Below are 57,671 nucleotides of genomic sequence, written 5' to 3' on the forward strand. Positions count from 1 at the left end.
TCCAAAAGCAACAAAGTTTACGAAAAGAGCCTTAAATAAAAATTATTAAAGGAGCAAATACATGGATATTAGTGGAATTTTACAAGTGGTTTCAAATAGCAAACTCGTTTATCCAAAAGAAGAAAAAATACGTTCAACCTCTATTGGGAGTAGCGTTGCTTTTCAAGAACTACTTAAACAATCCCAAGAAGATCCTGCTGCCTTTTGGGATCATGCAGCCCGTGAACTTGTTTGGTATGAACCATGGAATGAAACCATTAGTGGACAACTCCCTGATTTTCGTTTTTTTGTCGGCGGTATTAGTAATCCGAGTATAAATTTGCTTGATCGGCATATAGAAAATGGGGCAGGAAACCGGACCGCTCTCATTTGGGAAGGCGAAAACGGGGATACCAAGTTTTACACGTATAATATGCTTCTTGCTGAAGTAAATCGATTTGCAAATGTTCTTAAATCATTTGGTGTAAAAAAAGGTGATTGCGTAGCTATTTATCTTCCGAATCTGGCCGAAGCCTTTATTGCCGTTTTAGCTTGTTTTCGAATTGGTGCCATTTACAATACGATTTTCTCAGGTTATTCCGAAAAATCATTGACAGACCGCCTCATCAGTTTTGAACCAAAAGTATTGGTCACTGCAGATGCAACCGAACGAAGGGGTAAAGTCATTCGTTTAAAAGAAAAAGTCGATAATGTTGTACCATCGATTCCATCTGTCAAAGCTGTCATTGTTGTAAACCGATTAGGTACAGAGATTCAAATGAAAGATGGCCGGGATTACTGGTGGCATGAAGAGACAAAAGCAGCAAGTATTGTTTGTGAACCTGAGAGAATAGAAGCAAATGAGAGCGGTATTGTGTTTTATACAAGTGGTACGACAGGTAAACCAAAAGGTGTCGTGCATTCCGGGATGGCTTTTGTCACTCAAAATTACACATATGCCAAATATCATATGGATCACCACAATGATGATGTTTTCTGGTGTACTGCTGATATCGGCTGGTTAACGATGCATATTTGGGGAATTACAGGTGCTTTAGCGAATGGTGTAACAACTGTTATCTATGAAGGAGCAGTTGATTATCCAACTAAGGATCGTTTTTATCAAATTATTGAAAAATACCGGGTGAATAAATTATTTACCGCCCCAACTGCATTACGAATGTTAAAAAGTATGGGAGAAAAACCATTAGAGCAATTTGATTTATCATGTCTTGATGTTATTTCTCTTGTGGGAGAACCTTTCGATCCTGAAACATGGCATTGGACATATGAAGTTTTAGGAAAGAAGAAGGTATATATCAATAATACTTGGGGGCAAACCGAAACTGCGGGATCTCCTATTGCAGGTGCAGCCTGGCTGACACCAATGAAACCGGGCTCATCAGGTACTCAATTTTTAGGCGCTGTTTTTGATGTTGTTGATGAAGAAGGCAATTCGGTTAAACCTTGTCAGTTAGGAAACCTAGTGATTAGAAAACCATTTCCTATGCTGTGCCGTACCCTATGGAAAGAACCGGAGCGATATTACGGATCTTATTTTAGCCAAGTGGAAGGAAGCTATTATGCAAGCGACCTAGCATTGATAGATAATGATGGATATATATGGGTGGTTGGCCGTTCTGATGACGCATTTAATGTAGCGGGACATCGGTTAAGTACGATGGAAATGGAAAGTGCTGTACTTGAATGTGAGGGTGTTTCTGAATGCGCAATCATCGGGATTCCCGATGAAATAAAAGGGGAGGTTCCTTTAGTATTTGTCCGTCTGGCTGATGGTTTTGAAGGTACCGAAGAGTTAAAAGAACGGATAAATGAAAATATTATACAACAAATTGGTAAGATTGCCAGTCCAAAAGAAATAATTTTTACCAATATGTTACCCAAAACTGTAAGTGGAAAAATTATGCGCCGTTTATTAAAAGAAATTGTTGTAACAGGAAAAGTATTGGGAGACATTACAGGACTTGAAGACCCATCAACTGTTGCACAAATACAAAAAATAGTTGCTGAAAAATCATTAGTTAAATAATTATAAATTAGATCCAGTCATTTGTCAGGAACATGATCGGCAATGACTGGTTCCAATTATACTAGATAAGTAGAACAAGATAATTGTATGAATGTATTAATATTAAGGATTAGTTTTTTACATATTCTCTTAAGGATGTTAGAAAGGGAGGAAAGATATGTTCAAAAAAGTATTAATTGCCAACCGTGGTGAAATTGCCGGACGCGTAATCCGAACATGTAAATCATTGGGGATCCAAACCGTTGCGGTCTACTCTGAAGCGGATAAGGACTCCCTTCATGTGAAGGCGGCAGATGAGGCTTTTTTACTGGGGGAGGCAAAGGTATCTGAAAGTTACTTGAATATCGATAAAATCATCGAAATCGCACGCCATTCCGGGGCCGAAGCCATTCATCCGGGATATGGACTTCTTTCAGAGAATGCAGAATTTGCCCGCCGCTGTGAGGAAGAAGGTATCGTCTTTATTGGCCCTTCTCCTGAAGTTATTTCCAAAATGGGCAGCAAAATCGAGGCAAGGAAATTAATGGAGATTGCCGGTGTTCCAGTTGTTCCAGGGATTACTTCTCCTTTAGATGATGAAGAAGAAGCAGTAGAAACCGCAAGGATTATTGGTTATCCCGTAATGCTGAAAGCATCTGCAGGCGGTGGCGGCATTGGTATGCAGATTGTTCGCAGCGAAGAAGAAATTAGAAAAGCCTTTGAGGGTAACCAGAAACGAGCCGTCAGTTTCTTTGGAAACGGTGAAATGTTTATTGAAAAGTATGTTGAAAACCCTCGACATATTGAAATTCAGATTCTCGCTGACTCGCATGGCAATACGGTTTATTTATGGGAACGGGAATGTTCCATTCAACGCCGCCATCAAAAAGTCGTTGAAGAAGCACCATCTCCATTTTTAGATGAAGTGACCCGAAGCAAAATGGGGGAAGCTGCAGTAAAAGCTGCCAAATCCATCGGTTATAAAAATGCGGGTACCATTGAATTTTTAGTGGATGAAGACAAGAATTTTTACTTCTTGGAAGTAAATACCAGACTGCAGGTGGAACATCCTGTAACAGAGGAAATTACCGGGTTGGACCTGGTAGCAGAACAGCTTCGAATCGCATGGGGTGAATCTTTACCATTTAAACAAACGGACATTAAACGGGATGGGCATGCGATTGAAGTCCGAATCTATGCGGAGGACCCAAAAACTTTCTTCCCATCTCCGGGGAAAATCACCAAATTTGTTTTACCGGAAGGACCGGGCATCCGTCATGAATTGGGAGTGGGTGAGCTGTCAGTCGTAACCCCGTTTTACGACCCGATGATTGCTAAACTGGTTGTAAAGGGCAAGGATCGTGCTGAGGCAATTGAAGTCTTAAAGAATGCCTTATCCCACTATGAAGTTGAAGGCATAAAAACCAATATCCCGATGCTTCAAAAAGTAGTGGAGCATGATGCATACGTTTCCGGTGACACGACCACAAATTTTGTTGAAAAGTATCTGCAGGAAAATAAAAAATCAGTTAAGAAATAACACAGGAGGGTTTATAAATGAATAAAATTGTTGCAGTGATGGCAGGGAATATCTGGAAGGTATTAGTTCAACCAGGTGATAAAGTAGAGGAAGGACAGGATGTTATCATTCTGGAATCGATGAAGATGGAGATTCCGATTACGGCTGAATTTAGTGGAACGGTAAAGGAAGTAAAAATAAATGAAGGCGACTTTGTAAATGAAGAAGATGTTTTAATCGAAGTGGAATAAACCATTTAGGGAGATGTGATCATGAATTGGCCAGCGCATGTAACCATTAAAGAAGTTGGACCAAGAGATGGGCTGCAAAACGAGCAGACATTTCTTTCAACGGAGGATAAAATCAACTGGATTAATCAATTGTCGCAAACAGGACTAAAGCATATAGAAATTACTTCGTTTGTGAATCCAAAGTGGATTCCAGCGCTTGCCGATTCGCTGGAAGTGGCGAAAGGAATTGAACGCGTGCCAGGTATCACCTATACTGCTCTCGTCCCAAACCTTCGGGGGCTGGAGGGTGCCTTAGAAGGAAACGTAGATGATGTGGCCGTTTTTATGTCAGCAAGTGAAACACATAATCATAAAAATATTAACAAATCCATTGATGACACTTTTCCTGTTTTGCGAGAAGTGGTTAAAGAGGCACTATCAGGAGGAAAGTCTGTACGCGGTTATGTTTCAACTGTTTTTGGCTGTCCTTATGAAGGGCAGGTCGCGATTGATCAGGTCATTCGGGTTTCAGAGCATTTATTTGAAATGGGCATTCAGGAATTGTCACTGGGAGATACAATTGGCGTGGCAAACCCTAAGCAAGTTCAAGAGGTTTTAAATGTTCTTTTAAACCGCTTCCCGATTGAAAAATTGGCACTGCATTTTCATGATACACATGGAACTGCCGTAGCGAATATTTTAGCGGCATTAGACATGGGGATTACCACCTTCGACTCTTCTACAGGGGGATTAGGCGGCTGCCCTTATGCACCGGGTGCTTCAGGAAATGTGGCAACGGAAGATGTTATATACATGCTAAATAATATGGGAATTGAAACGGGCGTCAACTTAGAAAAACTACTTGGGGCAGGAAGCTTTATTCAAAAAAAAATAGGAAGAAGTTTACCTAGTCGCAATCTTCAAGCATGTAACTGAACGAAAGAGGTGAAAGATATGGACCAAGCTGTAAAGGTTTCAACACGGGAGGATGGAATTGTTGTTATTTCCTTAAATCGTCCTGAGGCCGCCAACGCACTATCTACTAATCTATTGGAAGAATTAAAAACGATTCTTGAATCTTGTAAATTTGACTCGGCTGTACGTTGTGTGATCATAACCGGGGCAGGAGAAAAAGCATTTTGTGCTGGTGCTGATTTAAAGGAACGGGCGGGAATGGATGCCCAGATGGTGAAAAAAACAGTTTCGTTGATTAGGGAGTGTGTAAATAGTCTTGAAACCTTACCGCAACCAGTAATTGCTGCTGTAAATGGAGCGGCGTTTGGCGGTGGAACGGAACTTGCCTTAGCCTGCGATATTCGAATTGCCTCCGAAACAGCTAATTTTGGTCTGACAGAAACTTCACTCGGAATCATTCCTGGTGCAGGCGGCACGCAGCGCCTCCCAAGGCTGGTGGGAAAAGGAAGAGCGAAAGAGTTGATTTATACGGCTAGACGTATCGATGCTAAGGAAGCAAAGGAAATTGGCTTGGTCGAATATGTAGAACGTCCAGAATCCCTGTTAGATAAGGCACTTGAAATTGCCGGTCAAATTGTTAAGAATGGACCGATTGCTATTCGTCAGGCTAAATTTGCGATTGATAAAGGATACGATGTGGATTTAGCAACAGGGCTTTCAATCGAGCAAAATGCTTATGAGGTCACAATCCCTACAAAGGATCGTTTGGAAGGACTTCAGGCTTTTAAAGAAAAGCGAAAACCTGTCTACAAAGGGGAGTAATATCCGAGCTAGAAATGAAATGGAGGATCACTTAATGACAACAGAAGTTTATTCAGAGAATCGTACATTACAAGAACGACTTGAAAAGATTTATAAAGGCGGAGCGCCAAAATACCACGAAAAAAACAGCGAGCAAGGAAAACTCTTTGTTCGTGAGCGCTTAAAGCTATTGTTTGACAAGGATTTTGTCCTGGAAGATGGGGCATTTGCTAATTGTATGGCAGAGGATCTGGCTGCGGATGGGGTTGTTACGGCTATTGGTAAAATAAATGGTCAAACCGTTTGTGTTATGGCGAATGATTCTACCATTAAAGCCGGTTCCTGGGGTTCACGGACAGTTGAAAAAATCATTCGCATCCAAGAAACAGCTGAAAAACTAAGAGTTCCATTAATTTATCTTGTCGATTCTGCCGGTGCTCGGATTACTGATCAAGTGGAAATGTTTCCTGGACGCCGCGGGGCTGGCCGGATTTTTTATAATCAAGTGAAATTATCCGGGAAGATTCCACAGGTCTGTGTACTATTTGGACCTTCGGCCGCGGGAGGAGCGTATATCCCGGCATTTTGTGACATTGTGATTATGGTCGATAAAAATGCCTCCATGTATCTCGGGTCACCACGGATGGCGGAAATGGTGATTGGGGAAAAGGTTACACTTGAAGAAATGGGCGGAGCACGGATGCACTGTTCGGTTTCTGGCTGCGGAGATCTTTTGACAAAAACGGAAGAAGACGCAATTGAAATGGCCCGAAAATATTTATCTTATTTTCCTGCAAATTTCTCAGAGAAACCGCCAGCGAGGGAGGCATTGTTACCGAAATCATTTGAAAAAACAATTGAAGAGCTTATTCCGACAAACCAAAATACTCCTTTTAATATGTATGATTTGATTGATCGCATTATTGATGAAGGCTCATTTTTTGAAATTAAGAAGCTTTTTGCTGCAGAATTGATCACCGGCCTTTCCCGAATTAACGGAAAACCAATCGGGATTATTGCCAATCAGCCAAGGGTGAAAGGCGGAGTGCTGTTCCACGATACGGCTGATAAAGCAGCAAAGTTTATTAATCTATGTGATGCTTTCCATATTCCTATTCTTTTCCTCGTGGATGTCCCTGGTTTTATGATTGGAACGAAGGTAGAAAGGGCAGGAATTATCCGTCATGGGGCAAAAATGATTTCGGCGATGGCAGAAGCGACCGTACCAAAGATTTCAGTCATTGTTCGTAAAGCCTATGGCGCAGGACTTTATGCGATGGCAGGCCCCGCCTTTGAACCGGATTGCTGTCTTGCACTGCCTACAGCTCAAATTGCTGTAATGGGGCCGGAGGCTGCTGTTAATGCGGTTTATTCTAATAAAATTGAGCGACTGCCAGATGAAGAGAAGGCGTCCTTTATACAACAGAAGCGTGAAGAATATAAGGAAGATATTGATATTTATCGCCTGGCTTCCGAAATGATTATTGATGGGATTATCACTGGTAATTCATTACGTGAGGAACTTGTCAATCGTTTTGACGCATATTCCTCAAAGTATATGCAATTCTCTGAGCGGAAGCATGCGGTTTATCCAGTATAAATTTTAATAGAAACCTAGTTTAGCAATTAATAAGGGGGTATTTCTTTGAAAAAGGGAAAAATCGTTGACTCGTTTACTCAGGCCATTCAGGATATTCCCGATGGAGCTACCATTATTGTTGGCGGCTTTGGGCTATGCGGTATTCCAGAAAAATCCATTATCGCATTACGTGATAAAGGAACAAAGGATTTAACCATCGTCAGTAATAATTGCGGGGTAGATGATTGGGGGCTTGGTCTTTTACTAGCAAACAAGCAAATTAAGAAAATGATCTCTTCTTATGTAGGGGAAAACAAGATATTTGAAAAGCAGTTTTTAAGCGGAGAGCTGGAGGTAGAACTCGTTCCACAAGGGACATTGGCTGAACGAATCCGTGCTGGCGGTGCAGGAATACCTGGCTTTTACACAGCAACAGGAGTAGGAACAGCGATAGCCGAAGGGAAGGAACATAAGGTATTTAATGGTAAAAATTATATTTTAGAAGAGGGAATCATAGGGGACTTTGCTCTTGTAAAAGCATGGAAAGCGGATCCGCTCGGGAATCTCAGCTATCAAAAAACAGCGCGTAACTTTAATCCGCTTGCTGCAATGGCTGGAAGGGTGACAATTGCAGAGGTAGAGGAGATCGTGGAGGCCGGAGAGTTAAACCCGGATCAGATTCATACTCCAGGAATCTATGTACAAAGGCTCTTGCTTGGTGAAAACTATGAAAAGAGAATTGAGAAGCGGACAGTAATTAATGCCTAGTTTCATAGTAGAAAGGAGAGAAAAACGATGAGTAATGCACGCTCGTTGATTGTTAAAAGAGCTGTTCAAGAAATTCAGGACGGAATGAATGTTAATCTTGGAATTGGCATCCCCACCTTGATTGCCAATGAAATTCCGCAAGATTATAATGTCTTGCTTCAATCAGAAAACGGATTATTAGGGATTGGACCTTATCCGCTGGAAGGGAGTGAAGATCCGGATTTAATTAATGCAGGAAAAGAAACAGTTACGACCGTTAATGGAGCATCCTTTTTTGATAGTGCCGAATCTTTCGCAATGATTCGTGGAGGCCACATCGATCTTGCCATCTTAGGCGGAATGGAGGTTTCCGAACAAGGTGACTTAGCCAACTGGGTGATTCCGGGGAAGATGGTTAAAGGAATGGGCGGCGCCATGGACTTAGTGAATGGGGCCAAAAGGGTAGTTGTCGTAATGGAACATGTCAATAAAAAAGGGGAATCTAAAATTAAAAAAACCTGTTCCCTCCCTTTAACAGGAAAACAAGTGGTTCACCGCTTAATTACAGATTTGGCTGTTTTTGATTTCGCACCGGAAGGAATGGTTCTTGTCGAAACACAATCTGGCATAACAGTAGAAGAAGTTATCAAAAACACAGAAGCTTCTTTCGCTGTAAGTCAGGAATTATTGATTAAATAAGTAGAAGGGACAGTCCCCCTCCAGTTTAAAGCAATATTTTCCGGAAGAGGAATATCCCTATGTAACTATTATTTATGATATCCCTTGTTTGTTCATTTCCAAGAATGGAACAAACAAGGGATTAAGTGATCAGATCATTCATTTATTTTACCTGCCGTTTCAAATGTATTTTTATACGAATATTTTTTTTTCCTCTTCAAGAATGTCTTTTTCAATAACCTCCCACCAATCTTCTGAACATGGTAATAAAGAATCTGTAACTTCTTCAGTCGCTAACTGATTAACTTCATTTTTTTTCTTACTCCTCAATTGTTCAGCTGGATCAAAGTTGCAACAAATTTGATAAATATCATCGTAATCAGCCATTGACATGGTAATCACCCCCTTTTTTTATTGCAAAGGGCAAAGCATGTTTTCACCCTTTACTTTATTTATAATCCCATCTCACTAAAAATAGAAGGGAAGATGGTGACGGATTTTTGAATTTTTTAAATAATTGTATTTCCTTTGAAATAAAAAACGAGACTCCCTAACAGGTAGTCTCGTTTTGGTTTCATTAGGCTTTTTCGACGATTGTTGCAACACCTTGGCCTCCGCCGACACAAAGTGTGGCTAGACCGTAGCGGGTATCTCTTTTGTTCATTTCGTGAATTAACGAAACAAGGATTCTTGCTCCGCTCGCACCAATTGGGTGGCCAAGAGAAATAGCGCCGCCATTTACGTTTAATTTTTCTTTATTGAATTGAAGCTCGCGGTCTACTGCGATTGATTGAGCAGCAAATGCTTCGTTTGCTTCAATTAAATCTACATCTTCTAATGAAATAGATGCTTTTTCAAGTGCTTTTTTAACAGCCGGAACAGGACCGATCCCCATAATACTTGGGTCTACGCCTGCAGTTGCATTGGCTTTAATCGATACTAATGGTTTAATTCCTAATTCCTCAGCTTTTTTGCGGCTCATCACAACGAATGCTGCAGCTCCATCGTTAATACCTGAAGCATTTCCTGCAGTAACAGTACCATCTTTTTTGAATGCAGCGCGAAGTTTTCCTAAACTTTCTGCAGTCGTATCAAATCGAGGGAACTCATCTTGACTGAATAAGGTTACTTGACCTTTACGTCCAGGAACTTCCACAGGAACAATCTCATCGGCAAAACGGTTGGATTCAATTGCTGCTTGTGCTTTTTGTTGGCTTGCAGCTGAGAATTCATCCTGTTCTTGACGAGTGATTTCATATTTTTCTGCAAGATTTTCTGCAGTGATTCCCATATGGTAGTTATTTTCAGCACACCATAAGCCGTCTGCGACCATACTGTCGACAACCTTCTGATCGCCCATTTTAAATCCATCGCGTCCGCCTTTTAGAAGGTAAGGAGCCTGACTCATGTTTTCCATTCCGCCTGCAACAACAATTTCAGCATCTCCTGCTAGAATTGCTTGTGTTGCCAGATGAACAGCTTTTAATCCTGATCCACAGACTTTATTAATGGATGTTGCTGGTGCTTCTTGCGGGACTCCTGCTGCAAGGGAAGCTTGTCTCGCTGGATTTTGGCCAGCTCCTGCTTGTAATACGTTCCCCATGATGACTTCATCAACATCATTTGCAGTAATTCCTGCTTTTTGAATAGCTTCTTTGATTACAGTCGCTCCTAGTTGAGTGACTGGGACGTTTTTTAAACCTCCAAGAAAACTTCCAATTGCGGTTCTTACAGCACTTACGATTACAACTTCATTTGTTGACATTTTATTTTCCTCCCTTAAAAAAATTATGTATTCTCAAGACCCCCTTAAAATAATACCGTAAAAAAACCATAATTTTTTGAATTATTATTCGACAAATTTAGCGTTTTTTAATAAATGAGGATTCATTCATTTTATATGAATAAGAGGTAGAAGCAACTGTTTATTTAAATTGAAGAAGTATGGCAATTAAAAAATCTTTATGGAATTTTGTAAGAAGATGTCGAAACTTGTTGTAATTTATTCGAAAGAAAAGGAGAAACATGAAAATGTTTCCCCGAATTTACCTCTATGTGAATGGACCATGGATTACTTTTGTTTAAATCACTAAACCGCCATCAACACTTAAAATCGTTCCATTAATGTATCCTGCTTGATCGGAAGCTAAAAACAGATAAGCAGCAGCAATATCTTCTGGTTTTCCAATTTTCCTAAGAGGGGTTTTTTCCTTCATGAAGTTTAGGACTTTATCCGGTACGGCGGCCGTCATACCGGTTTCAATGAAACCCGGTGCAACTGCATTCACTCTAATACCCTTAGGACCAAATTCTTTTGCCCAGCTCTTTGTTAGGCCAATGACTCCGGCTTTTGTGGCAGCATAGTTTGTTTGACCGATATTCCCGTATAAACCTACGACAGAAGATGCATTCAGGATGACTCCGGACCCCTGGTTAAGCATAATCGGGGCAACGGCCTTTGTGCACTTAAAAACCCCGGATAGGTTCACATTAATAACCTTTTCCCAATCGCTTTCCTTCATTTTTGTAAGAAATCCATCCATTGTGATTCCAGCGTTATTAATTAAAACATCAATCCGCCCATGTTTTGCGACTGTTGATTGAACCATATCCTGAATTTGAGAACTGTCTGTTACATCTACTTTAAAAAAGGTAACGTTTTCAGATTGAAGCTCTTCAAGTGCTTCTCTGCCAGAAGATTCATTGTAATCACAGATGACCACGTTTGCTCCTTTACGTAGAAATTGCTTTGCTGTTTCTTTACCAATGCCCTGTGCGCCCCCAGTAATTAACACAACTTTCCCAGTAAATTTCAAAATTTCCCCACCTCTAGTTAAAATTTCGTTTGCTGATTTTCAAAAGGTCATGTCGAATAAGGGTTATAAGAAAATACAGGAATTGAGACCATGGCAAGCCAACACAATTTTCAATATTCATACTATTCCCAAAATCAGTAAAAAAGAACAGAGGAATATCCTCTGTTCTAAAACCAATTTTTCTATTTTACTTGAAAAGAGCAAAAGCAGCTTTTGAATTTGTTTCAAAAATTTCAAAAAGAACTTTCTGGGAAGCCTTAATTTGTTCTGTAATTTCATCGCGGACCTTTTGCTGTTGAGAAATTCCATTTTTTACTGTTTCTTGGAAACGCTCTTGAGACTGATTTATTAATTTTAAACTTTCTTTATATGGTGTTTCGATTAATTGTAATGCACGGTTTGAAACTTCATCCAATTGTACATTCCATTGTTCGTAAACTTGACCTGCTGAAGGACCAAAGTTCTTTTGTAAGTTAAACTTTGCATTTTCGCGAAGTTCATTAAATAATTTCTTTTGTTCTTCTTGAATAAGTGTTACATCGTCTGTCATTTTTTCCAGATTCGCTTTTTGTTTTTCTAGAGACTGAAGAAATAATTCTTCCAATTCCTTTTGTGCATTGGAGACTCTGTCCAAACTATTTACCCAAGTGTTAAAAAGTGATTCTCCGAAACGAACTGTTTCTTGTTTTTTTACATTTTGTGCCATGTGAAAAACCTCCAATTTTATAATCATTGCAGTTATTGACTGCAGTGTTACTGACTTGAATTGAGAAAAATTACAATTAATTATCTTCTGTATCCTCTTGTAGTTTACGAGATGAGGGCAGAAGCATATCCATGTAAATGTTAAAAAAGCGATTGATCATGGATTGATACTGTTCAAGAGTTGTAAAACATGTTTTCAAATAATCTTCTCCGGCTTTTGTAATAGAATAAATCCGTTTTGCCGGTCCTTCAGTTGTTGTATCCCATTCAGAATGGACTAATTGATCTTTTTCAAGCTGCCTTAATATTCGATACACATTGCCTTGGTCAATAGTTGCAAATCCAAACTGTGCAAGTTCTTGAATTAACTTATAACCATGTAAATTTACATTTTGTAAACTTAATAGGAGAAAAGGGACCATTAAGTTTTTTGGCATTGTATTCATCGTGCGATCTTGATTCGCAGCAGCCTTTTCAGATTCATTTTGATGGATGGTCAAATCATATCACTCCAAAAAATATAATCTATAAGTGTAATTTACACCTATGGATTCATTTTGTCAAAGGTTTCTATAAGTGTAATTTACACTTAGGGGAAATTTTTTTAAAAAAACAAATATGAATCGCGATTCATGTAGAATTTTGTCAAAAAAAGCAGTAATATTTTATGACAATTTCTAATATTTTATCTTCATTTCTTTCCAAGTTACTAGTATGATAAATATGTCCAAAACGAAAAAGGAGGAAAAATCATGAGTTCTGAAACCAATATTTATGAAATGTGGAAGGATTTATATTCAAAATCCAGCAGTTTTTTTGACGATAAGGTAAAAGAGGATTTTCCATCCAAAGGGATAGCCCAGGTATTAGAAATGAATCTTATGTTTAAAAAAATGATTGATGAGAGTACAGAAAAGTATTTAGAATTTGTAAATATTCCTTCTCGTAATGATCTCGCAAATTTATCCTCATTGATTGTGAATGTGGATGCAAAAGTTGATAATTTAGAAGAATTATTGGAAGAAGCAACAGACAAAGCAGTTGACCCTGCAAGTTATCAACGCGAATTGGCTGGAATCAAAAAAGATATGAAAAATCTTGATACTAAGCTTAATCAAATACTGGCAGCGCTTAAATTACCGGAAACTTCTTCAAAATAATCCGGGGTACATAAATACCTAGAAATGTTATGAAAATACTAAACTAACTTTACATCAGGAGGAAAAGAAAATGACTGAATTAAAAAACAAAGTAGCAATCGTAACAGGTGGAAGCAGAGGAATTGGGTCAGCGATTGCATTAGAATTAGCGAAACAAGGCGCAAATATCGTTCTTAACTATGTTAGCCGTCCAGAATTAGCTGAAAAAATGGTTGCAGAAATCCAAGAATTTGGCGTAGAAGCTATTGCGGTTCAAGCCGATGTTTCAAAAAGTGATGAAGCAGCTCTTCTTGTTCAAGCAGCGGTGGAGAAGTTTGGCAAATTAGATATTCTTGTAAATAATGCAGGAATTACACGTGACAGTACGTTTAAAAAGCTTAGTGAAGAAGACTGGAGAAAAGTCATCGATGTGAACTTAAACAGTGTATTCAATACAACATCACCTGCCCTTCCACACCTAACTGAATCAGATGCAGGCCGTATCATTAACATCTCATCCATTATTGGTCAGGCTGGGGGATTCGGTCAAACAAACTATGCAGCAGCTAAAGCTGGTTTAATTGGTTATACGAAATCACTTGCTCTTGAATTAGCAAAAACTAATGTAACCGTAAATGCAATCTGCCCAGGATTTATTGGTACTGAAATGGTTCAAGCGATTCCTGAGAAAGTTCTCGAAGGGATTGTTTCTAAGATTCCACAAAAACGTTTAGGAACTCCACAAGAAATTGGCCGTGGTGTTGTATTCCTATGTCAAGACGGTGGCTATATTACAGGACAACAATTAAATATTAACGGCGGACTTTACATGTAAGTGTCATGAACACTTTGTCCTAAAGATATATTTTATAGACTGAATAAAAGATGTAAGGAGTGAGTACCCATTAGCATTTTAGCCAGAAAAGAATGGGAAGAGTATGCCAAAATGGTTCCTGATGAATATCAACAGGTGTTTAATCGTGTAAAAAGGGCGACAGAAGTGTTAACAACTGAAGCTGAACCGGAAGTAGGTCCGACACCAAAGGAAGTAATTTGGACAAAGAACAAGACGAAGCTTTACCGTTTTATTTCTGATTCACCGAAAAAGCATAAAGTTCCACTTCTTATGGTATATGCTTTAATTAACAAACCATATATTTTAGATTTAACAAAGGGCGGCAGTTTAGTTGAATATCTAGTTAATCAAGGTTTTGATGTTTACATGATTGATTGGGGAACATTTGGTTATGAAGACAGGAATATGAAACTAGATGATTTCATTATGGACTATATCCCGCGCGCTGTTAAAAAAGTAATGAGAACATCAAAGGTTGACGAAGTCTCCATCCTTGGCTATTGCATGGGCGGAACGATGACATCCGTTTTTGCGGCATTACACCCTGAATTGCCAATCCGTAACCTTGTATTTATGACAAGTCCATTTAACTTTGAAGATTCAGGACTTTATGGTGCCATGCTCGATGAGCGCTATTTTGATATTGATAAAGTAGTAGATACACTTGGAATTATTCCACCTGAAATGATCGACTTTGGAAACAAACTGATTAAGCCAATGTCCAATTTCTACGGGCCATATATCAGTCTCGTTGATCGTTCAGATAATGATAGGTTTGTAAAAAGCTTTAAACTGCTGCAAAAATGGCTAAATGACGGTATTCCGTTCCCAGGTGAGGCCTATCGACAGTGGATTAGAGACTTCTATCAAAAGAACAGATTAATTAACGGCGAGCTTGTGATTCGTGGCCGCAAAGTTGAATTACAGAATATTAAAGCGAATGTTCTAAACCTTGCTGGTAAAAGTGATCTTATTGCCCAACCTCATATGGTTGAAGCATTGATGGACGCAATATCCAGTAAAGATAAGCAATATAAAAATTTGCCTGTTGGGCATACATCCATTACGTTTGGCAGTCAAGCTTCAAAGATCACGTATCCTACCATTGGCGGCTGGCTTGCAGAGCGTTCCAACTAAATCATGAAATGAATAATCCGGGAGTGTTCCATTTAAGGAGCACTCTTTTTTATATGAATGGTTGTGTTAAATGACATTGTTGATTTTTTAACCTTGAGGAAAGCGAAGTGCTTGTATCGGAAATCAACGGATAAGTTTAACACAGCCATATGAAAAAACAACATATATGTAGTAGTAACCATATTATATTTGTTTTATTCTGATAATTCAAGGGGTTATGAAAGGGTTTTCAAAAAATAAATTAATAGGCGTAAATGTATGGAAAAGGGAGAATATAGGTTATGCAATTCTCCCTATTTTTAAATAAAAGAGTTGAAATTCTCACTATCTAGCAAAAAACTGACTTTGTGGAAAAATTATTTCCATTATGATTGCTCAATGGAATTTGGGGTAATGCATCGGAATGAGACCGGTGATGATAATACGATGGATGTATTGACATTTCCATATGGGGTTAGCCGATCAATTAAATTACTAAGATGGTCCATCCCTGGTACGGCAGCTTTCAGTAAATAGCTGACAGCGCCGGTTAACCGGTGGCACTCGATGATATCGGGATCATTCATAATCCAATTCTCAAAATCTGTATATGAAAGTATCTTCATTTCACTAACCTGGATGAAAACGATTACATCTCTCCCAATGGCTTTTGGAGAAACTCTTGCTCCAAATCCTTCTATAATCTCCCTCTCCTGGAGCCGTTTCAAACGCTCTGTAATGCTTGGACGGCTAAGGGATAATTTCTTCGATAATTCACTTAATGTGATACGTCCATCCATTTGAAGAAGTTCAATAAGACGACTGTCTAATTGATCCATTGAATAATTCTCCTTTCAAAATGAAGTAAAATACCAAAAAAATTATGCAAAATAGATTGCCAACCACATGAAACTTATGCGGATTGTTATATAATTCGTTTTCATTATACCTTATTATTTAATAGAAACATAATATTTTTAATATTAAAAATTAAAATTCAGCTTTATAGATTTCCGGCTTGGTATAAGCATTTAAAAATAATGTAACCGTTACCAAGATCAGCTGAATAAAAGAGATTCTTATTATAGTAGGAAAATTTTTTTCGAATAGTTTTCACTATACTCATAATGATAATGGAGGAAAATGAAATGAACATGATTGAACAATCTTTGCAAACAACGGATACCGTGATTGAAAAAATGAACGAACATGAGCAAATTGTTTTTTGCAATGACACTAAAAGTGGGTTGAAAGCGATTATTGCCATTCATAATACCACACTTGGTCCTGCACTGGGTGGATGCCGTATGCGACCTTATCGTTCAATGGATGAGGCATTGGAAGATGCACTGCGTTTATCCAAAGGAATGACCTATAAATGTGCAGCTTCCGATGTGGATTTTGGCGGAGGAAAAGCGGTAATCATCGGTGACCCGGCAAAAGATAAAACACCGGCGATGTTTAGAGCCTTTGGACAGTTTGTTGATTCTTTAGGGGGCCGTTTTTATACAGGTACAGATATGGGGACTTCAATGGATGACTTTATCCATGCGGCAAAAGAGACCAATTGTATTGTAGGAATCCCTGAAGCTTACGGTGGCGGCGGTGATTCATCGATTCCAACGGCCCTCGGGGTTATTTATGGTTTAAAAGCAACGAATAAAGTTGTATTTGGCACGGATGATCTTTCCGGTAAAACTTACACCATCCAAGGCTTGGGAAAAGTAGGCTATAAAGTAGCCGAACAATTGCTGGAAGCAGGTGCTGATCTTTATGTAAGCGATATCAATGAAGAAGCTGTATTGTCCATTCAAGAAAGAGCCAAACAATTAGGGGGCATCGTTCGCCGGATAAGTGGAGATGAAGTGTACTCTGCAAATGCCGATGTATTTGTTCCATGTGCTTACGGTGGAATTATTAACGATGAAACGATCGAACAATTGAAGGTAAAAGCAGTGGTGGGCTCTGCTAACAATCAGCTTCTTTCGGAAAAACACGGGGAAGCATTAAAACAAAAAGAGATTATTTATGCTCCTGATTATATCGTAAATGCAGGCGGCTTAATTCAAGTAGCAGATGAATTGTATGGCTATAATAAAGAGCGTGTGTTGGCAAAAACTTACTCGATATATACCTCTTTATTGGAAGTTTACAGACAGGCGGAATTAGATGACATCACAACGATTCAGGCTGCAAACCGTTTTTGTGAAAAACGAATGGAAGACCGAAAAAAGCAGAATAGCTTTTTTACCCATACAAAACGTCCAAAATGGGCTATCCGTAAATAATTTTTTTAATGAGGTGAAAAGATGTCAAAAGAATTTCCAATCTTTCAAATTATCGATGAAAACGGCCAATTACAGAAACAGGAGTATAAAGATCTACTTACAGAGGAGCTTGTGAAAAAATTCTACTACAATATGGTTCGAATTCGTACCTTTGACCGTAAAGCTATAAGTTTGCAGCGGCAAGGCAGACTTGGAACCTATGCACCGTTTGAGGGGCAGGAAGCCTCTCAGGTCGGAAGTGCATTAGCGCTTGAAAAGGACGACTGGGTTTTCCCAACATACCGTGACCACGGGGCTACCATCACCTTTGGTGCCGGTTTGGCTCGCACGTTTTTATATTGGAATGGCCGTGTTGAGGGTTGTGTTCCTGAAGAAGGGAAAAAGATTTTCCCACCAGCCGTACCGATTGCCACACAAATTCCCCATGCAGCTGGCGCGGCAATGGCGGAAAAAAGAAAAGGCACGAAGAATGCAGCGATTGCTTATTTTGGCGATGGAGCCACTTCAGAGGGCGATTTCCATGAAGGATTGAACTTTGCCAGTGTGTTTCAAGCGCCGGTTATCTTCTTTAATCAAAATAACGGCTTTGCAATTTCTGTGCCGATTGAAAAACAAATGAATTCGAAAACGATTGCTCAAAAGGCAGTTGCCTATGATATGCCAGGTGTCCGTGTCGATGGAAACGATATCTTTGCAGTCTATTTCCAAACAAGGGAAAGCCTTGACCGTGGTCGCTTTGGGGGCGGACCAACGTTAATCGAAGCCATCACATGGAGATATGGTGCCCATACTACAGCAGATGACCCTGCGAAATACCGTAATCAAGCAGAAAGTGATATGATCCGGGAGCAGCGGGACCCTCTCCTTCGTGTAGAGCGTTTTATGAAATTAAACGGCTTCTGGGATGAGGAATGGGTACAGAAAATCAAAGAAGAAACGGCAAGCGAAATAGAGAAAGCGGTAAAGGATATGGAGAGTTTTCCGAAACCAAATATCCATGATTTATTCGATAATGTGTTTGAAAAGCCGACTTGGACGATTGCGAAGCAAAAAGAACAGTATCTTCAATTAATCGGGAGGGAAGCGTGATGATTATGACTTTGGAGAGACCGTTAGAACAATCTGCGGTTAAAACGAATCAGCTTACGCTGGTTCAAGCAGTAACAGATGGGCTGCGCACAATGTTAAAAGAAGATGAACAGGTGCTGTTGCTTGGCGAAGATATCGGTAAAAATGGGGGAGTTTTCCGCGCCACCGAAGGTTTGCTGGAACAATTTGGGGAAGACCGTGTGATGGATACACCTCTCTCAGAAGCAGGCATTATTGGTGCCTCTATTGGAATGGCGGTTAATGGTTTTAAACCCGTTGCAGAAATGCAGTTCCTTGGATTTATCTACCCCGCGTTTGAGCAAATCATGACACATGTGTCACGCATTCGAATGCGAACAATGGGCAAATACTCGGTTCCAATGGTTATTCGGGCTCCATACGGTGCTGGTATCCGCGCCCCCGAAGTTCACTGTGACAGTATGGAAGCATTATTTGCACATATGCCCGGAATAAAAGTGGTTTGCCCGTCTTCTGCTTACGATGCAAAGGGACTGCTGATTGCTGCCATTGAAGACCCGGATCCAGTCTTATTTTTAGAATCGATGCGAATTTATCGTGCTCAACGAGAAGAAGTGCCGGAAGGAAAATACACTGTTGAAATCGGAAAAGGGAAAAAGCTTAAAGAAGGTAATGATGTGACACTTATTTCTTGGGGAGCGATGGTTCCGGTAACAATGAAAGCAGCTGAACAGGCTGAAAATCAAGGGATTACTTGTGATGTTATTGATTTGCGTACGTTATATCCAATGGATAAAGACATCATCGCGGAATCTGTTCAAAAAACAGGACGTGCGGTGATTGTTCATGAAGCCCATGAAACAGGCGGAGTCGGCAATGATATTGTCTCCATCATAAATGATACCTCGTTTCTCTTCATGAAATCTCCAGTTGAGCGTGTAACGGGATTCGATGTTCCAGTTCCATTATTCGCATTGGAGGAACATTATCTGCCAACACCAAAGCGAGTATTGAAAGCAATTGAAAAAGTTATTCATTTTTAGGAGGGGAAAACTTTGGTTGAAGTAAAACTTCATGATATTGGTGAGGGAATGACAGAGGGAGAAATCATCCACTATTTTGTCAAAGTGGGGGATGCTGTGAAGGTGGATCAACCTCTAGTTGAGGTGCAAACAGATAAGATGGTGGCGGAGCTTCCTTCTCCCGCATCAGGTAAAGTAAAGGAAATTGTTGTCCATGATGGCACCACGGTGTCTGTTGGTACGACGCTTCTTGTTCTAGAATCGGAAGAGGTAAAAGCAGTGGAACCTGCAATGGAAATAAAAGCTGAAGAAGCATTGCCTAAAAAGGTAGAGATGTCAACACATCCACTTCCAACTGATGCTTCAACGCAAAAAGGGGAAAAACTCTTCATTATGGCGGCACCGTATACAAGGAAAATTGCCCGCGAGTTTGGGGTAAATATTAATGAAATAACAGGTACGGGAACAAGCGGGCGCATCACTGTTGAAGATGTATACAATTTTGTTAAAAAGCGTGACATGATTCAGTCTCCTGAAAAAATGAAGGCAACTTCTGTGAAAACGACTGAACAAACAACAGAACTGGAAATCCCGAGTCAGGAAATTCAAAATAAAAAAGAAACAAATGTAGAAGTGCTTCCATTTAGAGGGCGTCGCAAGCAGATTGCAAAGAAAATGACCCAGTCCCTTTATACTATTCCGCATGTAACTCATTTTGAAGAGGCCGATTTAACCGAACTGCTTGCCTACCGGAACGATTTAAAAGAAATGGGAATTAATATCTCAGCTGCTGCCTTTTTTATCAAAGCGATTGCCGTGGCATTAAAACAATTCCCTGTTTTCAATGCGAAGCTGGATGAAGAAAATGAAGTGATTCGTCTTGAAAAAGAATATAATATCGGAATTGCTACTGATACAGAAGACGGTTTAATTGTTCCTGTCATTCATCATGCCGACCGATTAACGGTTCGTGAAATACATGACAAATTGAAAGAGTTAACAAAAAAAGCGCAAGAGAACAAGCTGACGTCTGCTGAAATGAAAGGCGGCACCTTTACTATCAGCAATGTTGGTCCATTGGGAAGTATTGGTGCAACTCCGATTATTAATTATCCTGAAACAGGATTAATCGCTTTTCATAAAACAAAGAAAATGCCAGTTGTCGTGGAAAATGATGAAATTGCAATCCGCTCCATCATGACCATGTCGATGGCGTTTGATCATCGAGTGGCTGACGGTGGTACAGCTGTTGCTTTTACCAACCGCTTTAAACAATTGATCGAAAACCCAAAATTATGGCCAATCGAACTCGCTTAAGAAAATTATTCTACGAAAATACAATAACATGGTAATATATAAGGCATGAATCAATTGGTTAGATAGAATGAAGGAGGAATATGTTTGAAATCTGCATCATTGCAAAAAAAGTTACTCCCGCGACACATAAGTTTGATGGCAATGGGGGGAGCAATCGGAACCGGGATCTTTAAAGGGAGCGCGGAAACCGTATCATTAGCGGGACCGGGAGTTATTTTAACTTATGTATTCGCGGGGCTGTTGCTTCTAGTTGTGATGGGAGCGATAGCAGAAATGGCAATCGTCTATCCAAATACAAATATGAAAGGCTTTGTTCAGAAAGCCTTCGGTAAGCGTGCCTCCTTCGTCGTTGGCTGGATGTATTGTTTCATGTGGCTGGCCGTTTGTGTTATTGAAATTGTGGTTGCGGGGAGCTTTCTGCAATATTGGCTGCCATCGATTCCGCTTTGGGAATTAAGTTTGGCATGTGCTCTTCTCGTTATTGGCATTAACATGATGAATGTTAAAAATTATGGGGAGTTTGAATTTTGGTTTGCGGGCATTAAAATTACCATGATTATCGTTTTTATTATTTTGGGAGCTTGCATTCTTTTTGGAATCATCCCTAGTAATCAAGCGAACTATCTGCAAAATTTTACAGAACATGGCGGATTTTTTCCTAAAGGCTGGATGTCCATCTTTTCAGCGCTGTTAATCGTTATGTTTTCGTACGGAGGCTCGGAGCTAATAGGGGTAACCGTTACGGAAGTAAAAGATGCAGAGCGTATTTTACCTAAAGTCATTAAAAGTTTTATTTGGCGCATTATTTTGTTTTATACGCTTCCGATTCTTGTCATTTGCGGTTTAATTCCTTGGGATAAAATAAGTGACCATTCAAGTCCTTTTGTCCAAGTATTATCCATGACGGGGATGCAGGGATCAGCTCATCTGATGAACTTTATTTTAATTACTGCAGTTTTATCTGCAGCAAATTCTGGTATTTATGGCTGTACGCGAATGCTCCATTCTTTGGCAGTTGAAGGGGAAGCACCAAAAGCCTTCTCTTTTGTAACAAAAAAAGGTGTTCCGTTATATAGCTTAATGCTAAGTGCTGTGGTCTTAATCGGTGGTTCGATGATTGCCTATGTTGCTCAGGATCAAGTTTTTATGTTATTAATGGCGGTTCCGGGCTTTGTTGTATCTTTGGTGTGGATTAGTATTTGTTTGGCGCAGTTAAAACTTCGCAAAACCTATCCGAAGAATCCGAGCTTTAAATTATGGGGTTTCCCATATATCACATCGATTACTGTTGTTACGTTAAGCATAATATCCGTGATATTTGTATTAAATGCACAAAATCGTGTCAGTATTATTACTTGTCTCGTTGTTTTGGCAGTGTTAGTTGTGATTTCCATTTTTAAATTTAAAAACCCGGATAATACAATAACAGAAGAGAAGGTAGGATAATTAAAAAAAGAATAACTATTTTCGTTACAGGGCTGTCGTTTAGGCCCTGTTTTTTTATTTTGGAGCATAAAGATTGCGGAATTTCTAATGATAAGAGGAAAGATTATGCAAGAGGTGTTCCTGAAATGGGCAAAATTTGGCACATTTACATAAATGATTGGAAAAAAATATTCGGTGTTCCATCTGTTACTTTATTAGTTGTAGGACTTATGATCCTGCCTTCTATGTATGCTTGGTTTAATATCAAGTCGATGTGGAACCCATACGGGAATACTTCAGGAATTCAAGTGGCCGTCGCGAATGAGGATGCAGGTGCTGTACTCCGTGGGAAAAATATAAATGTAGGAAATGAAACAATAGCGAATTTAAAAAAGAATCATAAACTTGGCTGGGTATTTGTAAACTCCCGAGAAGCCAAGAGAGGGGTGGAGGAAGGTGATTATTACGCATATCTAATCATTCCAAAGACTTTTTCGAAAAACATCACAAGTATCATCGCAGCAAATCCTCAAAAACCGAAAATTATTTTTGGGGTTAATGAAAAAATTAATGCGGTTGCACCGAAAATAACCAGCTCTGGTGCTTCCGGTGTGACAGCTCAAATTAGCCAAGCTTTTATCAAAACCGTTGGGGATGCCATTTTTTCAGGCTTTTATAAGGCAGGAGTGGAACTTGAAAAAGAGTTGCCCTCGATTCTGGATGTGGAAAAACAAATATTTGCACTGGAAAAAGCACTTCCGTTAATTGACGCAATGGGGAAAAAAGCAATTGAGCTTGAAGGAAAACTACCGGAGATTCACAAGAAGGGACAGCAAATTATTGAACTGGAGAAAAGAATACCGGAATTAAATCAAGCTGGAGAAAGTATTTTAAAGGTGGAAGCAAAATTACCGCTTGTTAAGGAAGCCGGTGACAAGGTGCTCGCCCTTCAAAATAGAATTACCGATATTCAGAGAGTATCCTCGTTAGTTGAAGATGTGATATCGAACCTTTCAGAAGTAGAAACTCGGATTAAGGAAGCTATTGATCAAGCGAAGGCTGCAAACGGGGCAGATACCTCAGCAAACCAAGCAAAATTGAATCAAGTGTATGATGAATTAGTAAAAATCCATCAGGATGTTCAAGCAGCACGAGTAGACCTTGAGCAAAAAGTAAATCAAGTAGTAGGTGGAATTAACACAGCAGCTTCATTTGTAAAAACTGAATTACCAACGATTGAACAAAAAATCCATAGGGCGGCGGATTTTGTCCGGAACGAATTACCTGGACTGGAGTCGGATATTCGAAAAGCAGCTGACCTCGTTCGAACAAAGCTTCCTGAAGTTGAAAAGGTGATACATAAAGCAGCTAACCTCTCAAGAAATGACTTACCGGGTTTTGAAGAAAAAGTAAGGACGGCTGCTGACAGAATCAGAAAGTTTAAAAGCAGTATCAATATCTACGATTTGATTCAATTTTTAAAGCATGATCCTAGTAAAGAAAGTAATTTTTTGTCCAATCCGGTTCTATTAAAAACTAAGCGAATTTTTCCTATTCCGAATTATGGCTCAGCGATGTCGCCATTTTATACGATGCTGGCCTTGTGGGTAGGGGCTACGCTCCTTGTAGCCTCCATTAGGGTGGATGTGGATAATCCGGATAATCGATATAGGGACTATCAGCTTTATTTGGGAAGATTATTCACCTTTTTAACAATCGGGATTATACAAGCTATCATTGTTTCTTTAGGAGATTTATTTTTAATTCATACCTATGTGGTGGACAAAGGCTGGTTTGTTTTGCTTTGTATCTTTATCAGCATGGTATTTATGATAATCATCTATTCGCTGTGTTCCGTGTTTGGCAATATTGGGAAAGGACTGGCCATTATTTTGTTGGTCCTGCAAATCTCCAGCTCAGGGGCAACATTTCCCGTGAGCGTGACGTCAACGTTTTTTCAAACCTTGAATCCTTTTATGCCCTTTACTTATGGTGTTAGTATGCTTAGGGAAACAGTTGGTGGGATGATAAATAAAATTGTAATCCAAGACTTTTTAGCTCTTCTTGTTTTTGTTGGTGTTAGCTTTCTTATTGCACTGGTTTTAAAGAAACCAATAGGAAATCGGATCCAGCGCACAGCTGAAAAGGCAAAAGCCACTAAATTGATTCCATAGGACTGAATGATGGATCGAAAAACTACTGGGTGTTTATTTCAGTAGTTTATTTTGAAAACTATTTTAGGTACTTAACTGCGGTTGCAGCATATATTTCTGCAGATTCAATTATGTTCTGTACTGAAACACGCTCATCGAACCCGTGAATCGTTTGTTGTAGTCCGGGACCGTATAGGACTGTGTCAATTCCATTTCTCCGGGAATGACGAGCATCGCTGGAAGCAAGTAGCAATTTGCTGAAAATTAGTTCTTCATTTCCCAGGACTCGTTGAATCCCTCTCTCTAATGCCTGCGCGATTGGACGTGTTTCCAAGGTCCAGTTTGGGTCTAAAAGGGACCCCATCGGCTCTACAATTGAGCCTGGAGCAACTTGTTCAACAAGTCTTCTGGCGGTATTTAGTACAAACTCAGGCTTCATACCGAATGGGACCCTAGTATCTACTTCAATAACGCATTTTTCGGCGACGACATTTACCTTGGTTCCGCCCGTAATGATACCTGGATTGTATGAAGGACGATAAAGTAGCTGCGCAAGGGAGGGATTTCCTGTCTGGCGGGAAAGGAACCACTCGCTCTTCTTTAAAAGTGGCCCAAGCTCTGCAGGAGGAGTTGCCTTCAAATCCCATAATCTGGATAGTGCCTCAACCACTAATGCTCCTTTCCTTATTGCAGAGATTCCTGAAACCGGCTGCTGGCTGCCGTGTCCCGGCTGGCCAGGGATTATCACCTTAAACCATGCAGGTGCTTTCTCTCCAACATCCGGGTTACGAGGGTATGTTGGCTCGCCAATTATACAGGCATCACCGTGAATCATTCCTTGGTCGATGAGTTTTTCCACAGCATTGCCGCCGGTCTCTTCGTCTGGAACGGCGACAACCCCAAGACTCCCCCTCAGATTAAGTTTGGGGGCCAGTTCTTGAAGCAGTCCAGCTACAAAGATAAGTGCTGCCAATCCGGCTTTCATATCGGATGCCCCCCGGCCTAAAACAAACCCATCTATAACCTCTCCTGAGAACGGGTCAAAGGACCAATGAGTACGGTCTCCCGCGGGTACAACATCTGTATGTCCGCAAAATAGGAGCCTTTTACCGGGGGCTCCAGTTAACTGAGCATCCCCGACTAGTGTGACCAGTCCACTTTCTTTGTCGTTATATTCAGAAATGGAGAATCCTTTAACATTTAAATATTCGCTAATATGCTGTCCCACTTCCCGTGAATATTTTGTAAACTCGTTAGATGGATTTTCGGATGGTATTCGAATAAGCTTAGTGGCAAGGTCGATCAATTCCTGCTGTCTTTCTCTAACCAGCTGGCGAATCATGATGCCTCTCATATGCCATTCCTCCCATTCAAAACAGTTATACAGTATGCTATTCACTGTGTTTGGGTTGTATGCTGGGGTTTAGAAAGGGGGGGATTGGTTATTTCTGAGTATTCGCCGTTTCGCATTAAATAGTTTTTGAAGGGGAGTATTAAAGAGAAAACCGGGTTTTTGCCCGGTTTTTTTGAAAAATGAAGTGCCGCTGTCATTAAGAGAGTAAACTCGATTTTAAAAATCAATCCTAAAAAACAAAACTACCAAAGAACTTAAGAAACATTACCCATTATATACATACAATGTCTCTCCACCCATTCTTCCACCAAACATATTTGTAGAAGTGTTACCTTGCCATTCTCTGCTCGGAACCTCTTTACAATTTTCCTGAATCCATTTTGTAACTGATTGGCTTTGGTCACCTCCCATCCTATCTCTGCCTGAGATTAAGAAGAACTTTACCTCACCAGCTTTTGCCATTTTCGCCAATTTAGCTGGAGTCAGGGCAGGGTCACTTCCTGAGAAACCACCCATTGCCATAACTGCATAATCCGTCTTTAAAATATATGGTGCGGCAGATTGGGTGCTGTCCGTAGCGAAGAAATATTTTTCGCCATCATAGTGTTTCTTTAAATAAGAGAGTAAAGATGTATTTACTTCATTCTCAGGGCGGCCGCCTCTTCCTTGCCGAGTATGGAACTGTGCATTAGCTGGAACACTCGTTGAATCTTGTTTTGTAATAAACGATGCATCCTCACCGTAAGAATTGCCTGGATGCATCCCCCCATAGCCCCCCATATTGCGTGCAAACTGTCCGCCTCCCATCCTGCCAAAGGACGAATTTGGGCCGGCAATCGGTGTCATTGAATTTCCAGTTTTATTAATCGTTATACCCGTCCAATAAAGTGGAATCACAAGCAAGGCGAGAACGGCAGCCATCGGTAATTTTAGCGTAAAACTTTCTCCTCTCCTTAATTGAATAAAGATAATTAAGGAGACTACACCTGCAATCAATGTTCCTAAAATCATCATGGATGCCTGCGAATTTTGATAAAGAATTAATGCCTCAAAAAGGAAATTTGCGACCACGGAACAAGGTAAAAGCCAAGATTCCCAGCCTTCTTTGTTTTTAAATAAATTCCAGAGAACAGTCCAGCCAATACCCACCAATGCAGCAATTGCCGGCCCCATCATGCTTAAATAATACTGATGGAAGAATTTTGCGATGCTGAAAAAAATCATCATCGGAATCAGCCAGGAAATCCAGAAGGTGGAAAATTTACTGCTAAGGTCAAACCTTTTATTTTTCCGAGATTCAGCAAAAATACCAATTGCTGCGAAGAAAACAAATGGTAAAAACCAACTGATTTGTCCGGAAAGCTCTGTAGAAAAAAGGCGTAAAGGACTAGGAGTACCGGTGCCAAACATGCTGCTTGAACCATTTCCAGGACCACCCATTCGGCCACTTTGGAAGTGTGGAGGATAGGTGTCATTTCCAAACATACCTGGGAAATTAGAGGCACCGTCATTTCCAGATGAACTTTGGTTACCTTGCTTCTGATTCGATGATGTTTGCCCCTGATTAGAAGTTATTCCTTGTTGCTGTGTTGGATATTTTTTTTCGTTAACAGCAGAACCTCTCGGAGATTTGTTATTCATCCCAGTTAAACGAGAAACCCCATTATAACCAAGCGCTAACTCGAGAACTGAATTGGTTTGACTGCTGCCGATATAAGGGCGTTTGCTTGCAGGAACAGAATCAACCACAATTGCCCATGATAGTGATACGGCTGCCAAAACCATGGTAGCAGCCAATAAATGCATCAGTCGCTTTTTCCAATTTGTTTTTACTGCAATCCAGTAAAATAAATAAAATGCAGGCAACACCATATAGGCTTGAAGCATTTTAATATTAAAGCCGATACCAACCAGGATTACACTAAGAATAAGCCAGCCCACTTTTTGTTTTTCAATTGATTTCACTAATGCCCAAGTGGCAGCCAATAAAGTTACGATAAGGATACTGTCCACGTTATTCGTACGTACAACAGCAACAAAAATAGGTGAACAGGCAAGAACTAGGCTGGAGATTAATCCAGCAACCCGGCCAAACTTCGGCTTAACAAGAATATACATAATAAAAACAGAAACTACTCCAGCTAATGCTTCGGGAAGCAAAACGCTAAAATCGCTTAACCCAAAAATTTTCGCGCTTAATGTTTGAATCCATAATGCCACAGGGGGTTTATCGACCGTAATGAAGCCCTGAGAATCGAAGGAGCCGTAAAAAAAGGCATGAAAATTTTGCATCATACTTTTTACGGCCGCTGTATAATAGGTATTTGATCCAGCATTTTTTAAATTGTAAAAGTTTAATAAGAAGGATAATAAAAGAATCCCAATCAGCAAAAAATCGACTCTTTGTAATTTTTTCATATTATATTTCCTTTCACTTGTTTTTGAACGTTTTTTTCACTTCGTTGCATTCCATAAATGTCACGTACCACATAAAGAGGGCGATTCTTCGTTTCGTCATAAATTCGGCCAATGTATTCTCCGATAATCCCTAAGAGGACTAGAACGATGGAGCTAAAGAACAACTGAATAATAATAATTGAAGCCCATCCTGAGACGATTTGCTTGGTGAAAATTTTCAAATAGAAGACGATTGCCATATAAATGAAACCGGTAACCGCAAGCAATCCACCGGTATAGCTTGCAAGTTTTAAAGGTTTATAGGAGAAGGAGGTAATTCCATCCATTGATAACTTCAACATTTTTTTAAGCGGGTACTTCGTTTCGCCGGCAGCCCGCTCATCCCGTTCATATTCGATTGCTGTTTGGCGAAATCCCACCCAGCTTGATAATCCTCGGACAAACCGATTTTTTTCACGTAGGGTTTTCAGCTGGTCCACGACTTTCCGGTCCATTAAGCGAAAATCTCCCGTATCAAGCGGAATATCAATTTCTGTCATATTCCGAAGCGTTCGATAGAACAATGACGCAGATTTCTTTTTAAAAAAGGATTCTCCTTTCCTCGATGTCCGCTTGGCATAAACCACATCAAAGCCTTCCATCCATTTTTCGATCATCAATAATATGAGTTCGGGGGGATCTTGCAGGTCGGCATCAATAATTACCACCGCTTCTCCATGGGCATAGTCCATCCCAGCGGAAATCGCGATTTGGTGGCCAAAGTTTCGCGAAAAGTTAATTAGCTTTACGGTCTCGTCTCTCTCACTTAAATAAATAAGACAATCTTCCGTTCGGTCCTTACTGCCGTCGTTGACGAAAAGAAGTTCATAAGAACCCCCGGTGGAATCCATGACAGATTTTAACCTTTGATAGGTTTGTCGGATAACTGCTTCTTCATTGAAAACAGGGATGATAATGGAATATTTTACGTCCTTCACGCTACTCAGATCTCCTTTCAAAAAAATGCAAATTATTCTTGGATTAGCCTAACTATAGCCAAACTCCCTTAATAAATTCTTAAGAAAAAATTGAAGGACAAAATTCATTGGAAAACAAAAAAATGTCCTTCATCAAATCGATGAAGGACAACTCACTTTAAAATATGAAAGATCTACGATTCGTTTTCAACAAAGTACTGACTTTTACGATAAACCATTGCTTCCATTGTGGCGATTAGTTCAGTGTCGCTAAAAACACGAATATTATACCAGCCAAGGCGGTGATTTTTCTTAATTTCCTCTGCTGTTGCCAGGAGTGTTTCCCCTGGTTTTCCAGCAGACATAAAATTAACATTGGTGGTTACACCAACGGCAGTTTTTCCATAAGAATTGCTGGCTGCAGCAAATACATAATCTGCCAGAGAAAAAATAACTCCTCCATGGACAGTTCTATGGGCATTTAACATATTTTCATCCGGAGTTAATTCAGCTTCTGCAGTTCCGGGACCAAGCTTTGTCAACTTCATGCCAAGGAATCGGCTATAGGGTTCATCTTTCATGGTGCTGACAATTTGTTCATAATGTTTTTCGTGAATCATTTTGTCATCAAGATTCGTAGTCATCTTATTTCCCACCTTTTTTTATGTATAAAACACTTTTTAACGTGACGTGTCATATTTGAAATATACCATTTTATAAATCTAGTATCAATTTTAAATATTAAAAAATATTAAAATTCCTTCTTATAAATGGCTATAACTCAATCATACAGGAGGAAAATTTTATAATTAAAATTTTCAGTTATTAATATTGACATAGTGGTAATAGAGTATTAATCTATAACTATGTTACATCAAATTTAAATATCGTATGAAATGTGTTATTAAGAAGATTGACTGAATTTTTTTAATGAAAAAGTAAGGGGGATAAAAAAATGTATAATCCGGAAATTGAAACAATGAGCCGCTCAGAGTTGGAAGCGCTACAATTTTTGCGTTTTAAACAAACTGTGAAAAGGGTTTATGAAAATGTCCCATTTTATAGGGAAAAGTTTGATGAATTAGGAATTACACCTGATGATATTCAATCCTTGGAAGATGTAAGATTGCTTCCATATACAAAGAAAAAAGATTTACGGGATCAATATCCATTTGGTTTGTTTGCAGTTCCGATGGAAGAAGTAAACCGAATCCATGGATCTTCGGGAACAAGCGGTAAACCAACAGTTGTCGGATATACAAAAAATGATATTAAAAATTGGGCAACCATTGTTGCACGTGCCATCGTCACTGCAGGAGGAAAAAAATCAGATATTTTCCATAATGCTTATGGATATGGCCTTTTCACTGGAGGACTTGGTCTTCATTCTGGGGCTGAAGAGTTGGGAGTAGCAGTAGTTCCTATTTCTGGCGGTAACACAGAAAGACAAATAACCCTTATTGAAGACTTTAAACCAAGAGGAATTTGTGGAACTCCTTCTTATATTTTAAATATTGTTGAACAAATGGAACATATGGGATTGGACCCACGTGAAACAAGTCTTGAATATGGTATTTTTGGAGCCGAACCTTGGACAGAAGAGATGCGCGCTACACTTGAGAAAAAGCTGAATATTAAAGCCATTGATATTTACGGTTTAAGTGAAGTAATGGGTCCGGGTGTTGCGATTGAGTGTATTGAAGCTCAAAACGGTTTGCATATTGCTGAAGATCACTTTTTAATTGAGGTCCTTAATCCTGAAACATTAAAGCCAGTAGAAGACGGCCAAGATGGAGAACTTGTATTTACTAGCTTAACAAAGGAAGCGCTGCCAATCATCCGATACCGCACAGGGGATATTGCCTCAATTACGCGTGAAAAATGTAAGTGCGGCAGAACCCATACACGTATGTCCCGATTGAAAGGACGGACAGATGACATGCTCATCATTCGTGGAGTAAATGTTTTCCCTTCTGAAATTGAACGCGTTCTTTTACAAATTGAAGGTCTTGTTCCAAATTACCAAATTCACTTGATTAAAAAAGGAAGCTTAGACAGTGTGGAATTACATGTTGAAATTGATAAGCAGCTTTATCAGGGAGTTGGCGAAGATTTAGGACATGCAACCATTCAAAAATTAAAACGCAATATTCAGCATCAAATGAAATCCAGTTGTTTAGTATCCATGGATACCATTATCAATAAACCTGGAAGCCTTCCTCGTTCTGATGGTAAAGCAAAGAGAATTGTGGATAAAAGGAATGCTGTACCTGTAGTTTAATGGGGTTTTTAATAGATGAAATGAAAGCGAATTCACCTGTGCTTGCCTCTTTTAGTTTTGTTTAAATCTTGGGAGCAAGCATAGGTGAAATGATTGGGAATACACTATTGTAAAGATAAGTATAGAAAATATTCTTGCTATTTATATAACAATAAAATATAATAACGTTAGATAAACGTTATATAAGGAAGGTGGTATTAAAATGAGCATCCTTGAAAGTGACTTAAAAGAAAATGAATTATTAGAACAGTTTATCGCACGTATCGAAGCGGGTGATAAAATTGAAGCGGATGACTGGATGCCGGAGGAATACCGGATTGCATTAATTAAATTAATTTCACAGCACGGAATTAGTGAAATTATGGGCGCGCTGCCTGAAAAGGAATGGGTGCCAAAAGCGCCATCATTAAGAAGGAAATTAGGAATCATGGCAAAAGTACAGGATGAAATGGGCCATGGACAGCTTCTTCTTCGTGTAGCAGAAGATTTATTAAAGCCTTACGGAAAAGACCGAGGCGATTTAATGCAGGATCTCTTTAACGGAGATTTAAAGTTTCATAATGTGTTTCATATGGCAACAAAAACTTGGGCTGACGCCGGAATGATTGGCTGGCTTGTTGATGGAGCTGCCATTATTACACAAACAAACATGCTGGGTGCTTCATATGGTCCATACGCGCGAGCTTTGCACCGCATTTGCGCTGAGGAAGTTTTCCACGCACAGCATGGGGAAGCGATTATCATGGCACTCGCTGAAGGAACAGAAGAACAAAAACAAATGATTCAAGAAGCATTAAATGATTGGTGGGAAGCGCTTCTTATGTTCTTTGGCCCAGCAAGCAGCACAACGACCGGTACAAGTAAACAGGATGTAACGATTAAATATAAAATTCGCACAAGTACAAATGAAGAACTTCGTCAAAGCTTCTTTACGAAGTACATTCCGAGAATTTTATCATTGGGCTTAACAATTCCGGATCCAACACTTCATTTTGATGAAGAGCAGCAGCTTTGGGTTTACCAGCAGCCTGATTGGAATAAATTTAAGCAAATTATTAAAAACAATGGCCCGCGTTCACAAGCAAGATTGAATTTACGAAGAGTTTCTTATGAAACGAATGCGTGGGTACGCGATGCCTTAGCTGCAACAGTTAATTAATGAAGGGGGAAGAGAAAAATGGAGCAAAAGAAAACATTTTATCAGGAATTTGAAGTTTTCAGTAAACGGACACCTTCTTCACCCTTTCAGCACCAATTCAGTTTGTTAGCACCAAATGCTGAAATGGCGATGGTAATGGCTCAAGAAAACTTTATGCGCCGTGATCCGGTTGCAGATATTTGGGTAGTGAACCGTGAACATATCCGTGATATGACAAAAGAAGAAAAGCTCACATTACAACGTTTAGATAATAAAGATTACCGTACAACGAAGGGCTACGGTTACTTAAAGAAAAAATGGCGGCATTATGAACAACAAATGTTCGATGAAAAAGAAATCCTTTCTTGGGCGGGAGGTAATAAAAAATGACCGAACAAAATTTAACCATCACTCCTGAATTAAAGGACAGAGTAGTTAATTTATTGTTTCAACTTGCAGATGACGACTTCTTTTATTCGTATCGTGGATCTGAATGGCTTGGACTTGCACCTCATATTGAAGAGGATGTTGCATCTTCATCTATCAGTCAGGACAGCATGGGCCATGCCGCAATGTTCTATCAATTATTAGAAGAAATCGGGATCGGAAACGCTGATGCACTCGCCCATCTGCGACCTGCAAATGAAAGAAAGAATAGTGTTTTAGTAGAGAGACCAAATGGTGAAGGCTATTACATGGAAGTGCCGAAATATGACTGGGCCTACGCAGTCGTTCGGAATTATTTTTATACAGCAGCAAAGAAAGTTAAAATTGAATCTTTGAAAAACAGTTCCTATGAGCCGCTGGCTAAAGTTGCAATTAAAGTAAATATGGAATTGTATTATCATTTGCTTCACTGGAAAACATGGTTTGTCCAGCTTCTAAGTTCAACAGATGAAGCCAAGCAAAAAATGAAAGCAGCAATTGAACAAGTCATGGGTGATTTCTACGATGTCTTTTCGCTTGGAACAGACGGTGAGAAAATAGTTGAACTTGGTTTAATTGAAAAAGATGATGTCCTAATCCAACGTTGGAAGCAACAATTGGAACCAGTTTTTCAATCTGTTGGTTTAAGCCTTCCGGAAATTCCGGCTAACCCAGAAAGAAACGGCCGTAATTTGGAGCATACAGAAGATTTAGTATCGGCAATTGAGACACTTTCAGAGGTTTATCGTTTAGATACAGCTGCATCATGGTAATGTAAACATAGAAAGAGGTGTGATCATGCAAATGTCTATAGATTCACTGGAAAAGCAGGTACTGGAAGTATTAAATGATGTTAAAGATCCTGAAATCGATACAGTGAGTATTATCGACTTGGGTATGGTAGAGGAAGTAATCGCCGAAAACGGTGTGGTTGAGATTAAAATCCTGCCGACCTTCTTAGGATGTCCGGCCCTTAGCATAATCCAAAAGAATATTGAAAATACCGTGAAGGCCATTAAGGATGTAGAAAAGGTTAAGGTGGAATTTATCAACCACCCGCCATGGACGTCAGATCGGATTTCGGAAAAAGGCAGAAATGGGCTTAAGGCATTCGGAATTGCTCCCCCGCCTCGTTTAATGGACAGTGATGGATCGTGGCATGTTGACTGCCCGTATTGCGGTTCTACCTATGTGACCATGGACAACATCTTTGGACCGACAGCCTGCAGAAGTATTTTATACTGTAAAAGTTGCAAAAACCCATTCGAAGCAATGAAACCGATATCAACTTTAATGTAGATAAGAAAAGCGAAAGCGCCCTGTTTAGCGAAGTACAATAGCCGCTTGGCGCTGGAGCTGGACAATTCTCAAATGTGTATGATATTAATTCCAATTTTAAAGAGAATGTGAGGAGAATAGACGATGGCAAAATTAATTGCTTTATATAAACAACCCGAAGACAAAGCTGCATTTGATGAACATTATAATAATGTACATGTACCAATCACCGAAAAAATTCCTGGCTTGCGAGAAATCAAAGTAACAAGATTTACTGGAACGCCAATGGGCGGGGAACCTCCATATTATTTAATGTGTGAAATGCGTTACGACAGTTATGAAGATTTACAAAATGGCATGCGTTCCGAAGAAGGTAAAGCTTCTGGAAAAGATTTGATGAAATTTGCTGGCAAGCTCGTTACTTTGGTTATTGGGGAAGACGATTAATGAAAGCACACGAATATATTGAGACTTCACAGCAAGACGGTGTCGGGTTGATTGAGTTAAACAGACCTGCTCAATATAATGCATTAAATCGTACAATGGTCCGTGAAATTGTGGATGCGATGGAAACTTTCGATGGGGATGAGGAAGTTCGGGTCATCGTAATCACAGGGAAAGGACGGGCATTTTCAGCCGGTGCGGATATTGATGAAATGGCGGGGGATGATCCAGTTCGACTGGAGCTATTGAATCAATTCGCAGATTGGGACCGTCTATCCTTAATCAAGAAGCCTATCATTGGTGCGGTAAAAGGCTTTGTTTTTGGCGGGGGATTTGAGTTGGCACTGAGCTGTGATTTATTAATTGCAGCCAGCGGTACGGAATTTTCTTTCCCGGAAGTGAACCTTGGAGTCATGCCGGGAGCTGGAGGAACCCAGCGTTTAACAAAAATTGTCGGCAGGACGAAAGCGTTGGAATGGTTATGGAACGGCACGAAGATTACAACGGAAGCTGCCCTTCAACATGGCCTGATTAATCGAGTCGTTTCGCCTGAAGTATTAATGGAAGAAACAATGAAAATGGCTAAACAAATTGCGAGACAGGCACCGCTTTCGATTCGTTTAATTAAAGACGCGGTCAATAAGGCAGTCGATTATTCCTTATATGAAGGAATGCAATATGAAAGAAAAAATTTCTATTTACTGTTTGCATCCGAGGATCAAAAAGAAGGCATGAACGCTTTTATCGAAAAGCGAAAACCGGAATTTAAAGGGAGATAACCATATGTATGAAACGATTTTGTATTCCGTTGAAAACGGTGTGGCCCGAATTTCGTTAAATCGGCCGACTACCTTAAATGCCTTCGTGGCGCAAATGAATAAAGAAATCACGCATGCTATTAAAGTTGCTTCCGCATCTGATGAGGTCCGCTGCATCGTTCTAACTGGTGAGGGACGGGGTTTTTGTTCCGGCCAAGACCTATCGGAAGTGGATGAAAAGATGGATCACGGGCAAGTATTAAGGGAGAAATACGGCCCGATGGTGAAGCAAATCTATCAATGTGAGAAACCGATTATTGCGGCAGTTAACGGAATTGCTGCCGGTGCAGGGTTCAGCCTTGCATTAGCCTGTGATTTTCGTCTTCTTTCAGACCGGGCAAGCTTTTTAAATGCTTTTATTCACATTGGATTAATCCCGGACTCAGGTAACAGTTACTTCCTTACTAGATTAGTAGGAGAAGCCAAAGCCCTAGAAATTTCGATTTTAGGTGAAAAAATCCCTGCGGACCAAGCACTTGCATTCGGACTTGCTACCAAAGTGGTTTCTTCCGATAACTGGGACGCTGAAGTCACCCAATTTGCAGAGCGAATTGCGGCCCTGCCAACTAAAGCAATCGGATTAATCAAACGTACAATTAAATCCGCAGGTGAAAAATCCTTTACTGATTACTTAGAAGAAGAGGCCCAAGCCCAAAGAATTGCCGGCCTAACGAAAGATGCTCGTGAAGGCGTACAGGCCTTTATGGAAAAAAGAAAACCAACCTTTATCGGCAAATAAGAGGAGGATCAACTCATGACAACACAAGTAACTGAAGCGGTTTCTTTAAAAAGAGATTACTATCATTTAATTATAAACGGTGAAAAAGTAGAAAGCTCCAATGGTAAAACGATTAAAACTTATAATCCAGCTACTGGAGAATTACTTGCTGAAGTAGCAAAAGCTTCACAAGAGGATACAGAAAGAGCGGTTTTAGCAGCCCGCGAAGCATTTGATCACGGAAAATGGCGCAAATATCCAATTAACCGCCGTTCACAAGTATTAAATAAAATTGCTGCAATTATGCGCTCCCGTTTTAATGAGATTGTAGAATTAGAGATTTTAGATACTGGTAAGTCATTGGCTGCAGCGCAAGGTCAAGTATCACAAGCAATTGAAGATTTTGAATTTTATGCAGCTGCTATTGTCGGCCACCGTGGTGTCGTTAACAATATGCCCGGTCAATTTCATAATTTCACAGAAAAAGAGCCTGTTGGCGTTTGTGCGCAAATCATTCCTTGGAATTATCCATTAATGATGGCGGCTTGGAAAATTGCTCCTGCTATTGCAGTTGGTTGTTCTGTTATTGTAAAACCAGCTAGCTTAACTCCGCTTACTGCGATTATTTTAGGTGAAATCTGCTTAGAGGCAGGCGTTCCTGCAGGGGTTGTGAACATTGTTCCTGGATCAGGTTCAGAAGTCGGTAACTACCTAGTAGAACATCCGAAAGTAAATAAAGTGGCTTTCACTGGTTCTACACCAATCGGTAAAGATATTATGGCGAAAGCTTCTGAAACATTAAAACGCGTTACTCTTGAATTAGGCGGTAAATCTCCTAATCTCGTATTTGAAGATGCGGATATCGATGCAGCTGTTGATGGATCACTTTTTGGTATTTTCTATAACTCCGGCCAATCATGTGAAGCACGTTCCCGTTTGTACGTACATGAAGATATTTACGATGAATTCATCACGAAGTTTGTTGAAAAAACAAAGAAATTAGTACTTGCGAATCCATTTGATAAAGGAACTCATATGGGTGCAATCATCGACCAAGACCAGTTAAATGTCATCGATGGCTATGTAAAATCAGCCATTGAAGAGGGAGCAGAAATTTTAGCAGGAGGAAAACCTGCTGTTGTCGAGGGATATGAAGGTGGATTCTGGTATGAGCCGACTGTCATTGCAAATGTAAACCACGACATGACCGTTGTAAAAGAAGAAATCTTTGGTCCTGTTGTCGTTGTTATGAAGTTTAAGGATGAAAAGGAAGCTATTAAACTTGCAAACGACACAGAATTCGGCTTAGGATCTGCCGTATGGTCAAAAGATGGTGCGCGTGCAACTCGTGTGGCGAAGCAGATTGAAGCAGGAATCGTAATGATAAACTGCCCATTCTCAGCATTCCCTGGTACACCATTTGGCGGTTATAAGCAATCTGGTTTCGGCCGTGAGCTTTGCATCGAAACACTTGATCTATATACCGAAACAAAGAGCATTGTTTCTTACTTTGGAAGTCGTCCAATAAATCCACTAGGTGTTTAATATCCTACATGTACGAATGAGACTTCATGGTCTCATTCGTACTTCTTTAATTAGACAAAGGAGAGATGGTTGATGAAAAACATCGTTGTTGTTGGTTCAGGTGTAATGGGCAGAGGGATTGCCTATGTATCTGCACTTGGTGGATTTTCCGTTACATTAGTTGATGTGAATGAAAATGCGCTTAAAAGTGCTGAAGGTGAACTGAATTCAATTTTTGCAAAAGGCCGCGAAAGAGGAAAAATTTCTGCCGAACAGGAACAAGTGGCAAAAGCGAATCTGTCCTATGCCAGTGATATGCCGCAGGCTTGTTCTTCTGCTGATCTAATTATTGAAGCCGTGCCGGAAAAAGCGGAAATCAAAAAACAGGTTTTTGAAACAATGGAGCAATTTGCGTCAGAGCATTGCCTTTTTGCAACCAATACATCCACAATGAGTCCTACTGAAATTGCTTCTTATGGAAAACGTGCAGAACGGACTATTGCGATGCACTTTTTTAATCCGGTTCACAGAATGCCGCTTGTGGAAATTGTCCGTGGGCTTGAGACAAGTGACGAAACAGCAGAGACGATTAAAAAAGTGGCTGAACAAATGGGAAAAGAAACGGTTGTTATTAATGAATTCCCAGGTTTTGTCACAAGCCGGATCAGCTGTCTGGTAGGAAATGAAGCTTTTTATATGCTGCAAGAAGGTCTCGGCACACCTGAGGACATTGATAAAGCAATCAAACTTGGTTTGAATTACCCAATGGGTCCATTTGAATTGGTCGACCTTGTCGGTTTAGATGCCCGCTTAAATAACTTGAAATACTTGCATGAAAAATTGGGTGAAAAATACCGTCCGGCACCATTGCTCGAACAATATGTGGCTGCAGGTCGACTAGGCCGTAAAACGGGCAAAGGTGTTTATGATTATTCCAAAAAAGAAGAGTTGGTGAAAAAATGAAAGAAGTAGTAATTGTTGACGCCGTTAGAACACCAATTGGAAAATATAAAGGTGCTTTAAAAAGTGTCCGGCCGGATGACCTGGGTGCCATCGTACTTAAGGCCCTTCTTGATAGAAACCCAAAGCTTCCTCCGGAACAAATTGAAGATGTTATTTTTGGAAATGCCAATCAAGCGGGGGAAGACAATCGAAATGTTGCGAGAATGTCAGCCTTACTTGCCGGATTGCCGATAACTGTTGGTGGAACAACGATTAACCGTCTTTGTGGTTCTGGTTTGGATGCCGTAATTCTTGCAGCAAGATCGATTGCCGTAGGAGAAGGGGATATTTATATTGCAGGTGGTACTGAAAGCATGACAAGAGCCCCTTATGTAATGGGTAAGCCGGAAATTGATTATCCAAGAGGTTCCATGGAGCTTCAGGATACGACCATCGGCTGGCGCTTTACGAATAAAAAATTAGAAGAAATGTACGGTGCAGACTCCATGCCGCAAACAGCAGAAAATGTCGCACAGCGCCATTCCATCACTCGTGAAGAGCAAGATGAATTCGCACTCCGAAGCCAGCAACGGGCAAAAGCAGCCATGGAAAATGAACGGTTTGCGAATGAAATCGTTCCTGTCACCTTTAAAGATCGGAAAGGGAACGAGGTAGTGGTAACAAAGGACGAGCATCCACGCCCGGATACTTCCTTAGAAAAGCTATCAAAACTTCGGCCTATTTTTGAAGGCGGTACGGTCACTGCGGGAAATGCATCCGGCGTGAATGACGGTGCTTCAGCGGTATTATTAATGAGTGCTGAAAAAGCAAAGGAACTTGGCTTAAAACCGCTTGCTAAATATGTAGTCGGGGCTGTTGCCGGTCTTGAACCAGCAGTCATGGGCCTTGGACCAATTTATGCGACAAGAAAAGCACTCTCCAGAGCGAATCTATCGGTCGGCGATATCGGTTTAGTAGAATTAAATGAAGCTTTTGCTTCCCAGTCGATTGAATGCATGAAACAGTTAGAACTTGATTCTGAAAAAGTAAATGTCAATGGCGGTGCAATTGCCTTTGGTCATCCTCTTGGCGCAAGTGGTGCCCGGATTTTAACCACCCTTGTCCATGAAATGAAAAAACAAAAGGTACAATATGGACTTGCAACCATGTGTATTGGTGTCGGTCAAGGAATTGCTGCGATTATTGAAAACATTGAGAATTAATTTTTAAGCCCTTATATAGTTTGACTAATAAGGGCTATTTTGTCTAATAAGGGAGCGAAATTAATTTATGGCAAACGTATTATTTAAAGTTGAAAATCATATTGGCTATGTAACAGTTAATCGTCCTGACGTTTTAAATTGTTTTAACTATTCGACCCTATCCGAGCTTCAAGAAATTGTGAATGGTATTTCTCTAAATCCGGATGTTCACGTTGTGATTTTTACGGGGGCTGGAGAAAAAGCATTTAGCGCCGGTGCCGATTTAAAGGAACGAAAAACATTAACCGAAACAGAAACAAGAAGGAATGTAAAAGCGATTCGAGATGTATTTAACAGTATTTCGCTGCTTCCACAGCCAACGATTGCGGCTGTTAATGGCTATGCGCTTGGCGGAGGATTCGAATGGCTGCTATCCTGCGACTTTGCGGTTGCAGCGGAAGGAATCTCACTAGGTTTAACAGAAACAAGCTGGGCGATTATACCGGGAGCTGGCGGAACACAGCGGTTGCCAAGGCTGGTTGGTGAGACAAAGGCAAAAGAATTAATTTTTACTGCAAAAAAATTGTCCGCTGAGGAAGCACGTGAATTAGGTATTGTCCTTAAGGTAGTCCCACAAAACCAATTAATGTCTGCTTGTGAGGAATTTGCCGGGAAAATCATGAAAAATGGACCTGTTGCTATCCGACAGGCAAAATATGCGATTACAAGAGGGCTTAACACGGACTTGCAAACAGGGCTTGAAATAGAAGCAAAGGCATATGAGTTAACGATTCCGACAGAAGATCGCATTGAAGCTTTAAATGCTTTCAGTGAAAAAAGAGCACCACGTTTTTTGGGGAAATAGCTTGTTTTTTAAGAAAAATATATAAAAATAGTAACGTTCGTATAAAATTTGTGATATAAAAAGAAATGGGGGTGAAGAGAATGGGTGAAAATACACGATCAATGATCTTTACAATATACGGTGATTATATTCATCATTATGGTAATAAAATTTGGATTGGCAGTTTAATTCGATTGTTAAAGGAGTTCGGCCATAATGAGCAGGCAGTGCGGGTGGCGGTTTCCCGTATGTTAAAGCAGGGATGGGTTGAATCTGAAAAAATAGAGAATCGCAGCTATTATTTTCTTACAAAACAAGGGATTAACCGGATTGAAGAAGCAGGAAATCGTATTTTTAAACTGCATCCAAGTGAATGGGATGGGAAATGGCGAGTCCTTATGTATACCATTCCTGAAGAAAAAAGACAGATTCGGGATGAGCTTCGTCAAGAGTTATTGTGGAGCGGTTTTGGAAGCTTTTCCAATGCCTGCTGGATATCTCCTAACAACTTGGAGAAAGAGGTAAAGCTTCTTATTAAAAAATATGACATCAGTGAGTATGTCGACTTTTTTGTTTCCGAATATATTGGTCCAAGGGATAATCCCACCCTTGTGGAAAGAAGCTGGCCATTAGCAGAAGTGGTGGAGAAATACGAAGAATTTATTATTATGTACAGTAAGCAGTTTTTTGCCAATCAAGAGATTATTAATCGCGGCGAAATGACGGATGCCCAATGCTTCGTCGAACGGACAAAGCTTGTCCATGAATACCGTAAATTTTTGTTTATCGACCCCGGTCTTCCGAACGACCTGTTACCGGAGAATTGGAACGGAAACCTTGCCGCAACGCTATTTAATCAATATTATCAACTCCTTGCAGAGCCTGCCAGTCGTTTTTTTGAGAGTGTTTTTAAGGAAAACAATGACCTTTGCAAAAAAGATGACTCTTATGATGCCAAACAACATCCGTATATGATTCAATAACAGCAAAGCAGCTTTTCGACATTGTTTTAGGAAGAGCTGCTTTGTTGTCAATTGAATTGGGCTAATTGCTTTTTAGATGAAAGGGGAATAGGCATGAAATATGTAAATGAATTGCTGTCGATAAAATATCCAATACTTCAGGGCGGCATGGGAAATATCAGTAATGCCCATCTGACAGCAGCTGTTTCGAACGCCGGCGGGCTTGGGACAATTGGCTGCGGTACGATGACACCAGAGCAGGTTGAGGCGATTATTCTGGAAACCAAGGAAAAAACGAATAAACCTTTTGCTATTAATATTCCAATTAATGTTAGTCCTTTTACAGAAGAAATGGTTCAATTGGTCATCAAACTTAAAATACCGGTGGTTTCATTGTCTGCCGGAAATCCCGCTCCTTATATCGCTCGTTTTCATCAACATGACATAAAAGTCATTGTTATTGTGGCTGCTGTAAAACACGCACAAAAAGCAGAAGAGGCTGGTGCTGATGTATTGGTTGCGGAAGGTTTTGAGGCAGCAGGTATCAATTCCAATCTGGAATTGACCACATTTGCACTGATCCCGCAAATTTGCAAACATGTTTCGATTCCTGTTTTGGCAGCAGGGGGAATTGGCGATGGGCACGGTTTGGCGGCGGCATTGATGTTAGGAGCGGCAGGCGTGCAAATGGGAACACGCTTGATTGCCACGAAGGATGCTCCGTTTCATTCTATTTATAAACAAAGACTAATTGATGCTGCCGATAATGAAACGGTGATTTTAGGCCGGTCGGTTGGACAAGTCCGTAGAGTGCTTAAATCCGGGTATGCGAAACAAATCATTGATTTGGAGCGTCAAGGTTTGTCAGAGGAACAATATCGTCAGATGACATCGGAGGATTTCCATTTGAAAGGTGCTTTAAATGGCGATAGTGAAAATGGCTTCATGAACAGCGGTCAAATTGCCGGGCTTATCGAAGATATTCCGACAGTACAGGAATTAGTAGATGGAATGATGAGGGAAGCAAAAGCTGTCATGGAGGAGCGCTTAAGCCTGTTCACATTTTAACTGTTTATTGAAAGGAGTTCTGGGATGGGAAACATGGACAAGGGGTTTAATCTTATGAGGGTTGTTACGGATGGCGTGGTGCCTCCTCCGTGTGATCAGACGTTGCAGTTGAAGGTGACCTCAGCATGTGATGGAGTCGCGCGTGGGATTTGGAGTGTTGATGATCAGTTCATGAACGGACTCGGAGTGGCAATGGGCGGCTTTGTTTCATCAGCAGCAGACATCATGATGGCCTATGCGGTTGCTTCCAAAATAAATGAAGGTGAGAGTTTTACTTCTATTGATTTACATACAACCTTTCATCGGCCAATTTTAAAAGGAGAGGTTATGGTCGAGGCCAGGGTTGAAAAAATGGGCAGAAAGGTTGCCTATGTCATTGCAGATTTATTTCAAAATGAAAAGAAAGCAGCGAGTGTTGTGTCTTCTGTGATGATTATTAGTGAATAAATTCGAGCTATCGGGACTCAGCCCCGATAGCTTTTTTTAGTTCAAAAAAATTAAAATATTAAAACTGCTGTTTAAAAAGAAATTGAATTGGGAAATTTTATTGAAGTATGGTTAATTTTAACAACAAATAGAGGGAATTTGAAGGAGGCCGCGAAATGCTATTAGTTCCTCGTGAGATTGATAAACTTATGATTGTTGTCGCAGCAGATCTTGCCAAAAGAAGGAGAGAAAGAGGATTGAGATTAAACTATCCTGAAGCTGTTGCACTGATAACATATGAAGTGCTGGAAGGAGCAAGAGATGGAAAAACAGTGGCTGAATTGATGGAATATGGTGCGACCATTTTAAAACGCGAAGATGTGATGGAGGGAATTCCAGATATCATTGACGATGTACAGGTGGAAGCGACTTTTCCCGATGGAACAAAATTAGTCACTGTACATGATCCAATTCGATAAGAAACAGCAGGAGGGATAACCCAATGGAGATGGAACCAGGTCAATTGTTTTTAAAAGAAGAACCGATTATTTGTAACGAAGGAAGAGATCTTTTCAAGATGAAGGTAACCAATACAGGAGATCGCCCGGTCCAAATCGGTTCACACTTTCATTTTTATGAAGTGAATGAATCCCTAAAATTTGATAGGGAAGAAGCCTTTGGAAAACGGTTAAATGTCCCTGCCGGTGCGGCGGTTCGTTTCGAACCAGGTGATGAAAAGGAAGTTGAATTGGTTAGTTTTGCAGGAGAACGTAAGGTGTATGGCTTTAACAATAAAACCGATGGGACTCTTGAAAGCGGGGGGAATCAATGAGTTTTGAAATGCCGCGTAAACAGTATGCGCAAATGTACGGACCGACTACTGGTGATTCAATACGGTTGGCCGATACAGATTTGATTATTCAAATTGAAAAGGATCATACCGTCTATGGTGAAGAAGTGGTCTTTGGTGGCGGTAAAGTAATCAGAGACGGAATGGGTCAGCATCCTCTGGTCACCAGAGGAGAAGGTATTCCGGATGTGGTGATTACGAATGCGGTGATTTTAGATTATACCGGAATTTACAAGGCCGATCTTGCAATTCGTGATGGAAAGATTTCTGGTATCGGAAAAGCCGGTAACCCATTGATCATGGATGGTGTGGATATTATCATCGGTACTTCCACTGAAATCATTGCAGGTGAAGGAATGATTGTAACAGCCGGGGGAATTGATACACATGTACATTTTATCAACCCGGCACAAGTGGAGGTCGCCCTTACAGCGGGGCTAACTACTTTAATTGGTGGAGGTACAGGCCCTACTGCAGGATCAAGGGCAACAACGGCCACTCCCGGCGAGTGGAATATTCACCGTATGCTCGAATCGGTAGAAGGTCTCCCAATAAATGTGGGACTAACAGGTAAGGGTCAGGCTGCAACAGAAGAACCTTTAGCAGAGCAAGTTAGGGCAGGTGTCATCGGTCTTAAAGTTCATGAAGACTGGGGGGCAACGGCCTCTGCCATTGATCATGCATTAAGAGTTGCTGACAAATATGACGTTCAAGTGGCACTTCATGCGGACACGTTAAATGAAGGTGGATTTGTTGAAAATACGATGGCCGCTATTAAAGATAGGGTTATTCACATGTATCATACAGAAGGGGCTGGAGGAGGGCATGCACCCGATTTGATTAAATCAGCAAGCTTCATGAATGTCTTACCTTCCTCTACCAATCCAACATGTCCGTATACTATTAATACCATCGACGAACACTTGGATATGCTAATGGTTTGTCATCATTTAAATCCTTCCGTACCAGAGGATATTGCCTTTGCCGATTCAAGGATTCGCAAAGAGACCATTGCCGCAGAAGATATTCTTCAGGATATGGGGATTTTTAGCATGACAAGCTCTGATGCACAGGCGATGGGTCGCGTTGGTGAGGTTGTCATCCGAACATGGCAGGTCGCTGATAAAATGAAAAAACAAAGAGGATTATTAGAAGGAGATCGTGAGCTTTCAGACAATAACCGTGCTAAGCGATATATTGCAAAATATACGATTAATCCTGCGATTACCCATGGAATTTCCGATTATATTGGTTCCATTGAGGTAGGAAAGATTGCTGATTTGGTCATTTGGTCCCCAGCATTTTTTGGAGTGAAACCAGAACTAGTCCTCAAGAGTGGATTGATTGTCCACGGTATGATGGGGGATGCAAACGCGTCAATTCCGACACCACAGCCGGTAATTAGCCGTCCGATGTATGCCGCAACAGGAAAAGCATTAGCAAAAAGCTCGATTACATTTGTATCACAAGCAGCCTATGAAGGGAAAGTTCATGAAAAACTTGGTCTGGAAAAAATGATCCTCCCTGTAAAGGGAATCCGTAAATTAACGAAAAAAGACATGAAACTTAATTCGGAAACACCTGAGTTGTCAGTTGATCCGCAAACATATGAGGTTAGAGTCAATGGCGAGCTTATCACATGTGACCCCGTTGATAAGGTACCAATGGGACAACGATATTTCTTATTTTAGAGGTGAAGCGCATGTTAATTGAAAGAATAGAAACCAATATTGAAGAAATGGAAAAGGAAGAGATTTTTAGAAGGCATATTGAAAAAGTCTACTTGGAAAGTGCGAATCTTGTAAAACGGATTCAAAGAGTAACAACGGACCATGGCAGGGAAATTGGCATCCGCCTAAAGGATCCGCGTGACCTTGTTGCAGGCGATGTTTTATATATGGATGAAAAAAATATAATTGTCGTTGATGTGGTCGCGGATGATTTGTTGGTGATCAGTCCGCGTAATTTAAGGGAAATGGGAAACATTGCTCATCAATTAGGGAACCGCCATCTTCCTGCCCAATTTGAAGGGGACGAAATGATGGTTCAATACGATTACCTAGTGGAAGAACTTTTAAAAGAACTTAAGATTCCTTATAAGCGGGAAGAGCGAAAGGTAAAGCAGGCATTTCGCCATATTGGTCATAGTCATGGAGCATAAGTTCCTATCACTTTTTCAGTTATGTGATTCTAATTTTCCAACCGGTGCTTTTAGTCATTCATACGGCCTTGAAAGCTATATTCAAGAAAATGCTGTACATAATACGGAAACATTTTCACAGTGGCTTCAGGTTTATATAAAAGAGCAGCTCATCTTTTCTGATGGGCTTGCAAGTCAACTTGTTTATCAAGCACTGGAAGAGGAAGATTTTCAGAAAATCTGGAAGCTGGATCGATTATTGGCGGTGCAAAATTTACCCCGTGAAACAAGGGAAGGCACTCAAAGAATGGGTGAGCGAATGTTAAACCTGGTGCAATCATTATTTGATGCACCAATTCTTTCCGTTTACAGAAAAAGGATTGAGACAAAGCAATCCTTTGGTCACCCATCCATTGTTTTTACAATGGTTGCCAATCACCTTGGTGTGCCATCACCAACGACCCTTTTATTTTATTTGTATTCCGTTGTTTCAGGTATTGTCCAAAATGCAGTGCGAGGCATCCCATTAGGACAGACGGCTGGACAAATCATTCTTCGCGACGTCCAAACCGTTTTGGCCGAGGCCGTCCAAACGATTCAACAGTTGGACGAAGAGGATTTTGGAATCGTTTCACCGGGGATTGAGTTATCTCAAATGAGGCACGAGCGTGTAAATATTAGAATTTTTATGTCATAAAAAATGAAAGGATGTTTTTAATGGAACCAATTAAAATCGGTGTAGGTGGACCTGTTGGAGCAGGAAAAACCATGTTAGTTGAGAAGTTGACACGGCATTTGAAGGATGAAATAAGCATGGCAGTTGTCACGAATGATATTTATACAAAAGAGGATGCAAAATTTTTAATGCAAAATGGAGTCCTTCCGGTTGACCGCATTATTGGTGTTGAAACAGGTGGATGTCCACATACGGCCATTCGCGAAGATGCTTCGATGAATTTTGCCGCCATCAATGAATTAATAGAGAAACACCCGGATGTAGAACTGATCTTTGTTGAAAGCGGGGGCGATAATTTAGCTGCAACTTTCAGCCCGGAATTGGTTGATTTCTCCATCTATATTATTGATGTGGCACAAGGAGAGAAAATACCGCGAAAAGGAGGTCAGGGGATGATTAAATCCGATTTATTTATTATTAATAAAACGGATTTGGCACCGCATGTTGGTGCAAGTCTTGACGTCATGGAGTCTGACACAAAAGTGTTTCGCGGAGACAAACCATTTGCTTTTACCAATTTAAAAGATAATTCCGGCTTGGATAATGTCATTGATTGGTTAAAGCAAAATGCTTTATTAAAAGGATTGGCTTAGTATGGGTGATTGGACAGGTATTCTTCACCTAGATGCTGAGAACAGAAGCGGTAAAACCGTTGCAAAAAATGTATATTTTCAGGGTGCATTTAAAGTGATGCGCCCTATTTACCATGATGAAACTGGACAGCCCTGCTACTATTTATTAAACCCGGGCGGCGGCTATTTAGATGGAGATCGTTATAAAATGAAAATTTCCTTGGAGGAAAACGCTCGGGTAACATTAACAACACAATCAGCTACAAAAGTTTATAGAACACCGAGAGAGCATGCCTATCAAGAGGCAGAGTTTATTCTTCGGGCAGGCAGCTACCTTGAATATATCCCTGATCCCTTGATTGCATATCAGAATGCTCATTATAAACAAAAAAATGTGATTCGAATGGATAAAACAGCAACACTTCTCTATTCGGATATTATTACACCGGGCTGGTCACCAGAAGGCGAGCATTTCAGCTATAAAACCATCCAGTTATTGAACGAAATCTATATGGATGATGAATTAGTAGTGTATGATCACATAAAATTAAAACCCGAAATTCAAAATTTAAGGGGACTTGGATACATGGAGGGATTTTCCCATTTAGGTTCGATGATTGTAATCGGTGAGCAATCCAATATTGCCTTGCAGGATCAGTTATATTCTAAGATTGAATTGAATACAAATGATTATAAAGTTGGACTATCCTCTCTTCCAGTTCCAGGCTTTACGATTCGTGTGTTAGCTAATTCCACACAAGTAATCGAAAAAATGTTCTCAGAATTTCATCATATCATCAGTCAGGAATGGTTTCATAAAAAGCCGTGTTTTCTAAGGAAATACTAACGCTTTAATCCGGCAATCGGAAATTGGTTGCCGGTTTTTTATAGATAGAAAAAAGTATTTAGGGGAGGGAAACAATATGGATGTTACTTTATATTCAGTATTGGCTTTAGGTTTTGTTTTGGGTATCAGACATGCCATGGAACCGGATCATGTTATCGCAGTTTCAACGATTGCAAGTCAAAGTAAAAAGCTTTGGCAAGCCTCACTTGCAGGCGTCTTTTGGGGAATTGGGCATACAGCGACATTATTTATTATTGGGATTATTTTGATTTTGTTAAAAAATGATATTCCAGAAAAATGGTCACTTACATTAGAATTTTTGGTGGGAATCATGCTGGTATATTTAGGTGTAGCAGCCATGCTATCGATTCGAAAAAATCGAGATCATTCTCATCATGATGATGTACATAATTCATCGACTCTAAAAAAGCCTGCTTATTATAAATCTCTATTCATCGGTCTTGTTCATGGCCTTGCCGGCAGTGCTGCCATGGTTCTTCTGACTATGAGTACTGTTCATTCTGTATGGCAGGGTGCATTGTATATTTTAGTATTTGGATTAGGAACCGTAGTCGGAATGTTAATTTTTACAACTATTATTGGAATTCCTTTTATATTAAGCATGAAACGAATTGTTGCAGGGAGAACACTTATATTAGCAACAGGTGCCCTAAGTACAATTTTTGGGTTTTACTATATGTATAATTTAGGTGTAAATGAAGCTTTATTTAAACTTTGGATTTAATCTGGGATACAAGTCTGAATTTAAGGGGAACCTTTTTCAAAGGCTATTTTCGCATAGATTGTTGTTTTTCGTATAAGTTCATCAACCCGTTTAACAAAATGCTTCGTGGCATCTTTTCTTAAAAAACATTTGCGAAAATTGCCTAGTAACTTAAGGATTTGACCCTTATTAAGATCCAAAAGCAACAAGGTTTACGAAAAGAGCCTTATCAATAGAAGGGAGGAAGATGTATGTTTGAAAATTTTGAGGTAAATCGTCTATTTGAGGGGCATGCACATGAACAACCTCATTTTTCATTAAATATACAAGGTCATGATTATAAGGGGATGGTTCATGATGGAAAAATCCAATGGTACCATCCACATCCGAAACAAAAGGTTAAAAAAGAATATTTAGCTTCTATTGAATCACAGGTTTTTGATTTAATGAGTGAACATCTAGAATCATAAAAGAAAGCATCCCGTTTGATTATCGGGATGCTTTTTTCGATTTTAAAATGAAGGAAGTACCTTCCTCGCACAGATGAAAAGCCAAGTGCAAAATACAAAAGGCATGGTCAGTGCAGGAAGTCCATAAGGCAGAAGCCATGTAACAATACTTGCGGTAATCGGAACAGTTAAACAAGCAGCGATAATACCAAATAGTAATTCATTCCGATCATTATCCTTAAAAACGATCGATACTGCTATGATGGTTAAAATGGCATTATAACCATAAAGGCCCATAAAAATTAAGCTATGCTCACCACCAAGTAAGTAGGATGTAATGAGGGCAGCCAGATTCCCGATTATGGCATAAACCCCTAATTTCCATCCAGCCCAAAATACGGCAACAAATAATAGGAAACCGGAAAAGGTATTATCTAGAAAAAAAATTTGCCCGATTCCGTTCACAGCGCCGTCAAGCCAATTTGTTTCTCCTTTTATATTTAGGGTCCAATTGGATAAAGATTGCGGAGTGAGATTAGGGCTTATCTTAAAGGATACCAAACGATAGGTAGTAAGTAGCCAAAACCAGGTTAGAACGATAAAAGGAAAGGTAAGAATTGGGATTTTAGTTGGATTCATGAGATAAATCATTGCAGCTGTAAATAAAGCTGCAATTGCAGATCCAGCCAGGGCAATTGCCCATCGATCATTGCCGCTTAAAAATAAGAATAGGGCCATTCCTGTTAGGACGGAGTTATATCCATACAGCCCTTGACTAACACTTTCCTGGTCTGCGCCGCCTGTTTTTCCGATTAATGTTCCAATAATAGCAGAAAAAAGGGCGATGATTCCTAAAGAATACGATGAAATGGTGATTGCTAGCAAAATAATAAATCCAGATACTGCGTTTTCAATCAAAATTACCTGAGAGATTCCTTTTAATGTAGATGTTATCAACCATTTCATTGTTCCCCTGTTAAATAAATTATTTAAATCATTATGAATGGCTATCACTTCCTTACAGGGGTGGTAAAAATGTTTTATAAAGCAATGTGGATTCGAATCATTAATAAATTTTCCCATCAGCAGTAAAAAGTATTCGAATAGTTATTGGGAGAAAAATATAACAAAAAACCTTCTAAAATATTAAAAAGCTTGTAGACTAGTCTAGAACCTAGATTTCATCTACAAGCTTAATTAAAAAGTAAATTATTTCATTGCATTAAAACTTACCGCTAATTTTGCGCCAACAATTGCATTGTTTTTAACAAGAGCAATATTTGCATCTAAACTTTTTCCTTCGGTTAGTTCTTTCACTTTCCCAAGCATGAAAGGTGTTACCTCTTTGCCGGAAATATGTTTTTCTTCTGCTTCTTTTAATGCGGTTTCGATTACATTATTGATCGTTTGCTCATCCATTGCATGTTCTTCAGGAATTGGATTGGCAATAACGGCACCGCCTTTAAGATTTAAATCCCATTTTACTTTTAACGTAGAGGCGATCGTTTCTACATCATCAGCACGTAAGTTTAAAGAGAATTCACTTGTTCGAGTATAGAAGGCAGGAAGTACATCAGTTTGATAGCCAATTACTGGGACACCTTTTGTTTCAAGATACTCCATTGTTAATCCTAAATCTAAAATCGATTTGGCACCAGCGCAAATAACGGCCACATTTGTTTGTCCAAGTTCTTCCAAGTCCGCTGAGATATCCATGGTTGTTTCGGCACCACGGTGCACACCGCCAATACCACCGGTAACAAAGATGTTGATTCCTGCTGCCTCAGCACAAATCATTGTCGCAGCAACTGTTGTTGCTCCCAGTTTTTTTGTTGCAATTAAATAAGCTAAATCGCGTCTAGATGCTTTAGCTACATTTGAACTTTTACCGAACATTTCTAATTCTTCATCGGACAAACCGATTTTAATTTTTCCATCCACGATTGCAATCGTTGCCGGAACGGCGCCGTTATCACGGATGATTTGTTCTACTTCACGAGCGGTTTTGACATTTTGCGGATAGGGCATCCCGTGAGAGATAATGGTTGATTCTAAAGCAACAATTGGTTTTCCTTGTTCCTTAGCAGTACGTACTTCTTCGGATAATTCAATATATTGTTTCATGATAATTCCTCCATGTCTTTTAATAGTTTTTCAGCTGATAAATCCTGTCGGACAGTATAAGGGGATTCAAGAGTTTTGGCGGCATTTATATTGCCGGCTTTCGCGATTTCAGGTAAAGATTTCCCCTCCAACCAGGTGTATATAACCGCAGATGAGAAGGCATCTCCTGCCCCTGTAACATCGATAATTTCCTTTAGTTCAAAGGAGGGAACATGGAAAATTCCTTCTTTTTTATTACCAATCATCGAACCATTTTTACCATTGGTAATAATCACATTTGATATACCGAGTGATAACCAATTTTCTAATGTCTGTTTCCAGTCTTCTTCATTTTCAATTTCAGTATGGAAGTATGATTCCGATTCATCACGGTTTGTAATTAACCATGATACACCATCTAAATTATCTGGTAATCGATTCATCTTTGGTGATGAAACAGGTATTAAAACCATCGGAATGTCATGACTTTTCGCAAAATGGCATAAAAATTGAATCGTTTCATTTGGACAGTTTAAATCAGCCACAATACATTTTGCTTGGCTTAATAGGACGTCATGTTTAAGAAGTAACTCAGGTGTGATTGCTTCGTAGACTTCCATATCTGCTAACGCAATAATTAATTCTCCGTTTGAATCCAAGACAGCCGTGTAAGATCCAGTAGATCTTTCAGGAAATTGGGTCACAGTTTCTAAGTTCATATAAAGTGAGGATGCTTCCTCAATAAAGGACCAGTCCTTATCATCACCGCTTGTTGAGATAAGATCCACTTCCATTCCAAGCCGTCCCAGATTTTCTGCTATATTTCTTGCTACCCCACCTGCATTCTGAGTGGCATAAATAGGATTAGAAGTACCTAACTGTGCTTTATCTTTCACATGGAATTTACGGTCAATATTTGCTCCGCCGATACAAATTACATGCTGCGATTCACTTAAAATATAGGCTCTGCCTAAAATCTTTCCTTTTTTGGTTAAACCGGAAATCATATTTGCGACGGAGGGCCTTGATAAGCCTAATGTTTCAGCAAGCTCTTGCTGCGAAACATAGGGGTTCTTTCGAATTAAATCCAAAATTAATTGTTCTTTCTCATTCATTTTTTCAGGCACAAAACTCACCCCGTTCCTAAACAGTCGATTTATTTTGGACTAAAGGTTTTTGCTTCTTTCAGAGTTTCAGGAACTTTTACTTTACCTGATTTAATTTTTTCAACCCATTCCTTGACGGCTGCATTAATTTTTTCTTTGTTAGGAGCTTTCTCATTGATCGGTGCTAAGCCAACACCATCCTCTGCTAAGCCATATAATGCAACTTTGCCGCCAGGGAATTTTCCATCTTTTGCTTTCTGAGATAGGTCTTGTACAGCGACATCTACACGTTTAAGCGCTGAAGTAAGTACAACATTCGGACCCATATCGGATTGATCCCGGTCAACCCCAATTACCCAAATTTGTTTGTTAGGGTCTTTTTTCTTTAGGTCATTAGCTTCCTTGAATACGCCAACACCCGTTGCCCCAGCAGCGTGAAAGATTACATCTGCGCCTGTTGAATACATTTTAGAAGCAATTGCTTGACCTACTTCGGCCTTGTTAAATGCACCTGCAAATTGGACGTCGACTTTTACTTCTGGTTTTGCAGCCTTAACGCCTGCTATAAAGCCAGATTCAAATCGATCAATTACAGGGATATTCATACCTCCAATAAATCCTACATGGTTAGATTTTGTTGAAAGAGCAGCCGCTATACCCGCTAGGAAACCTGCTTCTTGCTCTTTAAAAAGAATACTTGCCGTGTTTGGCTGTTTAACCTCCGCATCAACGATGGCAAATTTGGTATCTTTTTGCTGCTTTGCAATTTCTTCAACAGCATTTGGCATTAAGAAGCCAATCCCATATACCAAGTCAAACCCTTGACGAACAAGTGTATTTAAGTTGGTGGTATAATCGGCATCAGATTGAGATTGAAGGTAGTCATAGCCGCCTTTGCCTTTTGTCAGGCCATTTTTCTTTCCGAATTTTTCAAGTCCTTCCCATGAAGACTGGTTAAAGGATTTATCATCGACACCACCGATATCCGTAACCATTGCTACAGAGAAGGTTTTTCCTTTGGCATTTTCGTTGTCATTGCTTTTTCCGCACGCACCTAATAGTGTGCCCGCGGCCAGAACAAGTGATAACGCCATTCCAATTTTACGTTTTTTCAATTTATGTTCCCCCTTATGATGCATTCTTAAACAATTGTTTTATTTTTAAACTTATGTTTGAATTATACTTCTATTAATTTATTTGGTCAACTTTATATAAAAGAAAGATAATTTAGACATTTCCCTTTTTCTAATCATACTTTCCCGCTATAATCAACATTAAATAAAAGATAGAAAGAGGATAATATTCATGCAAAAAGATTTAATGGCGAAACGAATTGCGATTACCGGATCAAGGAAAATAGAAGAAATCAGCACTCTTATTGAAAAACAAGGCGGCATTCCGGTTGTTCGGCCTTTACAAGGAACAGTACTTTTATCAGAGAAGGAAGTAGAACCGGACCTAATGAGGTTTGTTCGTGATGGAGCGGATTGGGTAATTTTTACGACTGGAATGGGAACATCCACTCTCTATGAATTGGCTAAGAAAATGGGTGTGGAAAAAGAGTTTTTACAAATTATTCGTCAATCTAAAGCCGCATCAAGAGGTTATAAAACCCTATCAGCCTTAAAGGAACTAGGTGTAAAACCCGTTGCCGTTGACCAGGATGGGACAACTGGTGGATTAATTAAATCGCTGGAAATGTTTGATTTAAATGGTAAAAAAGTGATGGTCCAACTTCATGGGGAACAGGCACCAACATTGATTAAGTTTCTTGAAGATAAAGGGGCTTCAGTATTAAAATTGCTTCCTTACATTCATATTGCTCCAGAAGCTGAAACTGTTGCTACCATCTGTGATGAATTAATAACTAATACGCTGGATGCGGTATGTTTTACGACTGCAAACCAAGTTCGTTCTTTATTTGATTTTGCAAAAGAAAAAGGCTGGGTTGAGGAAATTTTGGATGCTTTTCAGACCAATACTCTTGCTGTTGCAGTAGGTAAGGTCACTGCTGAAGCGTTAAGAGAAGAAGCGATAGACAGAGTAATTACTCCTGTAAATGAAAGAATGGGTGCGATGGTGATTGAACTATCTCGTTACTATCGGAACAATGTAAAAAAGTAAATATCGTAGAAATGTAAAAACGACAGGTGCGAAACACCAGTCGTTTTTTAATGATTCCGCTCAATATATCAAGGAAAACTCCCCAAAATAACGCTATAATGAATAATAGAATTCGCATGGAAGCAAGGAGGAGTCCTCCCTGAACACAATAAAAATATCACTTCAGACGAAAATCTTCGGGCTGGTACTGTCACTTGGGTTATTATTAATCCTTTTGCTGACGGTTTTTTTCAGCTATATGGAAAGCAAACAAATTGAAGAAAACAAAGGGAGAATGGCATTAGAGATTTCAAAAACGGTATCATTCATTCCTACCATTATCGAGTCTTTTCAAACAAGTAGTCCTTCCAAAACAATCCAGCCATTAGCAGAAAAAATTCGCAAAGAAACAGGTGCTGAATTTGTTGTGATCGGAAATAAAGACGGAACAAGATATTCCCATCCTTTAAAAACGTTTATCGGAAAGAAAATGAAGGGTGGAGATAACGAAAGGGCTCTTCAAAACGGGAAGTATTATGTATCAAAGGCTAAGGGGACACTTGGCCCTTCCATTAGAGGGAAATCTCCTATTTTCAATCAAAATGGAGAGATTATTGGAATTGTTTCTGTTGGATTTTTATTGGAAGATATCCATCAACAAATTATGAATAATGTGACCAAAGTTTTGTACGTCTCACTTTTCGCTATTATGATATCATTATTCGGAAGTATCCTGCTTGGCCGTAATATTCGCAAAGATACCATGGGACTTGAACCCTATGAAATTGCCCGGCTGTATAAAGAAAAAAATGCCATCTTGCATGCGGTAAAAGAAGGTATTCTTGCGATTGATCAAACAGGAATTATTACGACCATGAACCAACCCGCTAAAAAACTCTTAAACATTCATGGTTCTGTCCGTCATATGAAGGTGGATGGTCTGTTTCCATTAGACAACTTATATGAAGTATTAAGAACGGGAAGCCCTCAAATTGATAAAGAAATGAACTGGAAAGATAAAACCGTAATCGTCAGCTGCACACCAGTATACGATGAAAATGAAATTAGCGGAGTGGTCGCATCTTTCCGGGATAAAACCGAAATAGAGCAAATGCTGAACACGATTTCGGAGGTGAAAAGTTATTCCGAAGACCTTCGGGCACAAACACATGAATTCACGAACAAATTATACGTGCTATTAGGTCTGCTCCAGTTAGGAGAATACAACCAAGCCATTGAAATGCTCCAATTGGAAACACAAACACTTCAATTTCAGAATTCTGTTGTATTTAATCAATTAAAGGATACAAAAATCCAGGCCATCCTTTTAGGGAAATTGGGGAAAGCATCGGAAAAGAAGGTTCACTTTGAAATTGCTTCGGACAGTTATTTGGAACCGTTGCCGCCTCATATAAAACTGTCCAATTTAATTGTCATCCTCGGAAATTTAATCGATAATGCCTTTGAGGCCGTATATGACCTTGAATTTCCAAGTGTTAAATTTTTTGCAACGGATATTGGCAGTGACATCATTTTTGAGATTGCGGATAATGGAAACGGAATTAGTGAAAATGAATTACCGCTTCTATTTCAAAAGGGTTTTACTACAAAGGATGGAACGGAAACGAGGGGTTATGGCCTTTCAAATGCTGAAGAGGCAGTAATAGAGATGGGTGGAATGATTGAGGTACAAAGCAGTGGGAGGAGTGGGACTGTTTTTACCGTATATCTTCCTAAAGACAACGATAGGGGGGCAGGATATTGAATAATATCAAGGTAGTGATTGCAGAAGACGATTTCCGAATAGCAGATATTCACGAAAAATTTTTACAAAAATTTAAGCAAATTGAAGTAGTTGGTAAAGCGTTGAATGGGGAGCAAACCTTACAATTAATAAAAAATGAACAGCCTGATTTACTCCTTTTGGATGTATACATGCCGGATATGCTTGGAGCCGAGCTCCTTCCTATTATCCGTGAGAGCTCCCCAAAAATGGGGATTATTATGGTTACAGCTGCAACCGATAAAGTCTTTCTTGAAAAGGCGATAAGCTATGGAGTAGAAAATTATTTAATCAAACCAGTTAACAGGGAGCGCTTTGATGAGGTGATTTTCGAATATATTAAAAAACACACGCTGTTAATGTCAAACCAAGAGGTAAATCAAAGCTATGTTGACCTTTTATTTGGAAAAAATAAAATGGAAAGGTCAGGAAAAAGCACAGGATTGCCAAAAGGAATTGATGAAATCACGCTTGGAAAAGTGAAGGCGGTTTTATATGAAAAAAGAGACGGTCTTTCAGCAGAAGAAGTGGGACAGGAAATTGGTGCATCCAGGATTACGGCTCGCCGATATTTGGAATATTTAGCGTCGATCAAAGAGGCAAAAGCAGAAGTGGTTTATGGAATTGTGGGTAGACCAGAAAGGAAATATTATCCAATATAAAAGAGGATTGCAAGATCATGTAATCCTCTCATGATTTCAATTGGAAAAATACCCAATCGTGTGAACAAAATGTACAAAATACCATTTAATTTACGATATTAACATTATTTTGGAAACGTTTTCACCTCAGAAAATTTTGATTATTATTAATTTACTAACAAAAGGGGTGAAGACAATGCTTGCAACTTTAGGATTTTTAATGATTATTAGTTTCATGATTTTAATTATGACAAAACGTCTGTCTGCCATGATCGCTCTAATGGTAGTTCCAGTTGCCTTTGCCTTAATCGGCGGGTTTGGCAAGGAAATGGGTCCTATGGCATTAGAAGGGATCAAAAGTGTTGCACCAACTGGAATTATGATTTTGTTTGCGATTCTCTTTTTTGGAATTATGATTGATGCGGGAGTATTTGAT

The 57,671-nt window shown here is 39.8% G+C and carries 59 protein-coding genes (1 of these 59 running past the window's edge); 45 read left to right on the forward strand and 14 right to left on the reverse strand.

Annotated elements, in window-relative coordinates; genetic code table 11:
• The first annotated feature begins 61 nt into the window (after positions 1–61).
• The 8 genes from BIV60_RS21145 to BIV60_RS21180 all read left to right on the forward strand — a co-directional run bounded on the left by BIV60_RS21145 (position 62) and on the right by BIV60_RS21180 (position 8,498).
• Positions 62–2,029, forward strand: coding sequence for an acetate--CoA ligase (locus BIV60_RS21145; RefSeq protein WP_071357702.1), 1,968 nt, complete (start codon positions 62–64; stop codon positions 2,027–2,029).
• A 157-nt stretch (positions 2,030–2,186) separates the two neighbouring features.
• Positions 2,187–3,548 (forward strand): acetyl-CoA carboxylase biotin carboxylase subunit, encoded by a 1,362-nt coding sequence (gene accC / locus BIV60_RS21150; RefSeq protein ID WP_071357703.1) that lies wholly within the window; start codon positions 2,187–2,189, stop codon positions 3,546–3,548.
• Positions 3,549–3,565: 17 nt separating this feature from the next.
• Positions 3,566–3,778, forward strand: a complete 213-nt coding sequence (locus BIV60_RS21155) for an acetyl-CoA carboxylase biotin carboxyl carrier protein subunit (RefSeq protein WP_071357704.1) — start codon at positions 3,566–3,568, stop codon at positions 3,776–3,778.
• 21 nt (positions 3,779–3,799) lie between these two features.
• The gene (locus BIV60_RS21160; protein ID WP_071357705.1) at positions 3,800–4,693 is read left to right on the forward strand and encodes a hydroxymethylglutaryl-CoA lyase; all 894 of its coding nucleotides are present in this window, start codon (positions 3,800–3,802) and stop codon (positions 4,691–4,693) included.
• Between the two features lie 18 nt (positions 4,694–4,711).
• On the forward strand, positions 4,712–5,494 hold the full coding sequence (locus BIV60_RS21165; RefSeq protein ID WP_071357706.1) for an enoyl-CoA hydratase: 783 nt from the start codon (positions 4,712–4,714) through the stop codon (positions 5,492–5,494).
• 34 nt (positions 5,495–5,528) lie between these two features.
• Positions 5,529–7,073 carry an acyl-CoA carboxylase subunit beta gene (locus BIV60_RS21170; RefSeq protein WP_071357707.1) on the forward strand — a complete coding sequence of 515 codons (1,545 nt, stop codon included), beginning with the start codon at positions 5,529–5,531 and terminating at the stop codon, positions 7,071–7,073.
• A gap of 60 nt (positions 7,074–7,133) precedes the next feature.
• Positions 7,134–7,820, forward strand: coding sequence for a CoA transferase subunit A (locus tag BIV60_RS21175; protein WP_371261575.1), 687 nt, complete (start codon positions 7,134–7,136; stop codon positions 7,818–7,820).
• Between the two features lie 27 nt (positions 7,821–7,847).
• Entirely contained in the window at positions 7,848–8,498 is a 651-nt protein-coding gene (locus tag BIV60_RS21180; protein ID WP_071357709.1) for a 3-oxoacid CoA-transferase subunit B, read from the forward strand.
• Between the two features lie 171 nt (positions 8,499–8,669).
• Here BIV60_RS21180 and BIV60_RS21185 read toward each other — a convergent pair whose 3' ends face one another.
• From BIV60_RS21185 to phaQ, 5 genes are all read right to left on the reverse strand, one after another.
• A complete protein-coding gene (locus BIV60_RS21185) occupies positions 8,670–8,870 on the reverse strand; it encodes a hypothetical protein (protein ID WP_071357710.1) in 201 nt (66 codons plus the stop codon).
• Between the two features lie 184 nt (positions 8,871–9,054).
• Positions 9,055–10,242, reverse strand: coding sequence for an acetyl-CoA C-acetyltransferase (locus tag BIV60_RS21190; RefSeq protein ID WP_071357711.1), 1,188 nt, complete (start codon positions 10,240–10,242; stop codon positions 9,055–9,057).
• Positions 10,243–10,558: 316 nt separating this feature from the next.
• Positions 10,559–11,293, reverse strand: a complete 735-nt coding sequence (gene fabG / locus BIV60_RS21195) for a 3-oxoacyl-ACP reductase FabG (protein ID WP_071357712.1) — start codon at positions 11,291–11,293, stop codon at positions 10,559–10,561.
• Between the two features lie 187 nt (positions 11,294–11,480).
• Positions 11,481–11,999: a hypothetical protein gene (locus BIV60_RS21200; protein WP_071357713.1), complete on the reverse strand. Its 519-nt coding sequence runs from the start codon at positions 11,997–11,999 to the stop codon at positions 11,481–11,483.
• A 76-nt stretch (positions 12,000–12,075) separates the two neighbouring features.
• Positions 12,076–12,492: a poly-beta-hydroxybutyrate-responsive repressor gene (gene phaQ / locus BIV60_RS21205; RefSeq protein ID WP_071357764.1), complete on the reverse strand. Its 417-nt coding sequence runs from the start codon at positions 12,490–12,492 to the stop codon at positions 12,076–12,078.
• Positions 12,493–12,750: 258 nt separating this feature from the next.
• Between phaQ and BIV60_RS21210 the strand changes: the two genes are divergently transcribed.
• From BIV60_RS21210 to phaC, 3 genes are all read left to right on the forward strand, one after another.
• Positions 12,751–13,158 carry a hypothetical protein gene (locus BIV60_RS21210; RefSeq protein ID WP_071357714.1) on the forward strand — a complete coding sequence of 136 codons (408 nt, stop codon included), beginning with the start codon at positions 12,751–12,753 and terminating at the stop codon, positions 13,156–13,158.
• A gap of 70 nt (positions 13,159–13,228) precedes the next feature.
• Positions 13,229–13,972 (forward strand): acetoacetyl-CoA reductase, encoded by a 744-nt coding sequence (gene phbB / locus BIV60_RS21215; protein WP_071357715.1) that lies wholly within the window; start codon positions 13,229–13,231, stop codon positions 13,970–13,972.
• A 111-nt stretch (positions 13,973–14,083) separates the two neighbouring features.
• A complete protein-coding gene (phaC, locus tag BIV60_RS21220; RefSeq protein WP_071357716.1) occupies positions 14,084–15,130 on the forward strand; it encodes a class III poly(R)-hydroxyalkanoic acid synthase subunit PhaC in 1,047 nt (348 codons plus the stop codon).
• A 365-nt stretch (positions 15,131–15,495) separates the two neighbouring features.
• On the opposite strand, the gene BIV60_RS21225 is transcribed toward phaC, so the two are convergent.
• The gene (locus tag BIV60_RS21225) at positions 15,496–15,948 is read right to left on the reverse strand and encodes an Lrp/AsnC family transcriptional regulator (RefSeq protein ID WP_071357717.1); all 453 of its coding nucleotides are present in this window, start codon (positions 15,946–15,948) and stop codon (positions 15,496–15,498) included.
• A 309-nt stretch (positions 15,949–16,257) separates the two neighbouring features.
• On the opposite strand from BIV60_RS21225, the gene BIV60_RS21230 reads away from it, so the two are divergent.
• The 6 genes from BIV60_RS21230 to BIV60_RS21255 all read left to right on the forward strand — a co-directional run bounded on the left by BIV60_RS21230 (position 16,258) and on the right by BIV60_RS21255 (position 24,403).
• The gene (locus tag BIV60_RS21230; protein ID WP_071357718.1) at positions 16,258–17,397 is read left to right on the forward strand and encodes a Leu/Phe/Val dehydrogenase; all 1,140 of its coding nucleotides are present in this window, start codon (positions 16,258–16,260) and stop codon (positions 17,395–17,397) included.
• Between the two features lie 21 nt (positions 17,398–17,418).
• Complete coding sequence (gene pdhA / locus BIV60_RS21235) at positions 17,419–18,486, forward strand: pyruvate dehydrogenase (acetyl-transferring) E1 component subunit alpha (protein WP_071357719.1); 1,068 nt, start codon at positions 17,419–17,421, stop codon at positions 18,484–18,486.
• A 5-nt stretch (positions 18,487–18,491) separates the two neighbouring features.
• A complete protein-coding gene (locus BIV60_RS21240; RefSeq protein WP_071357765.1) occupies positions 18,492–19,508 on the forward strand; it encodes an alpha-ketoacid dehydrogenase subunit beta in 1,017 nt (338 codons plus the stop codon).
• A gap of 12 nt (positions 19,509–19,520) precedes the next feature.
• Positions 19,521–20,804, forward strand: coding sequence for a dihydrolipoamide acetyltransferase family protein (locus BIV60_RS21245; RefSeq protein ID WP_083402377.1), 1,284 nt, complete (start codon positions 19,521–19,523; stop codon positions 20,802–20,804).
• Positions 20,805–20,939: 135 nt separating this feature from the next.
• Positions 20,940–22,250, forward strand: coding sequence for an amino acid permease (locus BIV60_RS21250; protein ID WP_071357767.1), 1,311 nt, complete (start codon positions 20,940–20,942; stop codon positions 22,248–22,250).
• Positions 22,251–22,375: 125 nt separating this feature from the next.
• Positions 22,376–24,403 carry a YhgE/Pip domain-containing protein gene (locus tag BIV60_RS21255; protein WP_071357720.1) on the forward strand — a complete coding sequence of 676 codons (2,028 nt, stop codon included), beginning with the start codon at positions 22,376–22,378 and terminating at the stop codon, positions 24,401–24,403.
• A gap of 58 nt (positions 24,404–24,461) precedes the next feature.
• Here BIV60_RS21255 and BIV60_RS21260 read toward each other — a convergent pair whose 3' ends face one another.
• From BIV60_RS21260 to BIV60_RS21275, 4 genes are all read right to left on the reverse strand, one after another.
• The gene (locus BIV60_RS21260) at positions 24,462–25,736 is read right to left on the reverse strand and encodes a M20 family metallopeptidase (protein WP_071357721.1); all 1,275 of its coding nucleotides are present in this window, start codon (positions 25,734–25,736) and stop codon (positions 24,462–24,464) included.
• A 264-nt stretch (positions 25,737–26,000) separates the two neighbouring features.
• Positions 26,001–28,154 (reverse strand): glycosyltransferase family 39 protein, encoded by a 2,154-nt coding sequence (locus BIV60_RS21265; RefSeq protein ID WP_071357722.1) that lies wholly within the window; start codon positions 28,152–28,154, stop codon positions 26,001–26,003.
• Positions 28,151–29,140: a glycosyltransferase family 2 protein gene (locus tag BIV60_RS21270; protein WP_071357768.1), complete on the reverse strand. Its 990-nt coding sequence runs from the start codon at positions 29,138–29,140 to the stop codon at positions 28,151–28,153. Before BIV60_RS21270 ends, BIV60_RS21265 begins: the two co-directional genes overlap by 4 nt.
• Before the next feature lie 164 nt (positions 29,141–29,304).
• A complete protein-coding gene (locus BIV60_RS21275) occupies positions 29,305–29,754 on the reverse strand; it encodes a PaaI family thioesterase (protein ID WP_071357723.1) in 450 nt (149 codons plus the stop codon).
• A gap of 311 nt (positions 29,755–30,065) precedes the next feature.
• Between BIV60_RS21275 and paaK the strand changes: the two genes are divergently transcribed.
• From paaK to BIV60_RS21395, 24 genes are all read left to right on the forward strand, one after another.
• Positions 30,066–31,391, forward strand: coding sequence for a phenylacetate--CoA ligase PaaK (paaK, locus tag BIV60_RS21280; RefSeq protein ID WP_071357724.1), 1,326 nt, complete (start codon positions 30,066–30,068; stop codon positions 31,389–31,391).
• Positions 31,392–31,593: 202 nt separating this feature from the next.
• On the forward strand, positions 31,594–32,550 hold the full coding sequence (gene paaA, locus BIV60_RS21285) for a 1,2-phenylacetyl-CoA epoxidase subunit PaaA (RefSeq protein ID WP_071357725.1): 957 nt from the start codon (positions 31,594–31,596) through the stop codon (positions 32,548–32,550).
• Positions 32,551–32,568: 18 nt separating this feature from the next.
• Positions 32,569–32,919, forward strand: coding sequence for a 1,2-phenylacetyl-CoA epoxidase subunit PaaB (gene paaB, locus BIV60_RS21290; protein WP_071357726.1), 351 nt, complete (start codon positions 32,569–32,571; stop codon positions 32,917–32,919).
• On the forward strand, positions 32,916–33,728 hold the full coding sequence (paaC, locus tag BIV60_RS21295) for a 1,2-phenylacetyl-CoA epoxidase subunit PaaC (RefSeq protein WP_071357727.1): 813 nt from the start codon (positions 32,916–32,918) through the stop codon (positions 33,726–33,728). Before paaB ends, paaC begins: the two co-directional genes overlap by 4 nt.
• Before the next feature lie 25 nt (positions 33,729–33,753).
• Positions 33,754–34,254, forward strand: coding sequence for a 1,2-phenylacetyl-CoA epoxidase subunit PaaD (gene paaD / locus BIV60_RS21300; protein ID WP_071357728.1), 501 nt, complete (start codon positions 33,754–33,756; stop codon positions 34,252–34,254).
• A 123-nt stretch (positions 34,255–34,377) separates the two neighbouring features.
• On the forward strand, positions 34,378–34,680 hold the full coding sequence (locus tag BIV60_RS21305; protein WP_071357729.1) for an EthD family reductase: 303 nt from the start codon (positions 34,378–34,380) through the stop codon (positions 34,678–34,680).
• On the forward strand, positions 34,680–35,456 hold the full coding sequence (locus BIV60_RS21310) for an enoyl-CoA hydratase/isomerase family protein (RefSeq protein ID WP_071357730.1): 777 nt from the start codon (positions 34,680–34,682) through the stop codon (positions 35,454–35,456). Before BIV60_RS21305 ends, BIV60_RS21310 begins: the two co-directional genes overlap by 1 nt.
• A gap of 4 nt (positions 35,457–35,460) precedes the next feature.
• Positions 35,461–36,234 (forward strand): enoyl-CoA hydratase-related protein, encoded by a 774-nt coding sequence (locus tag BIV60_RS21315; protein WP_071357731.1) that lies wholly within the window; start codon positions 35,461–35,463, stop codon positions 36,232–36,234.
• Between the two features lie 15 nt (positions 36,235–36,249).
• On the forward strand, positions 36,250–37,758 hold the full coding sequence (locus tag BIV60_RS21320; protein WP_071357732.1) for an aldehyde dehydrogenase family protein: 1,509 nt from the start codon (positions 36,250–36,252) through the stop codon (positions 37,756–37,758).
• Positions 37,759–37,827: 69 nt separating this feature from the next.
• A complete protein-coding gene (locus BIV60_RS21325) occupies positions 37,828–38,700 on the forward strand; it encodes a 3-hydroxyacyl-CoA dehydrogenase (protein WP_071357733.1) in 873 nt (290 codons plus the stop codon).
• Positions 38,697–39,902, forward strand: a complete 1,206-nt coding sequence (locus BIV60_RS21330; RefSeq protein ID WP_071357734.1) for a thiolase family protein — start codon at positions 38,697–38,699, stop codon at positions 39,900–39,902. The genes BIV60_RS21325 and BIV60_RS21330 overlap by 4 nt, the downstream gene beginning before the upstream one ends.
• A gap of 67 nt (positions 39,903–39,969) precedes the next feature.
• A complete protein-coding gene (locus BIV60_RS21335; RefSeq protein WP_071357735.1) occupies positions 39,970–40,746 on the forward strand; it encodes an enoyl-CoA hydratase-related protein in 777 nt (258 codons plus the stop codon).
• Positions 40,747–40,826: 80 nt separating this feature from the next.
• On the forward strand, positions 40,827–41,708 hold the full coding sequence (gene paaX / locus BIV60_RS21340) for a phenylacetic acid degradation operon negative regulatory protein PaaX (protein WP_071357736.1): 882 nt from the start codon (positions 40,827–40,829) through the stop codon (positions 41,706–41,708).
• A 93-nt stretch (positions 41,709–41,801) separates the two neighbouring features.
• On the forward strand, positions 41,802–42,755 hold the full coding sequence (locus BIV60_RS21345) for an NAD(P)H-dependent flavin oxidoreductase (RefSeq protein ID WP_071357737.1): 954 nt from the start codon (positions 41,802–41,804) through the stop codon (positions 42,753–42,755).
• 54 nt (positions 42,756–42,809) lie between these two features.
• Complete coding sequence (locus tag BIV60_RS21350) at positions 42,810–43,202, forward strand: PaaI family thioesterase (protein ID WP_256218490.1); 393 nt, start codon at positions 42,810–42,812, stop codon at positions 43,200–43,202.
• A 155-nt stretch (positions 43,203–43,357) separates the two neighbouring features.
• Positions 43,358–43,660: an urease subunit gamma gene (locus BIV60_RS21355; protein WP_071357738.1), complete on the forward strand. Its 303-nt coding sequence runs from the start codon at positions 43,358–43,360 to the stop codon at positions 43,658–43,660.
• A 29-nt stretch (positions 43,661–43,689) separates the two neighbouring features.
• Positions 43,690–44,013, forward strand: coding sequence for an urease subunit beta (gene ureB, locus BIV60_RS21360; protein ID WP_071357770.1), 324 nt, complete (start codon positions 43,690–43,692; stop codon positions 44,011–44,013).
• Positions 44,010–45,722, forward strand: coding sequence for an urease subunit alpha (ureC, locus tag BIV60_RS21365; RefSeq protein ID WP_071357739.1), 1,713 nt, complete (start codon positions 44,010–44,012; stop codon positions 45,720–45,722). The genes ureB and ureC overlap by 4 nt, the downstream gene beginning before the upstream one ends.
• 11 nt (positions 45,723–45,733) lie before the next feature.
• Positions 45,734–46,192 (forward strand): urease accessory protein UreE, encoded by a 459-nt coding sequence (ureE, locus tag BIV60_RS21370; RefSeq protein ID WP_071357740.1) that lies wholly within the window; start codon positions 45,734–45,736, stop codon positions 46,190–46,192.
• Positions 46,182–46,868 carry an urease accessory protein UreF gene (locus BIV60_RS21375; RefSeq protein WP_071357741.1) on the forward strand — a complete coding sequence of 229 codons (687 nt, stop codon included), beginning with the start codon at positions 46,182–46,184 and terminating at the stop codon, positions 46,866–46,868. The genes ureE and BIV60_RS21375 overlap by 11 nt, the downstream gene beginning before the upstream one ends.
• 20 nt (positions 46,869–46,888) lie before the next feature.
• Positions 46,889–47,500: an urease accessory protein UreG gene (gene ureG / locus BIV60_RS21380; protein WP_071357742.1), complete on the forward strand. Its 612-nt coding sequence runs from the start codon at positions 46,889–46,891 to the stop codon at positions 47,498–47,500.
• Position 47,501: 1 nt separating this feature from the next.
• The gene (locus BIV60_RS21385) at positions 47,502–48,326 is read left to right on the forward strand and encodes an urease accessory protein UreD (RefSeq protein ID WP_071357743.1); all 825 of its coding nucleotides are present in this window, start codon (positions 47,502–47,504) and stop codon (positions 48,324–48,326) included.
• A 76-nt stretch (positions 48,327–48,402) separates the two neighbouring features.
• Positions 48,403–49,071: an urease accessory protein UreH domain-containing protein gene (locus BIV60_RS21390; RefSeq protein ID WP_071357744.1), complete on the forward strand. Its 669-nt coding sequence runs from the start codon at positions 48,403–48,405 to the stop codon at positions 49,069–49,071.
• Positions 49,072–49,301: 230 nt separating this feature from the next.
• Complete coding sequence (locus BIV60_RS21395; protein ID WP_071357745.1) at positions 49,302–49,520, forward strand: DUF5342 family protein; 219 nt, start codon at positions 49,302–49,304, stop codon at positions 49,518–49,520.
• 42 nt (positions 49,521–49,562) lie between these two features.
• On the opposite strand, the gene BIV60_RS21400 is transcribed toward BIV60_RS21395, so the two are convergent.
• The 4 genes from BIV60_RS21400 to BIV60_RS21415 form a co-directional block, all read right to left on the reverse strand.
• Positions 49,563–50,465 carry an urea transporter gene (locus tag BIV60_RS21400; RefSeq protein ID WP_071357746.1) on the reverse strand — a complete coding sequence of 301 codons (903 nt, stop codon included), beginning with the start codon at positions 50,463–50,465 and terminating at the stop codon, positions 49,563–49,565.
• A gap of 243 nt (positions 50,466–50,708) precedes the next feature.
• Positions 50,709–51,623: a pseudouridine-5'-phosphate glycosidase gene (locus tag BIV60_RS21405; RefSeq protein ID WP_071357747.1), complete on the reverse strand. Its 915-nt coding sequence runs from the start codon at positions 51,621–51,623 to the stop codon at positions 50,709–50,711.
• Positions 51,620–52,717, reverse strand: coding sequence for a carbohydrate kinase (locus BIV60_RS21410; protein ID WP_071357771.1), 1,098 nt, complete (start codon positions 52,715–52,717; stop codon positions 51,620–51,622). Before BIV60_RS21410 ends, BIV60_RS21405 begins: the two co-directional genes overlap by 4 nt.
• Before the next feature lie 41 nt (positions 52,718–52,758).
• A complete protein-coding gene (locus tag BIV60_RS21415) occupies positions 52,759–53,823 on the reverse strand; it encodes a BMP family lipoprotein (RefSeq protein ID WP_071357748.1) in 1,065 nt (354 codons plus the stop codon).
• A 190-nt stretch (positions 53,824–54,013) separates the two neighbouring features.
• Between BIV60_RS21415 and BIV60_RS21420 the strand changes: the two genes are divergently transcribed.
• The 4 genes from BIV60_RS21420 to BIV60_RS21435 form a co-directional block, all read left to right on the forward strand.
• The gene (locus BIV60_RS21420; protein ID WP_071357749.1) at positions 54,014–54,832 is read left to right on the forward strand and encodes a uroporphyrinogen-III synthase; all 819 of its coding nucleotides are present in this window, start codon (positions 54,014–54,016) and stop codon (positions 54,830–54,832) included.
• A 238-nt stretch (positions 54,833–55,070) separates the two neighbouring features.
• Positions 55,071–56,576, forward strand: coding sequence for an ATP-binding protein (locus BIV60_RS21425; RefSeq protein ID WP_083402379.1), 1,506 nt, complete (start codon positions 55,071–55,073; stop codon positions 56,574–56,576).
• On the forward strand, positions 56,573–57,256 hold the full coding sequence (locus BIV60_RS21430) for a response regulator (protein WP_071357751.1): 684 nt from the start codon (positions 56,573–56,575) through the stop codon (positions 57,254–57,256). Before BIV60_RS21425 ends, BIV60_RS21430 begins: the two co-directional genes overlap by 4 nt.
• Positions 57,257–57,431: 175 nt before the next feature.
• A protein-coding gene (locus BIV60_RS21435; RefSeq protein ID WP_071357752.1) for a CitMHS family transporter crosses the window boundary here: on the forward strand, positions 57,432–57,671 show its beginning. The gene runs 1,053 nt beyond the window's last position; 240 of the gene's 1,293 nt are visible here — the first part of the coding sequence; its start codon is at positions 57,432–57,434; the stop codon falls past the right edge of the window.

This window comes from Bacillus sp. MUM 116, assembly GCF_001866655.1.
Lineage (GTDB): Bacteria > Bacillota > Bacilli > Bacillales > Cytobacillaceae > Neobacillus.

Excerpts from the sequence above, each read along its gene's own strand:
- BIV60_RS21400 (WP_071357746.1), bottom strand. The coding sequence starts at position 50,465 with ATGAAATGGTTGATAACATCTACATTAAAAGGAATCTCTCAGGTAATT.
- paaB (WP_071357726.1), top strand. The coding sequence starts at position 32,569 with ATGGAGCAAAAGAAAACATTTTATCAGGAATTTGAAGTTTTCAGTAAA.
- ureC (WP_071357739.1), top strand. The coding sequence starts at position 44,010 with ATGAGTTTTGAAATGCCGCGTAAACAGTATGCGCAAATGTACGGACCG.
- paaC (WP_071357727.1), top strand. The coding sequence starts at position 32,916 with ATGACCGAACAAAATTTAACCATCACTCCTGAATTAAAGGACAGAGTA.
- BIV60_RS21265 (WP_071357722.1), bottom strand. The coding sequence starts at position 28,154 with ATGAAAAAATTACAAAGAGTCGATTTTTTGCTGATTGGGATTCTTTTA.
- BIV60_RS21375 (WP_071357741.1), top strand. The coding sequence starts at position 46,182 with ATGGAGCATAAGTTCCTATCACTTTTTCAGTTATGTGATTCTAATTTT.
- BIV60_RS21305 (WP_071357729.1), top strand. The coding sequence starts at position 34,378 with ATGGCAAAATTAATTGCTTTATATAAACAACCCGAAGACAAAGCTGCA.
- BIV60_RS21410 (WP_071357771.1), bottom strand. The coding sequence starts at position 52,717 with ATGAATGAGAAAGAACAATTAATTTTGGATTTAATTCGAAAGAACCCC.
- BIV60_RS21260 (WP_071357721.1), bottom strand. The coding sequence starts at position 25,736 with ATGAGAGGCATCATGATTCGCCAGCTGGTTAGAGAAAGACAGCAGGAA.
- BIV60_RS21170 (WP_071357707.1), top strand. The coding sequence starts at position 5,529 with ATGACAACAGAAGTTTATTCAGAGAATCGTACATTACAAGAACGACTT.
- BIV60_RS21180 (WP_071357709.1), top strand. The coding sequence starts at position 7,848 with ATGAGTAATGCACGCTCGTTGATTGTTAAAAGAGCTGTTCAAGAAATT.
- BIV60_RS21425 (WP_083402379.1), top strand. The coding sequence starts at position 55,071 with ATGGAAAGCAAACAAATTGAAGAAAACAAAGGGAGAATGGCATTAGAG.
- BIV60_RS21255 (WP_071357720.1), top strand. The coding sequence starts at position 22,376 with ATGGGCAAAATTTGGCACATTTACATAAATGATTGGAAAAAAATATTC.
- BIV60_RS21225 (WP_071357717.1), bottom strand. The coding sequence starts at position 15,948 with ATGGATCAATTAGACAGTCGTCTTATTGAACTTCTTCAAATGGATGGA.
- BIV60_RS21390 (WP_071357744.1), top strand. The coding sequence starts at position 48,403 with ATGGATGTTACTTTATATTCAGTATTGGCTTTAGGTTTTGTTTTGGGT.
- paaD (WP_071357728.1), top strand. The coding sequence starts at position 33,754 with ATGCAAATGTCTATAGATTCACTGGAAAAGCAGGTACTGGAAGTATTA.
- BIV60_RS21145 (WP_071357702.1), top strand. The coding sequence starts at position 62 with ATGGATATTAGTGGAATTTTACAAGTGGTTTCAAATAGCAAACTCGTT.
- BIV60_RS21155 (WP_071357704.1), top strand. The coding sequence starts at position 3,566 with ATGAATAAAATTGTTGCAGTGATGGCAGGGAATATCTGGAAGGTATTA.
- pdhA (WP_071357719.1), top strand. The coding sequence starts at position 17,419 with ATGTCAAAAGAATTTCCAATCTTTCAAATTATCGATGAAAACGGCCAA.
- accC (WP_071357703.1), top strand. The coding sequence starts at position 2,187 with ATGTTCAAAAAAGTATTAATTGCCAACCGTGGTGAAATTGCCGGACGC.
- BIV60_RS21335 (WP_071357735.1), top strand. The coding sequence starts at position 39,970 with ATGGCAAACGTATTATTTAAAGTTGAAAATCATATTGGCTATGTAACA.
- BIV60_RS21385 (WP_071357743.1), top strand. The coding sequence starts at position 47,502 with ATGGGTGATTGGACAGGTATTCTTCACCTAGATGCTGAGAACAGAAGC.
- BIV60_RS21330 (WP_071357734.1), top strand. The coding sequence starts at position 38,697 with ATGAAAGAAGTAGTAATTGTTGACGCCGTTAGAACACCAATTGGAAAA.
- BIV60_RS21160 (WP_071357705.1), top strand. The coding sequence starts at position 3,800 with ATGAATTGGCCAGCGCATGTAACCATTAAAGAAGTTGGACCAAGAGAT.
- BIV60_RS21395 (WP_071357745.1), top strand. The coding sequence starts at position 49,302 with ATGTTTGAAAATTTTGAGGTAAATCGTCTATTTGAGGGGCATGCACAT.
- phaC (WP_071357716.1), top strand. The coding sequence starts at position 14,084 with ATGGTTCCTGATGAATATCAACAGGTGTTTAATCGTGTAAAAAGGGCG.
- BIV60_RS21320 (WP_071357732.1), top strand. The coding sequence starts at position 36,250 with ATGACAACACAAGTAACTGAAGCGGTTTCTTTAAAAAGAGATTACTAT.
- BIV60_RS21275 (WP_071357723.1), bottom strand. The coding sequence starts at position 29,754 with ATGACTACGAATCTTGATGACAAAATGATTCACGAAAAACATTATGAA.
- paaX (WP_071357736.1), top strand. The coding sequence starts at position 40,827 with ATGGGTGAAAATACACGATCAATGATCTTTACAATATACGGTGATTAT.
- ureE (WP_071357740.1), top strand. The coding sequence starts at position 45,734 with ATGTTAATTGAAAGAATAGAAACCAATATTGAAGAAATGGAAAAGGAA.
- ureG (WP_071357742.1), top strand. The coding sequence starts at position 46,889 with ATGGAACCAATTAAAATCGGTGTAGGTGGACCTGTTGGAGCAGGAAAA.
- BIV60_RS21165 (WP_071357706.1), top strand. The coding sequence starts at position 4,712 with ATGGACCAAGCTGTAAAGGTTTCAACACGGGAGGATGGAATTGTTGTT.
- BIV60_RS21210 (WP_071357714.1), top strand. The coding sequence starts at position 12,751 with ATGAGTTCTGAAACCAATATTTATGAAATGTGGAAGGATTTATATTCA.
- BIV60_RS21405 (WP_071357747.1), bottom strand. The coding sequence starts at position 51,623 with ATGAAACAATATATTGAATTATCCGAAGAAGTACGTACTGCTAAGGAA.
- BIV60_RS21250 (WP_071357767.1), top strand. The coding sequence starts at position 20,940 with ATGGCAATGGGGGGAGCAATCGGAACCGGGATCTTTAAAGGGAGCGCG.
- phbB (WP_071357715.1), top strand. The coding sequence starts at position 13,229 with ATGACTGAATTAAAAAACAAAGTAGCAATCGTAACAGGTGGAAGCAGA.
- BIV60_RS21345 (WP_071357737.1), top strand. The coding sequence starts at position 41,802 with ATGAAATATGTAAATGAATTGCTGTCGATAAAATATCCAATACTTCAG.
- BIV60_RS21420 (WP_071357749.1), top strand. The coding sequence starts at position 54,014 with ATGCAAAAAGATTTAATGGCGAAACGAATTGCGATTACCGGATCAAGG.
- BIV60_RS21240 (WP_071357765.1), top strand. The coding sequence starts at position 18,492 with ATGACTTTGGAGAGACCGTTAGAACAATCTGCGGTTAAAACGAATCAG.
- BIV60_RS21350 (WP_256218490.1), top strand. The coding sequence starts at position 42,810 with ATGAGGGTTGTTACGGATGGCGTGGTGCCTCCTCCGTGTGATCAGACG.
- paaA (WP_071357725.1), top strand. The coding sequence starts at position 31,594 with ATGAGCATCCTTGAAAGTGACTTAAAAGAAAATGAATTATTAGAACAG.
- BIV60_RS21230 (WP_071357718.1), top strand. The coding sequence starts at position 16,258 with ATGAACATGATTGAACAATCTTTGCAAACAACGGATACCGTGATTGAA.
- ureB (WP_071357770.1), top strand. The coding sequence starts at position 43,690 with ATGGAACCAGGTCAATTGTTTTTAAAAGAAGAACCGATTATTTGTAAC.
- BIV60_RS21200 (WP_071357713.1), bottom strand. The coding sequence starts at position 11,999 with ATGGCACAAAATGTAAAAAAACAAGAAACAGTTCGTTTCGGAGAATCA.
- BIV60_RS21185 (WP_071357710.1), bottom strand. The coding sequence starts at position 8,870 with ATGTCAATGGCTGATTACGATGATATTTATCAAATTTGTTGCAACTTT.
- BIV60_RS21190 (WP_071357711.1), bottom strand. The coding sequence starts at position 10,242 with ATGTCAACAAATGAAGTTGTAATCGTAAGTGCTGTAAGAACCGCAATT.
- BIV60_RS21355 (WP_071357738.1), top strand. The coding sequence starts at position 43,358 with ATGCTATTAGTTCCTCGTGAGATTGATAAACTTATGATTGTTGTCGCA.
- BIV60_RS21310 (WP_071357730.1), top strand. The coding sequence starts at position 34,680 with ATGAAAGCACACGAATATATTGAGACTTCACAGCAAGACGGTGTCGGG.
- BIV60_RS21315 (WP_071357731.1), top strand. The coding sequence starts at position 35,461 with ATGTATGAAACGATTTTGTATTCCGTTGAAAACGGTGTGGCCCGAATT.
- paaK (WP_071357724.1), top strand. The coding sequence starts at position 30,066 with ATGTATAATCCGGAAATTGAAACAATGAGCCGCTCAGAGTTGGAAGCG.